This window comes from Corynebacterium sp. KPL2825, assembly GCF_037908445.1.
Taxonomy (GTDB): Bacteria; Actinomycetota; Actinomycetes; order Mycobacteriales; family Mycobacteriaceae; genus Corynebacterium; species Corynebacterium kefirresidentii.
In genome coordinates, this window is the sequence record NZ_JBBMGI010000002.1 from 229,969 (window position 1) to 283,877 (window position 53,909).

Consider the following 53,909-nt stretch of genomic DNA (forward strand, 5'->3'; position numbering starts at 1 on the left):
GTGTGCTTGCGCTCAGCATCGGCCTGCAAGGAAGCAGCCTTCTCCTCAGCCTGACGGATTTGTGCCTCAGCACGGGAGGACGCATCGGACTCGGTCTGCTTTGCCTTAGCCTCGGCGTCAGACACCAGCTTCTTGGAGCGGGAATCCGCGTCCTGCAGCTGGGCATCGTACTTCTTCTGGGCGTCGGCAAGCTGCGCCTTGGAACGAGAGTCTGCGTCGGTCAGCTGCTTCTCGGCGGCGGTGCGTGCCTCCGACAGCATGGACTCGGACTCCGCACGAGCCTCGGAGGTCAGGCGGTCTGCCATCTCCTGTGCCAGACCCAGAACGCGAGCGGCCTGCATGTGGGTTTCTGGGGTAGCCAGACCATCTGCAGCCTGAGCTGCACCAGCGCCTGCAAGGCCTGCAGCTGCAACGCCGGCCTTGGAAGAACCAGCTGCGGAAGCGGACTTCTTCAGCTCATCATTTTCCTTCTTGGAAGCCTCAAGGTCCTTCTTTGCCTGTGCAGCCTCTGCACGAGCTGCCTCGGCTTCCTTCTTTGCCTGTGCTGCCTCATTGCGGGCGGCCTTCAGGTCTGCAGAAGCGGAAGCGGCGGCAGAGCCGGTCTCCTGTGCCTTGGATGCCTCCGCCTGGGCTGCCTTTACCTGCTCGCGTGCCTTCTTGGTTTCTTCCTTAGCGCGGGACAGCTCGGACTTGGAGTCCGCCAGCTTGGTTTCGTACTCGGCGCGCAGCTTGGCCTCAATCTCCTTGCGCAGTGCAGCCTCATCGGTACGAGTGGACGCTGCCGTTGCGGTACCAGCGGCACCGGCGCCAGCGCCCGCCTTGGCCTGAGAGTTGAGATCGCTGACCTGTGCCTGTAGATCTTCGTTCTCATCCTGCAGCTGGGCAAGCGCATCCTCTACGAGGTCGAGGAACTGATCCACCTCGTCTTCGTTGTAGCCGCGCTTGCCAATGGGCGGCTTGCTGAACGCGACGTTGTGAACATCAGCTGGTGACAGTGGCATGTCTTCTCTTCCCCTTCAGGTTGATACAACCCCGGAGGTTCCAGGGCCTTAGGAGCTGCGGTTCAGGTCTAACTAAACCTTCCCCACAAAGGTACATGTGGTTCATAATACGGGTTATCGCGATTTATCGTAACCAAACGACCACAATAATCGACGCCCCGCCGAGTCTCAACGTTTACCACAGGTTGCGAGGCGACGGGGGTGCTAACCGAAAAATACGATTTGCAAGATTCGTGTAAGTATCGAAAGCAAAATAAATAGCACGAGCACCGATACGTCGAGGGCCACCCCGCCCATCTGGAGCGGCGGGATCAAACGGCGTAGCGCCTTTACCGGCGGATCCGTAATTACAAACAGTGGCTCCGCTACAACCATAAACCAACGTGGCGGGTTAAACTGCCGGGAGAAGGATTGAATCATCTCAATGATGATGCGGGCGATGAGAACCCACGTATAAATCCGCACGAGCAGGATAAGAATAATTCCGAGTTGTGTCACAATAACCGAGCCTATCTAATAGACCCCCGCAGGTGCCCAATCGGCACCCCACGGGGGTCAAGAAAAACTTACCGCTTTAGCGCAGGCCAGCGGCGCGCTCGAGCTCGTGCCTAGCGATGTCCGCAGACTTCGGCACGATAGAAAAGACCTTGCGCTCGGTATCCAATCCCTTGGTGAGGTTAAGCATGCGCCCTTCCAAGCCGAAGCAGAGACCGGCAGCGAAGTCGATGAAGCGCTTTGCGGTGGCCTTGTCGGCGTCGGTAAGCTCAAAGACCACTGCGTCGCCGTCGCGGAAAGGCTCGCCCACCTTGGCAGCGTCATTGAAAGACGTCAGCGAAATAGCCACGATGGTCGGCACAAACTCTTCTTTCACCGGAGCAGGCTCATAAGACTGCGGAGCACGACGCGGGGCGTAGGCGGAGGAGGCATTTTCGGAATAACGCGGCTCCTCGCTGTAGTAGGCATCGTCTTCTTCGATGTCCACCGGGCCCAGCCCGAAGAAATCCTTCGTCTTATCAATGAATGACATTTTTGGGTCTCCCTCTGACCTAAATTTGTACAAGTCTAAACGCGCAAAATGTGTCTAGTGTGACTCATGTGATTTACGCTGTGAAATGCGCTTTTGCAATGCTTTCAACCTACTGGCCGCGGCCCCATGATACTGGTTCCGACACGCACGATATCGCTGCCCGCAGCAATTGCTTCGGCCATGTCCGCGCTCATTCCAGCAGACAATTTCAGCGGGCGCTTCAGCGCGGCAGATAGCCGGTCGACCTCATCTCGCACACCGCGAAAGACCTCGCCCGCATCGGCGTCGAGGGGCGGGACTACCATGAGGCCAGCGAAGTGGAGGTGTTCGCTTCCTTCTACTGCTTCGACGAGCTCGTCGAGCGCGTGGCGTGAAACGCCTCCGCGAGCGTCATCGCCATCGGCAGACACTTGGACAAAGACCGGCAGGTTGCTCTCGCGTTCCCCTCGTTCCTTTGCCAAGGCGACGCCCCGTTCCAAAGCCTGAGCAAGTTTGAGGGAATCAAGCGAATGAACGCTGGCCGCCCAACGAGCCACGTGATTGGCCTTTTTGGTCTGGATCTGGCCGATCATATGGAAACGCAGCTGTGGCAATTCGGCAGCTTTGGCGCGAGCTTCTTGCTCCCGGTTTTCGGCAACGTCACTAACCCCGAGTTCAGCAAGTAGGGCGATATCCGCAGCTGGATGAAACTTCGTCACCGGCAGTAGCTGCGGGGGCTTGCGGTCTGCTTGCGCCGATAGCCGTTCAATCTCAGCTCGAGTAGCGGCGAGATTTTCTCGTAGCTGTGCTTTACGGTCTGCCATTAGTTAGCCTCCAACCAGATCAGCCCGGCCTGGCGGCCGGTAGTGCCTTCGCGGCGATAGGAAAAGAAATTTTCGTCTTCAATTGTGCAGCGCGGATCGGATTCAATCGCGGTGATGCCGAGGCCCATGAGCTGGCGGATCAAACCTGCGCGAACGTCAATTCCCCAGGTTCCTTTCGACGTCCGCGTCTTCGAACCGGGCAGCCGACGTTCTACATCCTCAGCCATCTCTTTCGGCACCTCGTAGTTTTTGCCGGAGGCAGCTGGTCCCATAACCACCTGGATGCGCTCGGGCTGAGCGCCGAGTTTCTCCATTTCGCGCACGGTATTGACGATGATGCCGTTGCGGGCGCCCAAGCGGCCAGCGTGGGCGGCGGCGATGACACCAGCGGCGACGTCGACAAACAGAACCGGCGTGCAATCTGCAACAAGGACGCCCAGCCCAAGGCGGCGCTGCGTGGTGACAATCGCGTCGGTGGCTGGCACAGGTTCATCCTGTGGACCATCGATAACGGTGACTGTATTGGTGTGTAGTTGTTCCATCCACACGATATCGTCCACGCCGGTCACACGCTTTAAGCGGTCGCGGTTTGCGGCAACCGCGGCGGGGTCATCGCCGACATGGTGCCCTAGGTTAAAAGAGTCATATGGAATAGCAGACGCCCCGCCGGCACGGCTGGTAAAGACCATGCGGACGGGGCGTTTGGTGCGATGTTCCTCGTTTACTGGCATGCACACCAGCGTAGCGCTTTGCGCTTAGCGCATGAAGGAAGGCACGTCCAGATCGTCGTCGCCATCATCATCGCGGCGCTGGGACGGGCGAGACAGACGGTAGTCATCGCGACGCTCCTCGCGGGAGAAACGGTCAGAGTTGGTGAACAGACCGGTAGATTCTGGTCGGCGCTCCTCGGCAGGGTGCTCTGGGGTGTAGCGCTCCCGCTCCTGGCCGGCACGCGGCTCGTAGGAGTGGCGCGGGGAGTAGTCATCTTGTACCGGCTCGGCCACACCAGGCTGTGCCGGAGCCGGGGTGACGGGCTCTGCGGCCGCGCGCTGGCGATTATCAAAAAGGGACCCCGGCTTGCGCTGTTCCTGCTGCTTCTGCGGTTGTGCAGCGGCCTGGGTCATATTGGCCTCGGCATCAAAGCCGGTGGCAATGATGGTGATGCGGATTTCATCACCCAAGGTGTCATCGATGATAGTGCCGAAGATGAGGTTGACGTCTTCGTCAGCGCGCTCCTCCACCATGGAAGCCGCGGCATTAACCTCGTGCAGGCCTAGGTCGGAACCGCCGGCGATAGACAACAGCACGCCCTTGGCGCCTTCCATCGTCGATTCCAAAAGCGGGGAATTAATGGCCTGCTCGGCAGCGGTCATGGCGCGATTATCGCCGCGGGCAGAGCCGATGCCCATCAGGGCAGAACCGGCGTCGGACATGACGGAGCGGACGTCGGCAAAGTCGACGTTGATCATGCCAGGGATGGTGATCAGATTGGTAATACCCTGCACACCATTGTGCAGCACCTCATCGGCGGCGCGGAAAGCCTCGACAATGGAAAGCTCTTCCCCACCGAGCTGCATCAGGCGGTCGTTCGGGATAACGATAAGCGTGTCGCATACCTCACGCAGCTCTTCGATGCCGGCCATAGCCTGGCGGGTACGGCGGGCACCCTCGAACTTGAACGGACGGGTGACAACGCCCACGGTCAACGCACCCATCTTCTTCGCGATGGATGCCACAACCGGAGCGGCACCGGTGCCGGTACCGCCGCCTTCGCCAGCAGTCACGAAGACCATATCGGAACCCTGTAGGGCGTCTTCGATTTCGGACTTGTGATCTTCTGCGGAGGTCTTGCCCACCTCAGGGTTAGCGCCGGCGCCAAGGCCACGGGTGGCCTCGCGGCCGATATCCAGCTTGGTATCGGCATCAGAGAAGATGAGGGCCTGAGAGTCAGTGTTGATGGCGACGAACTGAACGCCCTTGAGGCCTTCTTCGATCATGCGGTTGACGGCGTTGACGCCGCCACCGCCGACGCCGACGACCTTGATATCCGCGAGATTGTTATTGGAAGAGATCATGTGAGTTGGTCTCACCTTTCGCTACTTTAAGTCTGCACGTGCATTAAACGAGGAATGTAATGCGGTCCGCCGAAGGCGAATCGCGTTCCTTTCCATCTTTAACGACAGCCGTGTAATTTTCACGCACATTTTGCGCGTGTCGAGACCCTCAAGTTGCACTTTAGGGTTGTTCACCTGCGGTTTTGTTAGTCACACCCGCACCATCCGCCCCACATTGGTGCCAGAGAAAAAGGCCCCTGCAGCGCACGCGCTTAAGCGGCGCTGCAGGGACCACAGAAGGGTAAAAAATGCGTCCGGGGGCACCCGTCCCCTATCCGCGGGTGGTCACCAACTCAGGGTTGGAAATATTCCACTCGCGACCTTCCATCTTCAACACGGTGGCAAAGGCACGCGCCTTGTCATCATCATTGGAGTCGCTCGCGCCCCAAAAGACGCGGCGGCCATCCTTAGTGGTAAAGATGAGCGAGTATTCATCGGCCACATCAAGGGTTCCTACTTGGTTGCGCACATCATCCGATAACGCAGCGATCGCGCGCACCGCGTCTTGGGTTTGGCGGGAGCCGCTATCAACAGAACCAGTGACCTCAACCGCGCCGGCGGGAGGCTCCGCGGAGGTAAATTCCTCGCCCTTATCATCAATCAGGAAAGGCTTATTATCGCGCTTTACAAAAGCCACAGCCTTGTGTTCGTCCACATTGATAGTCAAGGTGGAGGGGAAATCGCGCGAGACAGTTACCGAATCAACCCAATCCAATCCAGCAACACCGGAGGCTGCCTTGCCTGCATCTACGCGCAGGAGGTTTTCTCCTTCGGCAACCCCGGCGGCCTCCTCTACCTGCGCAGCATCAAGCTGGTGGGTACCTTCCACCTGAAAATGGCGGACTTTTAAGATGGGCACCGTCCACACTACGACGGCAATGATCAAGGCTACGACAACGACAGCTGCACTGATCCCGGCAATGAGCTTGGTGGATACGCGCACTAGCTCGCCCGCAATTCATCGAGAATTTCTGCCGCGACCATAGTTACCGAGCCAGCACCGATGGTCAGCACAACATCGCCAGGTTCTACGAGCGAAACAACGTCGCGGGCAGCGGCAGAAAAATCTGGTTCGAAGATGACCTGCATGTCACTTGGCATTTTATCGGTAATGATGCGGGAGGTAATTCCCTCCACAGGTTGTTCGCGCGCGCCGTAGATGTCGAGGACTACGGCGGCGTCGGCAAGCGAGAGCGCTTGGGCAAACTCGGCGTCAAATTCAATGGTGCGCGAGTACAGGTGCGGCTGGAAGCAGGCGATGACACGGCCGCCGTGGCCTTCGGCCTCAACCTTTGCCCGAGCGGCGCGCAGAACTGCAGCAACCTCGGTGGGATGGTGCGCATAGTCATCAAAGACGCGCACGGGCTTGCCCTGCTTGTCGACGCTCCCCCGGTACTCAAAGCGCCGGCGCACACCGCTAAAATCAGCCAATCCCTCAGCAATGGCAGCCGGGGCGCCACCGGAAAGCACACCAGCCAACAAGGCGCCCATCGAGTTAAGCACCATGTGGTGTCCCGGGATCTGCAGCTCGTAGCGCACAGTTTCAGAGATGCCAGGAAGGTTAACCTTTACGGTGGTGTCCATCCCTTCAGCGGTGGTCTCCTCGCGTTCCAGCTCAGCGGCCAGCGGCACGGTAGAGGTAAAAGACTTGTCCGCTGCGCCATAGGCCACGACGTTGATGCCGCGCTCCTGCGCACGCTCGCCTGCTTGGGCGGCGTGCTCATCCTCGGCGCAGACAACAAGATAGCCGGTATCTGGGGTGACCAGGCCAGCAAAGTCATCGAAGACCTTGAAGTAAGCCTCCTCACTGTGGAAGAAGTCGAGGTGATCGGGCTCGATGGTCGTCAGCACCGCAACATCGGGGCTGTAGCGCAGAAGGGAGGCATCGGATTCATCAGCCTCGGCGACAAAGGCCTCACCGGTGCCGCCGTGGGCGTTGGTGCCCGCGCGATTGAGCTGGCCGCCGATGGCAAAGGAAGGATCGAGACCTGCGTGTTGCATCGCACTCACGGTCATCGACGTAGTCGACGTTTTGCCGTGCGTGCCGGCTAGCAATACCTGCTTGTGGCCTTCCATCAATGCGGCGAGCAAATCGGAGCGGCGGATGACGGGGATATCGTTTTCCTGCGCGGCTACTAGCTCCGGATTGTCTTGCGGAATGGCAGCGAAGGAAGTCACCACGACGGTCGGTAGTTCACCCGATAGACGCAGGTTTTCGGCAGCGTGCCCGATGGCGACCTTCGCGCCCATGGTGCGCAGCACCTCCACCGGGGTGGAGGCTTTTACATCGGAACCGGTAACCACGGCGCCGCGCGTGGCAAGAATTCGCGCCAGCCCCGACATGCCAGAGCCACCAATACCGATAAGGTGAACGCGGCGGAGATCGTAGTGTGCGGGATCAGTCATTTACTTTTCCTTCCTTCCGGCGGCGGTTTCGGCCTCGGACACGCGGGCAGCGATGCGGTCTGCGATGGTATTGGCTACGTCGCCGGCGCTGGCATGGGCGGCGGCATGCGTCATTGATGCTAGACGTTTAGGGTCATCGAGAATGCCGCGCACCTCAGAGATAAGACGCTCAGGGGTCAGCTCCGCATCGGGAATCTGGATGGCAGCGCCCGCCTCGACCACTTCACGGGAATTGAGCGCTTGTTCACCGTTACCATGCGGCAACGGCACGTAAATCGCTGGCAGCCCTGCGGCAGATACTTCGGCAACGGTCATAGCACCGGAGCGGCATACGACGAGATCGGCTACCGCAAGGGCCGAGCCCATATCCTCGATATACGGCAAAGCAGCGTAGTTCGGATGTGCTGCGGGCTCGTCATTCTTCTTGCCATAAGCATGCAGGAGCTGGAAGTCCTTGGCTAGGTCTTCCACTGCCCCAGCAACTGCGCGGTTGATGCTGGCTGCGCCTTGGGAGCCGCCGGTAATGAGGACGGTGGGAAGCTCGGCCAAGTTCCACTTGGTGCGCGCGCCTGCAGCAAGAGTCCCCTTCGGGTCCTCCGCCAAGCTCGGGCGCACGGGAATGCCCACGACCTCACCCGGCATTCCGGAGTCCGGGTGGGCGTTGAGGCCGATGCCGCCCATTTTCACGCCGAGCTTATTGGCGATTCCGGCTAAGGCATTGGTCTCCAAAACATAGAACGGGATCCCAAGGGAGCGCGCAGCAATATAGGCTGGGCCGGCCACGTAGCCGCCGGTGCCAAAAACAACGTCTGCTTCGAGGTCCTTGAGTACCTGCTTGGCCTCCCTCACCGCGCGGGAGAGGTTAAACGGTAGCTTGAAAAGCTGCGCGTTGATTTTGCGCGGAATCGGCACGGGGGTAATCAGTCTAAGGTCCACGCCTCGGGCGGGAATGATATCGCGCTCAAGGCCCTTTTCGGTACCGAGAGCAGTGATGCGAGCGCCGTGGCGCTCACGCAAAGCTTCGCCCACGGCAAGGGCGGGTTCAATGTGTCCGGCAGTGCCGCCACCTGCAATGACGACGGAAATAGGCGTGGAATTCATAGCCTAAAGGCTACCAGCGCCACCTATCGATAGCGGCGCTCGGCGCGCGGATAGCGGCGGCCGCTTCCAGTCACCGGGCGACCAAATTGCTCTTCGCGCACACGGGAGCGTGGCTCCTGCGGGCGGGCGTGACGCCCCCGCTGCTTCTTTTTCGGCTTAGACACCGGCTGCGGCTCGCCAATGAAAAAGAGGCGATCAAAAAACGGGCGGCCAAAGTTCTGCATTGCGGAAATCTGCATCGGCTCGTGGCGCGCTACATTGCACAGCACGCCCATCGAACCGATGGTGATAATCGCCGCGGTACCGCCGGCGGAGATCATGGGCAGCTGAATACCGGTCACTGGCAGCAGGCCAATGACATAGCCAATATTGACGAAGGCCTGAGTAACCACACCGATGGTCAACGAGGCGGCGAGCAAAGATTGGAACTGATTCTGTGCCCGCATCGCGGTGCGCAGGCCCACATATCCCAAAGCGGCAAAGAGCAAGATAACGAGCGCGCCGCCCCACCAGCCAAGCTCCTCACCCACGATGGCGTAAATAAAGTCATTTTTCGCCTCTGGCAGGTAGAACCACTTGGCGCGGGATTGGCCGATGCCAACGCCCCAGAAGCCGCCGTCGGCAAGCGAGAGAAAGCCCTGATAAGACTGGAAACCAGTGCCTTGAGTATCGGAGATATTGCCCAACAAGGCGTCGAAATAGGTGTGGAAGCGATTCGAGCGGAAACCGCCTTTCAAGAAAATCCCAATCAACCCCAAGACCGCGGCAACGCCAATCGTTGCGGGAACTCTCCAGTCAACGCCGGCGAAAATGAGGGTAAAGACCACCACGATGGCGAAGGACAACGCCATGCCCATGTCCCCTTGACCGACGATGAGCAAAAACATTCCTGCAGAAATAAAGGAATACATCATGAAGGGGTCAGAAAGCTTCATGGATTTGTGTTCCTTGTCAGCCAGGACGCTCGCACCAAACATGCCTACGGCAATGCGCGCGAGTTCCGAAGGCTGCAAGGAAAACGGACCGAGGTAAATCCACGACTGCGAACCCACCTCTTCACGGCCGGTGCCTACACCGGGGATAAGCACCGCAATGAGCAAAATAATAGAAAGGCCCACGATCCACGGCACGCACTTGCGCAAAGTATGTGGCGAAACCTGCAGGCCCAGCCAAAAGGCAAGGAGACCAAAAAACACCATGACGCACTGCCGTAGCGCCTGGTTCCACACCCCGCCGTCCTCCGTCAATGACGTGGCCATTGAAGAGGAAAAGACCATGAGCACACCAATGCCCACGAGCGTGAAAATGATAAAGCGCAACAGCTGGTAATCTAGGCCGGCCTGCTGGCGGGCTTGCTCGCGCAGCTCACGAACGCGGTCGCCAAAGCTCTTGGAGCGCGGGCGCTGCTGGGAGGTGGCCGTCATATGTTCTCCTGATCTTCAATATCTAGCTCTAGTCGCGGGTGAGCTCCCGCGCGGCTGCGGCAAAGAAGTCACCGCGTTGAGCCATGCCGGTATACATATCCAACGATGCCGCAGCCGGTGCCAAAAGGACGGTATCCCCGGCTTCGGCGTGTTGCAGTGCAGCATCCACCGCTGCATTCATGGCCGCGGCAGGCTCGTTGCTTTCGATAACGTCTACAGGTGCATGTGGTGCGTGTTCGGCCAGTGCCTGGGCGATTTCTTGCCTATCCGCGCCGAGAACTACCGCGGCCTTGAGCTGGGCGGCGTGCTTGGCGACGAGCCCGTCTACCGCCGCCCCCTTCAACTGCCCGCCGGCAATCCATACAACGGAATTGAGCCCTTTTAGTGCCGCATCCGCTGCGTGTGGGTTGGTGGCCTTGGAGTTATCGATGAAACTGATGCCGGAATGCTCATGAATCACAGCGCCACGGTGCCCGGCGACGGTATACGCTGCCAGCCCCTGCGCGATGGAGCGCGGGCTAGCGCCTGCCAAGTGCGCGACGCTCGCCGCGGCCGCAGCGTCCAAGACTCCTGCCAAGCCGGCGGGCTCGATACCTTCGGCGGAAGCGAGATCCTCCCGCTCCTGGGCGAGCCGCGAGACAAGGCGGCCGGCGCTCACGCCTACCTCCCCCTCTGCAGGTTCAGCGGCGGTAAAGCCGTATAGATTAGCTGTATTCTCGGCGTAGCGCACCGCCGCGGCATCGTCCTTGCCCACGACGGCGGCTTGGCCGTCGAGCACCTTGGCTTTGGCCTGCGCATAAGCGTCGAACGAGCCATGCCAATCGAGGTGGTCTTCTGCCAAGTTCAACAGCACGCCCACATCTGGGCGCAACTGGCTAGACCAGTGCAGCTGGAAAGAAGAAAGCTCGGCACAAAGGACGTCGACGCGAGGGGTGGCGGTGAGGGCGTCGAAAAGCGAAACGCCAATATTGCCCGCCGCCAGTGCGCGCTTGCCGGTGCGCTCGGCATCGGCCTGCATAATCTGGGCCAACATTCCGGTGGTGGTGGTTTTGCCGTTAGTTCCGGTGACCACTAACCAGGTGCGCGGTGCCCCGAAGACGCCGGATCGGTCCAAGCGATAGGCAAGCTCCACATCGCCGATCACCTCTACCCCAGCGTTCTGAAAAGCAACCAACAAAGGCGAGTCAGGACGCCAGCCGGGCGAGGTAATCACGAGGTCAAACTCGCTTTGGGCGGCGGAGTCAACGGAAACCGTAGCTACGCCGTAGTCCTCCGCCAACGCCTCTAGAGCAGCTTCGTTGGAATCTGCCACGGTAGTGTCCACGCCGAGTCTGGTGAGCATAGCGACGCAACCGCGCCCGGATACTCCCGCCCCAGCCACGAGCACGCGACCGCGCAAGGAGGATGGCAACTCGGTCATCTGTTTTCCTCTTTCCTCGATAAAGCTAGAAGGCGTGAGTCTTAAGAACTAAAACCGACCGCGGACAGCCAGTCACCATAAAAGATGCATACGCCGGCAATGGCGGCCATGGCGCTGAGCAACCAAAAGCGAGTGACCACGGCGGTCTCTGCCCAGCCACCGTTTTCAAAGTGGTGGTGGATGGGCGCCATGCGGAAAAAGCGCTTTCCGGTGCTGCGGAAGACGATGATCTGGATAACCACGGAGACCGTCTCAATAACGAAGATGGCGCCGATGATGATCATGAGCAGCTCGGTACGGGTGGTCACGGACAGGCCAGCGACGAGACCACCGAGTGCTAGTGAGCCGGTATCGCCCATAAAGATTTTCGCCGGTGCGGCATTCCACCACAAAAAGCCCAAGCAACCGCCCAGGCCAGCTGCAGCCAGCACGGCGAGGTCGAGTGGATCACGGACCTCATAGCACCCCGCCGCAGGCGACACCGCGCAAGAATTGCGGAACTGCCAGAAGGAAATGAGCGCGTAGGCTCCCATGACCATCGCAGTGGTGCCGGCGGCCAAACCGTCGAGGCCATCGGTGAGGTTTACGGCATTCGACCACGCCGCGATGAGTAGATAGAGAAAGACCAAGAAAACGATGGTGCCGATAATGGCGCCGCCCACGGCGATATCGAAGGTGTCAAAATCGCGGACGAAGGACAGGTTTGTAGACGCCGGGGTCAAGCCGTGTGCATCTGGGAACTGCAGTGCCAAGATGCCGAAGATAAGCGCGACGGCTAGTTGACCTACCAGCTTGGCGGTCTTATTGAGGCCGAGGTTACGCTTTTTAAACAGCTTGATGAAGTCATCGGCAAAGCCCAGTCCGCCCAAGCCCATGGTGAGGAAGTAGACCAAGAGACCGGAGGGGCTAAAGCCACCGTTGCCCGTCACGCGGGCGTAAATGCCCACCACAAGGTAGGCCACAGTGATGGCGAGCAAAATCGCCAGTCCGCCCATGGTTGGGGTGCCGCGCTTGCGTAGGTGCAGCTGTGGCCCATCCTCGCGGATTTCCTGCCCCTTGCCTACGCCGGAAAAGTAGCGGACCAACATGGGAGTGGTAAAAATCGCGACGAGGAAGCTGAGGATGCCCGCGATAATGATCTGAGTCATTGCTAGAGGTCTTTCTCCTTGTACTGAGGACTAACGGCGATTGAGCTTTTCTGCCACGCGCCACAGGCGCTGGGCATTCGATGATTTGATGAGGACAACGTCTTTGGCCTCGCGCTCCGCCCAGTCTTCGATGCCGGCAGGCGCTACCCTAATGATGTCTTCGACCGCCGCCGCAGCGGTGTCAACATCTGGGCTGATAGTAGTATTTATACCCTGCGCCCGTGCGGCCTCGACCATCGCCCTCATATTCTCGTTATCTCCCACGGCCACGAGGTAGCCAACGTGGTATTTGGAAAGGACCTCGCCCAATGTGCGGTGGGCAGCCACCGCTTCGCCGCCGAGTTCTCCCATCTCACCGAGCACGGCGATGGCACGGGCATCCGGACGAGCGGCTGAGGTATAGGCCAGCGCGGCAATCGCCGCGTGCATGGAATCGGGATTGGCATTATAGGAGTCATCGATGGTGGTGACTCCATCGCGGCGGGTTCGCACGTCCATGCGGTGTTCGGAGGCATTTTGGTGCCCCGATAGCGCGCTGGCTACCACCTGCGGGTCCATGCCTGATTCAATGGCTGCGGCCGCCGCTGCCAAAGCATTAGATACTTGGTGCCGGCCAAAGACCTGCAGTTTTACTGGAAGCGGGTCTGTGCCCGGCGCATGCAGCACGAACGAGGGGCGGGCCACATCATCGAGCTGGATATCGCTGGCGTAGTACTGGGCGTCGGCAGCCGGCGGCTTATTTGCCGAGTAGTAAACGACCTTTGCTGAGGTGCGTGGCGCCATGCCGGCGACGAAGGGATCATCGGCATTGAGCACAGCGACCCCGCCCTCAGCGGCCGAGGGCAAGGCCTCCACAAGCTCGCCTTTGGCTTGGGCGATGTTTTCACGCGAGCCAAACTCGCCTAGGTGAGCGGTGCCGACGTTGAGCACTACGCCCACGGTGGGTGCGGTAATGGTTGTCAGATGGCGGATATGGCCAATTCCGCGGGCAGACATTTCGGCAACAAGGAAGCGAGTGTGCTCATCACAGCGCAAAGCGGTATAGGGCAGGCCGACCTCGTTATTAAAGGAACCAGGAGGGGCAACGGTATCGCCCTCTGCGCGGAAAATAGTGGCCAGCAGGTCCTTGGTGGAGGTCTTTCCGGCTGAGCCGGTCACACCGACGATCTCTAGGCCCTGCTCCGCGGTCAGGCGGCGGGTGACTTCCCTGGCAATATCGGACAGCGCCTGGACAACCGCAGCGGCAGAGCCGTCCTCGTCGTGAGCATAGATATCCGCGTTCGCAGCATCACCGGTAACGCGGCCTTGAGGCTTGACGACGACCGCCGGAACGCCGACCGGCCGCGCGGCAAGCACCGCTACAGCGCCCTGCTCAACGGCCTTTTCCGCATAGTCGTGGCCATCCACTCGGGCGCCGGGCAGGGCAAGAAACAACCCACCTTTGGTTACCTTCCGGGAATCGAATTCGATGAACCCGGTAACGCGCTGGTCTGGGTCAGAAACGCAATCGAGGCTGCCCCCGGTGATTTCGGCAATATCGGCAATAGAAAGTGGAATCATGACTACTCCTTCGCATCCCTAAGGGTATCGCGCTGTAGGGTTCCGGCCAGTTTCTTCTCGATGGCGCGTGCCATTTCTTCGCGGTCATCAAAGTGCAAGGTTTTCCCGTTAACAAGTTGGCCCACCTCGTGGCCCTTGCCGACGACGATGACGGCATCGCCTGGCTCGGCCCAGTCAACGACTTCATCGATGGCACGGGCACGAGAACCTACCTCACGAATATCGCCCTGGGGCGCGGCTTCGCGTGCACCGTCCACCACCGCAGCACGAATAGTGGCAGGGTCCTCAGAGCGTGGGTTGTCATCGGTGACCACAGTGAGGTCAGCGCGGGTGGCCGCGGCAGCGCCCATGATGGGGCGTTTTGAGCTATCACGGTCTCCGCCGGCGCCGACGACGATGCCGACGCGCCCCTTGGTTCCTTCTAGTTGGCCGCGCAGAGTATCAAGCACCGCGGCGATAGCTGCCGGCTTATGGGCATAGTCCACCACGGCTACAAAGTCTTGGCCGCGGTCGATGCGCTCCATACGGCCGGGAACAGCGACCTTTTCCACGCCCGAGAGGAACTCCGCCGGCTCCTCTCCTACCGCTACGGCCATGCCCAGCGCCAAACAGGCATTGGCGATATTGAACTCGCCAGGCAGTGGCAACCGGAAGGAGAAATCGGCACCGTCATAGTTCAAGGCGACCTCTTGGGCGCCGGTAGCCTCGGTGGCGGTTTGGTGCGCAGAAATCGTGGCCGCAGCCCCCTGAGTGGCCACCGTGGTTACGGGGTGGCCAGCGCTCTCGGCGACGCCGCGCATGCGCCCGCCCCACTCATCATCGAGGCAGATTACAGCCTGCTCGGCCGCCTGTTCCCCAGCAAAGAGCTTGGCCTTAGCTTCAAAGTAGTCCTCCATGGTGGGGTGAAAATCCAGGTGATCCTGGCTTAAATTCGTAAACCCGCCCACGGCAAACCGGGTTCCGCGCACGCGTCCCAACTCCAGTGCATGCGAAGATACCTCCATCACCACGTGGGTGACGCCCTCGCTTTTCATGCGCGCGAATAGCTCTTGCAAGGTAGGTGCCTCGGGAGTAGTAAGCGAGGTAGGAACCGGGGTGCGGTTAATACGAGTACCGGTGGTACCGATAAGCCCCACGGAATGCCCAGCATGGAGCAGACCAGCTTCAAGCAGGTAGCTCGTGGTGGTCTTGCCGGAGGTACCGGTGACGCCAATGACCGTCAGTTCCCGGGTGGGGTGGCCATAAATTTCAGCGGAAATCGGACCGAGCACGGCACGAATATCGTCCACCACCACAATGGGGCGGGTCTCTTGGGCCCGGCTGAGCAGGTCGAGTCCGGCGGCGTCGGTAAGCACAGCCGCAGCCTTAGTATCGCGGGCGAACTGCGCGCCGTGTGCACGTGTGCCCGGCAGGGCGGCAAAAAGCGCGCCCTCAGGCAGACGGGAAGAATCCAGCCCGCACGCGGAGACCTCCACGGAGGCATCACCAATGACGCGCCCGCCAGAAAGCTGGGCGAGAGTATCCAATGAAACGGTCATACTAAGCTCCTATTGTGCCCGCAGGGTCAGCCGCGGTGCTGGTTTCGAAGTCGGAATATTGTCACGGTTGAGCAGCCAGGAGGCGATGTCTCGGAAAATCGGCGCTGCCGATTGGCCGCCGCCTCCATTGTCCTCCACACCGGATTTGGGTTCATCCAACATGACGGCAACGACGAAGCGCGGATCATCGGCCGGTGCGATACCGGCAAAGGTGATCCAATAGGCGGAGTTCGAATAGGCCCCGGTATTCGGATCGACCTTTTGAGCTGTACCAGTCTTGCCGGAGAGCTGATAACCCTTGAGTTGCGCATTACCGGCCGTGCCATTTTGCAGGCCAGCGTCATCGTCTTGGAAGACGGCCCGGAACATATCCACCGTTGTCTTGGCGGTTTCAGGGCTTATCACCTGGGTCTTTTTTGGCTCCTCCAGCTTTTCTTCCTTGCCGTCTGGCCCCTTCACAGAGTCAATGATGCGCGGCTCGATGCGCTCGCCGCCATTTGCCAATGTTTGGTACACGCTCGCCATCTGCAAGGTGGTCCAGGACTGGCCCTGACCAATGGGCAGGTTGGCGAAGGTGCCGCCGGACCATTGCTCCAGGTCCGGCACGCTACCGGCAGATTCATTCGGTAGTTCTACGCCGGTGGTATTACCCAAACCAAACTTTTCCAAGTACTTCGCGTATTTTTCTTGGCCCAATTTATCGGCAAGCATCAAGGTGCCCACATTGGAGGATTTACCAAAGATGCCGGTCGTTGTATAGGGCTCGGTGCCGTGCTGCCACGCATCGTTAACGGTCACACCCGCCATATCGATGGATCCCGGAACCTGGTGCACCTCGTCCGGGGTGGTCACTCCCTCTTGCAATGCGGCAGCGGCGGTAACCACCTTGGCTACAGAGCCTGGCTCATAAGGGTGCGAGACGCTGTGGTTTTCAAAGTCTTTGCCCTCATCGAGCTGATCCTCAATATTCTTGTTGGGATCTACGGTATCGGTATTGGCCATGGCGAGGACTTGGCCGGTCGCAGCATCAAGGACCACAGCCTCCGCGCCAGAAGCCTTGGAATTGGCCTTGGCCTTCTCCAGCTTTTGCTGCACATAAGTCTGCAGATCCAAATCGAGGGTGAGGGTGACATCGCGGCCATCAACGGTATCAACGACATCACGGAGCGTGCCCGGAATAACCTGGCCATCCGCGGATACGTCCTCGGTTGACTGGCCGTCAATGCCGGTTAGTTCCGTATCGCGCGCGGCCTCGAAGCCAAATTGGCCATGGCCATCCATGGATACCTTGCCCACGACATTCTCCCCAATAGCGCCATTGGGGTACTGGCGAATGTCTTGCCGGTCCGCTGCTACTCCGTGGTACTTATTGGAAATCTCTACGGCTACATCCGGATCGACATTGCGCACCAATACCTCGTATTGGGTATCGGCCTTGAGCTTATTAAGAATGTCTTCCTTTTCCACCTTGGAGGTCGAAGCTCCCGAATCCTCAATCATCTTCGGGATTCCCTCCGCCATGTCTTTGAGGGTCTCCTCCATTTTCTGGTTGAGGAAGCTATCGAGCTTCTTATCGTCCATGCCCTCAGTCGAGCCGTCATTCTGGGCCTCGATTTCGGCCTTGTCTTTTAGCTCATCGCGCAGACGAGTAGGTGAGACGGTCAAGGACCGAGACTTCATCGTATAAGCCAAGCGCTGGCCGTCGCGGTCTAAAATCTCTCCCCTACGGGCCGGCTCAATATAGACGCGCTCGCGCTGAGTTACGGCCTTGGCGGAAAGGTCCGGACCCCATACGAGCTGCACCCAGGCTAGTCGGCCGACAAGGACAACCATAGCCACGAGCACCACGGAGACGATAATGCGCAGACGCTTGCGCATCAGCTTCTTTTGCGGCACCGCGGAGCTGGTGGTGCGGCGCGGGCGGCGCCTAGCCCTACTTGGCGTAGTCACAGTCCAATGTCACCTTCCCTATTTCCGCCACAATTTCTTGCGTGTATTGATTGTGCCCTACAAAAGTCAGAATGCCCGCGCCACCACGCGCGAGCATCATCATTTTCACCGAATATTCTTTCCTAGCTACTCCGACTACTCGGCGCGGCTGGCGTACGGCGCACGTGCGGGAAGGTTGGGGCGCGCGTCATCCTGCGCGGCGCCGGTATTCCCGGCATCACCGCCGCGGGTGGTGCGCTGTTGGCCTTGCGGCACGGCGTTTAAGGAATCCGAGAGGCCTTCAGTATCCTTCGGGTCGCTGGAAGCTTGGCTGGGGCGGATAGGTTCTCCGTTTACGTCAATAAGCTTTTCCGTATCCGGGGTGCCTTCGCGCTTATCGACGATCTTTCCATCGCCGCCGACTTCCGCAATACCTGGCTGCTTAGGAATGGCCATGCCCATTTCATCCGCACGGCGCGCGATGTCTGCAGAAGAGCTGAGATTTTCTGCATCACGGTTGAGGGTTTCAATCTGGTTATCCAGTTGGGAATCCTGAACGGTGAGCTGTTGGATGGCAAAGGTTTGCTTGGTAGACAAACCGGACAGCCACATTGCCACAGCTACGCCGACGATGAGAAGCGTAAGCGCGATGACAGACAGGCGGGCAAACAGCCCGCTCTTCTTAGTCTGCGGCTGCAGCTGCCGGCCGCGGAAGCTAACAACCTGCTTCGATCCCAGGCGGTTCGTGCTGCGGCTGCGGTGCGGAACCCGGGTGCGGCTCGGGGCACGCTTCGTGCTGGGACGCTCACGCAGCGCCGTCGGGGCTCCGGTATCGATTCCGGTGGTGAAGTCTCGGCTGGCGCCCATGGTGCGAGTGGCCTCTCTGTCGCGGCTGTCAGTCTTTAGGTGGTTTCGACGTGGGATTGTGCTCATGGCCTGCCTCCCGGCGGTAGAAATTCTGGCATTCCCTCGAGCCTTTCGATGGCACGAACACGCACCGACGCGGCCCGGGAATTTTCTGCAATCTCCTCTTCGGAGGCCTTTTCCGCGCCTCGCGTCACGATTGTGAATTTCGGCGCGGTGCCAGGAAGGTCCATTGGCAGTCCGGCCGGAGTTGTGGACGTGGTCAATTCTTTAAAGGCCGCCTTCACGATGCGGTCTTCCAAGGACTGGTAACTCATAAATACGGCACGGCCTCCTACCGATAGTGCTTGGGTAGTAACCGGCAGCACATTTTCGATAGCCTCCAACTCGCGGTTGACCTCGACGCGCAAGGCTTGAAAGGTGCGCTTCGCGGGGTGTCCCCCTGTACGCCGGGTCGCGGCCGGAATGGCGTCGTAAAGCAGCTCAACTAAGCGCGCGGAGTTAGTGAAAGGCTCCTTACCGCGCTCCTTCAGTACAGCCGAGGCAATTTTCCCGGCAAAACGCTCATCGCCATAGGTCTTGAGGATCCGAGCCAAATCACCGTGCGAATAGGTGTTGAGCACATCCGCCGCAGTAATCCCCTGCGAGGGATCCATACGCATATCCAGCGGTGCATCCGTCTTGTACGCGAATCCGCGATCCGCCTGATCGAGCTGCATCGAAGAAACGCCAAGGTCAAAGAGGGCTCCCGCAAGGCCAACGCTGCGGGCCAGATCAAAGTTATAGCCCTCGCCTTCCGCAATGGCACTGCCCAACTCATCAAAGCGAGCGTTGACGCCAATGAAGCGATCGCCATAAGGAGCTAGACGTTCGGTTGCGTTGCGCAGCGCCTGCTGATCGCGGTCTACGCCAATCACTCGGACATTGGGGAAAGCTTCTAGAAAATAGCGGGTGTGGCCGCCGGCGCCCAAGGTGGCGTCAACAAGCACGGCATTATCCCCCGCCGTTTCTACTTGGGGGCGCAGGAGATCGGCCATGCGCTCGCGCATGACAGGCACATGGCCGTGATTATCAGCCACGTCATAATTTAGGTTTTCAATAGCCATGTCTCCCCGCAACCCCCTTTCTTCGAATCCCGGACTTCCAGTGGTGGAAAGCATGCGAGTGCGTATAGGGCCCTGTCCGAGGCAGGTTTCTGATATCGGGGAAGTACACCAGAATCATCCGCCTCGGACAGAGTCCTTACACGCACTCTTGTGCAGGCTTAGAGCAAGCCCGCCAGTACGTCATCGGCATCTGCGGCCGAATAAGCATCTTCAGTTTGCGACTGGTACTCGGCCCACGCGGCCGCGTCCCAAATTTCGAGAAAGTCCACAGAGCCAACCACAACGCATTCCTTGGACAGGTTCGCGTACTCCCGATGCCCCGCGGACAACGTGATTCGACCATGCCCGTCCGGTCGCTGTTCGTCCGCACTTGCTGCCAAGTTGCGAATGAAAGCGCGTGCTTCTGGGTTGGTTCGAGAAACCGCCGCTGCCTTCCGTGCTCGTGCCGCAAACTCCTCCCGTGGGTACACGGCCAACGAGTGGTCCTGCCCCTTGGTGACCATAAGGCCACCCGCGAGTTCATCGCGAAACTTTGCCGGAAGCGTAAGACGTCCTTTGTCATCGAGCTTCGGAGTGTAGGTTCCGAGAAACATCCCGGCATCCACCTTCCTTACTCGAAAACTCCGGATTCTCTCACTTCAGAATCGAGACGTTGAAGCCCCTCTTTCCTCCGCTGCGCCCCACTCTACCCCACTTTCCCCCACCTAACCCACTTATTGCCGCGTGTCTTTCAGTTAGTCCACAATTTCCCGCAGCTAGATAGCGGTTTCTTCAGTGGGAAGAAATCCCCTAAAAGACCTTGACAGCCCACTACAGCCACCCCTTACGCACCACCCGCAACACCAATATAATGCGCCCCGATTCCCTCACCTCCCCCATATCCTGTGTTATCAAGGCGTTTTGACTGGACTAACGGGAAAGCTACCCCACAACAGCCCACCGAACGCTTCTCCGGTGGGGCAAAGTGGGGAATTTTGGTTGGATACAAAAATCCCCGGTCAACCTTTACTGGGTCGACCGGGGTGAGCTTGAAAATGAAAAGCGCTAACGCCCCTCAAAACGGCGGCGGAAGTTTTCCTCCAGCTTATCGCTGACTCCACCCCTACGGGCGGCAGACTTCTTTGCACGGACACCAGAATCACGCTTCTCCACCGAATAGCCGGAGCCATCACCGCGCAGCATCCACACACCAGCGGCAAACATCACTAAAAAGCCCGCAATGGAAAGCGCAATAAACCACAGGCTCTGTTGTGCGAGGGCAACACCGCCAATGAGCATGCATAGACCGACAACAACGAGTGCTACGCCACGCAGGGTTACCGCGCCGCCAGAGCCACCGAACGACGCAGGCTCAGAAACGGAAGCGCCAAACTTAGGATCATCAGCAAGTAACGATTCCTCAATTTCACGGAGCGTACGCTGCTCCTGTTCAGAAAGAGACACTGTTCCTCCAACTAGGGTTTGGGCTTCGGGCGGCAATAGTTCTACTTATACTAACGCCCAGAATAATCAGTATGTTCCCTAAAAGGTAGTGAGCGCCCCCACGCAGTGACTACGCAGCAAAAGAGCCAAAAGAAGTCTCTAACTCACTTTCATCCAAGAACTGTGCAGCACGCTGCATAAGACCGTAGACAAAATCCCCGCCCGGGACTTCATCCAAGCCCGACGCTACGCGAGCGCGGGTACGCGAATAGCCCTTAAAAGATTCAGCCCACCGCTTTTCCTCCACACCTACGAGCGCTAGCCGGTCCCATGCGCTAGAGGGGAGGCGGCGACGTCGAGCCACCGCCGATGCAGCTACCCGCGCCCCCGCGGTGCGAAGGGCCGATTGGTACGCCACCTCTAAAGCTTGATCGAACCGCCCTTCAGCCGCATAACCGCGTGCGGCATCCAATAATTCTCGAGCCTGAAAGAGGAACCGCGCTCGCTTGCCGCCCGCCCGGCCATTAGAACGGGTACGCGTTGCCGAAATAATCTGTGCCATTGCCTTTGTCCTTAACTAAATAAATAACGTCGTTGGTTTTGCCCATTGACCCTAAGGAAGCCGCCGGACATTTCACCCTTAAGAATAGTGCACCTGTTCGAATTAGACAAGGGTATACCCTGCGCACAAGGTTCTATAAGGCCGATTGTTCGACTTTTTAACACCGCGTCCGAAAGACAGAGTTCGCCCCACTGTCCGCCTCTGGGCCAGACTTCTGGTGTCATAGATACTGTGAGCTTTGAAATTCGCCGCCTAACCCCGCCGGAGTTTTCCTTACTGGCCCCTCAATTGGTTGAAATCCATATCGAGGCAATGAACTACAACCCCGCCATCGTGCACAGCCGCATCTCCAGCTGGCGACGTGACTTGACGCGCCCTGGATTCAGCGCGCAGATAGCCACCCAGGACGACGGCATCGTTGGGGTGTCCTATGGGTTTCTAGGTTCTCCGGATAGCTGGTGGGACGCTGAGCTTCGTCGCGGGCTACGTTTGCAAGGCGGTCCCACTGAAGAGCAGTGGGACATCGTACGCAACTACTACGAATTGGCGGAGATCCACGTATTGCCGCAATACCAGGGACACGGCCTGGGTAAAAAGCTCTTAGAGGGATTGTTATGGAATGCCCCGGCGCGTTATGCCCTATTGTCCACGCCTGAAGTACCAAACGAGGACAACGGTGCCTTCCGCCTCTATAGGTCCGCCGGTTTTTTCGATGTCCTCCGCAATCACCTCTACCCCGCCGATGCCCGCCCTTTTGCCATCTTGGGCGCTAGGCTGCCGCTGTAAACCTCTGTTATTTCTTAAGTGCTCTAGGCGGTATCGTGTGGGATGTGACTATGCAAAATATTCCTGAGCTGGCGGACATTCCCGGTGCGGTACGCGAAGAACTCGCTGCCTTTCTTGATCAACGCCGAGAGCAGGTGGCCGCAATTGGTGCCCCTGTAACTAAGGCCGTGAGCTTTTTGGAATCCTTCGTGCTTGACGGCGGCAAGCGGGTGCGCCCCACCTATGCCTGGGCAGGATACCTCGCTGCTGGTCGCGGAGAAGAAGACCCGGAGGCCATGCTCCGTGCGGCCGCTTCCCTGGAATTTATCCAGGCATGTGCGCTCATCCATGATGACATTATCGATGCTTCAAATACCCGGCGCGGCAATCCTACGGTGCACCGAGGCGTCGAAAAGCTGCACCGCGAGTCGGGATACTTGGGGGACCCAGAATTTTTTGGCACGTCCGTAGCAATCTTGGTCGGCGATCTAGCGCTGGTGTATGCGGAGGACATGTTCCAGGACTCCGGTCTTAGTGCGGCAGCTTTACACCGAGCTCGCAGCCCGTGGCGCGGCATGCGAACTGAAGTCATTGGCGGACAACTTTTAGATATCTCTTTGGAGGCGGCCGGTTCCGAATCCGTAGAGCTTGCCAATTCCGTCAACCGCTATAAAACGGCCGCCTATACCATTGAACGCCCATTGCACTTGGGCGCCTCGATTGCCGGTGCTAGCGAAGAACTTATCGCAGCCTTCCGCGGCTACGGGCAAGATATCGGCATTGCCTACCAGTTGCGCGACGATCAATTGGGTGTCTTTGGCGATCCCGCCGTAACCGGCAAACCTGCCGGTGATGATCTGCGCGAAGGAAAACGCACCGAGCTTTTGGCGCTAGCGCTTCGTCGCGCGGATGAATCCGACCCGCAGGCTGCGGCCACCCTACGCAAGCTCATCGGTCACACCTCAGATCCCCAGGAGCTATCGCGCTTAGCGCAGATTATCGCTGATTCGGGCGCACCGGAAGAGATTGAGCGCCGCATCGCATCACTGACGCAATCCGGTTTGCAGCACCTGCGCGCCGCACGAGTAGATCCCGCGGTAACCGAAACCCTAGAGCAGTTGGCAATCAAGGCCACGGCTCGCCACAAGTAGGTTTTTGCCGTGTCAAAGACGTACTCCTTTCCCATTCCGCGCGCGCTACCACTGGGATTATCGGCATCCTGTATTTTGCTGTTTGCCTCATTCTCCGGCGGCGCTACCCGGAACCGCGGCGGGCTCCTTGAGGCGCTAAATATTGGCTTCTTGTCTTATGGTCACGGGCGCAATCTCGGTCTTGCGCTGTACTGGGTGGGCATTTTCCTCTTAGCTGCGGCTTGGGTACTCGCTGGGCGCACCATTATTCGCCCGCAGCTTACTAACCCTCGCCCCAAGGGCGGCTTACGCGATATCCAGCGCATCCTCTTTGCCTGGGTCACTCCCCTTGTATTTGCCGGTCCCCTGGCTTCGCGCGATGTGTATTCCTATCTCATGCAGGGCGCAATGGTCCGCGACGGCTTCGATCCTTATACCGAAGGTGCTGCTGTCAATCCAGGCCCCTTCCTTCTTGAGGTTTCCCAGGACTGGCGCAATACCACCACGCCCTATGGCCCCCTTCATTTATGGATAGGTGAATTGGTCACCGGCTTGGTGGGTGACAACGTCACCGCAGGTGTCGCCGCGTATAAGGTTCTTTCCCTATTAGGTTTTATCACCATCGCTTGGTCTATCCCCCGCATCGCTTCGAAACTCGGCGCTGATCCGGCGGTAGCTTTGTGGCTCGGCGTGGCAAACCCAGTCATTATCTTGCACCTCATCGGCGGCATGCACAATGAATCTCTCATGGTGGGTCTCGTATCTATCGGGCTGCTAGCAGCTTTGAACAGGCATTTCCACGCCGCCCTCCTCCTCGTAGGCACGGCAGTGGCGATGAAGGCCACTGCCGTCATTGCGGCACCTTTCATTGTATGGATGATGCTTCACTACTACGCGCCCAAAGGCTCTAGCAAGTGGCGGTCGCTATTCGTCTTTGTGCTTTCTGGCCTAACTGCGCTGGTAGAAATCATCGCTGCGGTAGCCCTCATCACATGGATTTCGGGAACGTCTTGGGGCTGGTTGTCTCAGGTAAGCGGCAATTCCAAGGTGATCAACCCGCTTGCGGGGCCAACCCTAGCCACTGATGTAATCTTCCCCGCCGTGCAAATCTTTATGCCGGATGCTTCCTATAACGCCATCCTGGCTGTCTTGCGCAGCATCGCAATGGTCTGCATGCTCATCGGACTGGTGGCGGTGTGGTGGCTATGCCGCAAGGACGACCGTGACGCTGTCATGGGCACCGCAGCCGCCTACCAGGTCGCCTTTGTCTTCAATGCCGTGACCTTGCCGTGGTATTACGCCTCCATCTTTACCCTGATGGGCACGTTCCGGCCGCCATTATGGCTTATTAAATTCGCCTCCGGCGTGGCCCTGTTTATCGGCGTCTCCTTCTCCGGCGATGGCAATCACCAGCTCTACAACTGGTTCTGGGTCATCGGGATGATCGTGGTGGCATGGTTTGCCATTCAGTGGATATTTGAAGGCGTGCCTAAAAAGCGGCAGCCTGAGCACGCCGGATAACCTCGCGGGCGAGGTGACCATGCAAGGCATCGATGGGGCGGCCCGGCAGTGAATCATCCTCAGTAAAGAGGTGCTTGAAGATTTCGGTGTCCTTATAGCCGCCGTCGGTCAATACGGTAATCGCCGCGGTCACATGCTTGGCAATGACACCTTTATCATTGAAGAAGGCCAGCGGCACCCGCTTTCCTTCTGGGGAATCCCAGGCGATGAACTTTCGGTCCTGCAGCAGGTCATAGGCGCGCGTAATGGGCAAGTCTAGCTTTTCTGCTACTTGCTGCATGCTGAGCAGTTCTTCGTTAGCGAGCAAGGTATCTAGGGATTTTTCTGCATTAGTCACGTTCTCTACTTTAACGCGGGCTAGAGGATCAGCCATACTGGGAAGCATGACTAGGTTGGAAATTGGTGACGTGCTGGAAAACCGTTACCGCATCGATCGCCCCATTGCCCGCGGTGGCATGTCTACCGTCTATCGTTGCGTGGACATGCGGCTTGGGCGAGCGGTAGCGGCCAAGGTCATGGACGAGCGCTATTCCGATGACCCAGTCTTTATCAAGCGCTTTTCGCGCGAGGCCCGCGCCATGGCTCGTTTGCAGCATCCCAACCTCGTGGCTATTCACGATTTTTCGGCCGATGGTGAGCCCATCTACCTCATCATGGAACTCATCGATGGCGGTACGCTGCGCGAGCTTCTGGCCGAAGGCGGCCCCTTCCCAGTGCAGGCGGCCACCTCTACCCTGCGCAATGTTCTCCGCGGCCTAGAGGAGGTGCATTCCACCGGGCTCATCCACCGCGACATCAAACCCGATAATGTGCTTATTACCTCCCACCACCGAGTAAAGGTGGGCGATTTTGGGCTGGTGCGCGCCACCAATGCCGAAGCCACGACAAACATGATTGTGGGCACCGTGTCCTACCTTGCGCCAGAGCAAGTAACAGGTGAGGAAATTACCCCAGCCTCGGATGTATATTCAGCCGGTATCGTCCTCTTCGAGCTGCTTACCGGCACCGTTCCCTTCTCTGGCGATACTCCCATGGCGCATGCCACGGCCCGCTTAAATTCCGACGTCCCCGCGCCGTCGTCGCGTATCTCTGGTGTGCCCAAGCTTGTCGACGCCCTCGTGGCCACCGCCACCGCCCGTGATCCCCGTGAGCGCTTCTCCGACGCCGGCGAGTTTCTCGAGGCACTCGATGACGTCTGCCGAGAGCTCGATCTCCCAGACGTGACCATCCCCGTGCCAAGGAACGCTGCGGCAGCGCGCACGGCACAGGCTCCTACGGATTTTTCTGGCACAGGAGCCACCGAGATCTTTGAGCCCACTCGCAGCATCTCGCAGGACGAAACGGAGCATCTTGACGGTGGCCCGACAGAAGTCATCCCGCCGCAGCGCCTTAGTTTTGAAACAAAACTGGATATGCCTCAGGCGGAGGCCGCTCCAGGGCCGCAGCCACAACCGCAGCCATATTCCACGGCCGAGTCCCCCCTCGAACCGTTTGCCCCGGCAGCTGCATCTGCGCCACCACCGGTGCCGGCGTCTGTCCCTGAGCAACCGGTCCACAGCGCACAAGAAGAACCCGCCGAGCGTCCGCTGACCAACCGCAATCCGCTTTCACTAGTTCTTTTCCTACTAGTGGTAGCGATTGCTGTTGGCGCGGTGGCGATCGGCGGGTGGTGGTTCGGTTCTTCGCTTTATGGCATGACGCCGAACCTGTGGATTTAGTTACGCAGCATCTCCGCAATGAGGAAGGACAGCTCTAGCGATTGCTGTGTATTCAAGCGCGGATCTACGGCAGACTCATAGCGGCCCGGCAGGTCCACGTCGGTGATGTCCTCGGCACCGCCTAGGCACTCGGTGACGTCTTCACCGGTGAACTCGAGGTGCACGCCACCCGGATGGGTGCCCAGTTCACGGTGGACCTCAAAGAAGCCTTGGACCTCGTCCACAATCTTGTCAAAGTGGCGAGTCTTATAACCATTGGATGCGGTAAAGGTATTGCCGTGCATCGGATCAGACTGCCAAACCACCTTGTGGCCTGAGTCTTCCACTGCCTTCACGATGGCAGGTAGAACGCTGCGGACCTTATCGTGGCCCATGCGCGAAATCATGGTCAGGCGACCAGGTTCACGGTTCGGGTCGAGCCTTTCTGCGTACTCCACGGCCTGCTCTGGGGTTATCCCTGGCCCCAGCTTGATGCCCACTGGGTTGCCAATCATCGCCGCAAAATTCACGTGGAAATCTTCGATACCTCGAGTGCGCTCACCAATCCATACTTGGTGCGCAGAAAGATCGTAGAGCTTGGTATCGCCGTTATTATCCAAGCCCAAGCGCAGCATGGAGCGCTCGTAGTCCTTCAGCAATGCTTCGTGCGAGCAGTAGATATCGGCAGAGCGCAAGGTGTCATCGTGCACGCCGCAGGCATTCATAAAGTTCAGGCCGTTTTCGATCTCACGGGCTAGGTCCTGGTAGCGGGCACCAGCGCGAGATTTACGCACGAACTCACGGTTCCACTCATGCAGGCGGTAGAGATCCGCAGTTCCAGACGAGGTTAGCGAACGTACCAGGTTCATTGCCGCCGAAGAGTTTGCGTAGGCGCGGATCATGCGGGCGGGGTCGTGACGGCGCGCCTCCTCGCTTGGCTCCACGCCATTGACAATGTCACCGCGGTAGTTCAACAGACCGTTAGAATCCGTATCAGAGGAACGCGGCTTGGCGTACTGGCCGGCGATGCGGCCCAGTTTCACCACGGGAACCGAGGCACCATAGGTCAACACCACGGCCATCTGCAGCAGCGTTTTCACATTGCCGCGGATATGCGGCTCGGTATTTGACTCAAACGTTTCTGCACAGTCGCCGCCTTGCAGCAAAAAAGCCTTGCCTAGGGCAACGTCTGCCAGCTTCTTCTTGAGCGCTTCAATCTCGGGCGCAACCACGATAGGAGGCACGGATTCGAGAATTTTGCGCACGTTATTGGCCTGGGAGGGATCCCAGCTTGGCTGCTGCTTTGCATCACGCTTGATGACGTCTTGGAAGACTTCCTCGATGCCCTCAGGCAATGGTGGAAGGTCCGGGAGAACGCCTTGCGGAATATCTACTGTCCAACTCACACTGCTATTTAACCATTAAGGACCTATAGCGCGTTAGTTAAATTCTAGATATTGATTCTATTGCCCTTAGAGAGCGGAAGCACCTGGGCGCAGACACGGAACTTGGCAAGGTTATGGCGGGCGTCGACAAGCGCATCATGATTGCCCTTTGGCACGGCGGGCAAGCTTGGTCGTCCTGCAAACTCCCAGTACTGCTTGAGCTCGCGGGTATAGCGCGGCATCCGCCTAGGCAGCCCGGCCATATCTCCCCACAACTGCGCCAATACCACGTGATCGTAGGCTCCCACCCACGCCCACAGCTCTATCGGAGTGGAACTTTGGGTCAGGAATTCAAAGACCTCCGTGCGGATGGTCTCCAAAGGTTTCCACACTGGATCCCGGGGGCTGGGCAACTTGGCTAATACATTGTCTTTTACCCAAGAATTGGCCTTTGCCGGATCAAAATCCGTAGACACAGCGTAGTACTCGCTGCCATTCTCACCGACGATGCCGATGGAGACCAATTCAATGGTCTGTCCATCTTCGATAAATTCGGTGTCATAGAAGTAGCGCACGTCTCCCAAGCCTAGCGTCGCCTTATCCGGGGCGGTAAATTGGCCCCTTAAAGAGACAGTTGTACACTTCTGGCGTGAAGAAGTCTGTGTGGTTTACTGCATTTCCCTTGTGCCTATCTGCCCTCGTGGCCCTTTGGTGGCTGATTGATATTCCGGAGCTTTTCTCCGGCCATTTCTCCACCTACTACCACATTGACCTCGACGTTTACCGCGAAGGCGGTGCCGGCTTTGGCAGCGATTTATATGCCAAAGATTACCTAGTCGGCAGCAATCGCGATGTCTCTCTCCCCTTTACCTACCCGCCGTTTGCGGCGCTGCTTTTTGTCCCATTGAGCTGGATTCCCCTCACCGCCGCAAGCATCCTCATATCTATCGCTTCCTTTGCTGCGCTTTGGGGCTGCGTAGCCCTCGTTCTGCGTGCTTTGCGCTGCCCTGGCTGGGCAGGTTGGGCGCTTTTGGCCGCAATGCTTACTGAGCCGATCACGGAGACCTTTAGCTTCGGGCAGGTCAATATCTTGCTGACCGCACTAGTGGTGGTGGATATCCTCTGGCTTAGCCCCAGCCGTGGCCGCGGCGTGCTGACCGGTATTGCAATGGCTATCAAGCTCACCCCCGCAGTATTCCTCGCCGTGTTCTTTGTCCGCAGGGAATGGCGCGCATTTTTCAGCGCGCTAGTCGCCTTCCTAGCCGCGGGTCTCCTTGCCTTTGCTTGCAATCCGCATAGTTCCATCCAGTACTGGAGCGATACGTTGCGCGATTCCAACCGCATTGGCGGCCTTGCCTATAGCTCCAACCAATCTCTGCGCGGATTCTTCAGCCGCCTAGCCCCAGAACACGCCGAAAAGCTATGGCTCGTAGCTGTTCTCCTCGTCATTGCCCTCGTCTGGTTTACCATGGAGCGTCTCTCACAGGAGAACCAAGCGGTGCTCATGCTTCTGGCCGCATCAGTTTCGCTGCTGTGCTCGCCGGTGTCGTGGTCGCACCACTTTACCTGGCTCGTTTTGGCGGGAGTGCTTCTGGTGGCCCGTCGCCACTGGGGGCTTGCCGCACTAACGTGGCTGGCGCTTCTGGCTCGCGGGCACTGGCTCGTGCCTCATGCCAATGACCAAGAGCTAAGCTGGGCTTGGTGGCAGCACATCGTGGGCAATGATTACGCCATCGTTACTGCCCTGCTGGTTCTTTGTTCGCTACCATTGGCTCTACGACGGGCCGGCGCTTATCAATCCGCGGTGGAACCAGCGTCCACCCAAGGATAGGTACCTTGCCCAGCGCCCAAAGTGCCACCGAGGCCGCTGCCGAGTAGAAAAAGCAGGCGCCAATCCAGAACCAGGTATTTTCCATGGGCCACGCGCCGGCCAGGCTCACCGCGTAGTCACGGTGGGCCATGAAGAACCCGAATCCCACCGTCATGCCGATGGGGTGGGCCAAGTAAATGGGCAACGTGTGCCGGCCGACAAATTTTACGAAGGTGGAAAGCGCCGGAATATGGCTGATGATGACCGCACCGACGATGCCCGCTGGGGTTTCGAGCGTTTGCTCTGCAAAGCGAATCAAGAGATCTAAATCGCCCCGGCCGAGGACGTCCCCACCTGGCAATGGCCACTGCACAGCTACGTCACCTTCGATAGCATTCCAGGTTTGGCGGAGGGACAGTCCCGTGATGTAGCTAATGATGGCCGCACAATATACCCATAGCGATCCTGTGTGGAAGTTGCCCTTGAAGGGTGCTTCGGCGGCGTCGGCAAACCGCGTAATTGGTCCACGCAAATAGGCCGCCCCCACGAAAATGGGCAAGAACATAATTGCCTTGCCGATGAAAAAATAGTGGTCCTGCCAGGCTATAAAAAGCAGCGGTGCAAAACTTAGTCCTATGCCCGCCCACGCTGGCAGCTTGCGCACGGCCCACAAAAATATATTGAACAAAATGAGCGAGTGAATAAACCAAGCCATCGTGTGCCCCAAAAGCAGGTTATACAGTAGCTCAGTAACCTGGAGATAGGGATCACCGAAAACCCAGTGATATTCGATGCGCTTGGTCCATAGTTCAACGGTCATCCACACCGTATAGGGAACGAGGAAAAACCACAGGCGTCGAGTAAATAGCTCGCTAAAAGAATAGCGAAAAATCTTGGTAGAGAAATAGCCGGATACGAGAAAGAACAAGGGTAGGCGGAGCGGGTCCAGCCATACGTTTAGGGCAGCCAACCACGTTAGCTCACCTTCTGGAACTACCAGCGTGACGTGCAGCAGCACGACGCCGATAATGGATACGCCTTTAGCGGTATCTGGCCAGGCTAAGCGGGCCTTGGGAATAGTGATTACCTCCCCTTGTATTCTGCGCCGGCGGGGTAACCATGGCCAGCTTTGAGTGAAGCCTTCACATCGGAGGCGTACACATCAACATAAGGCTTATCGCTCATCTCGGCCAAATTGCGCATCACAAAATCAGTAAAGGCACGGATCGTCTCATGCTCTTTTGGATTCATACCGCGCTCTTTGGCCCACTCATGCGGCCAGATGGCGTCGCCCACCCGCACGCCGACCTTGAAGGGGCGAGGAATCCACGAGCCAATGGGATTAGCTTTGCGCGTGTTGATCATCGCAATGGGGAAAACCGGTTGGTTAGTCTCCATCGCAATGCGCGCCATGCCGGTGCGGCCCTTATAAACGCGACCATCCGGAGAACGGGTGCCTTCCGGGTAAATACCGAAAAGGTCCCCGCGGGACAAGATGCTTTCTGCGGTTTGCACAATGGCATCGCCAGCGTCTTCACTATCGCGCTCGATGGGGACTTGGCCTACCGAAGTAAAAAACCACTTCTGCAAGCTACCGACGAACCCAGGGGTGGTGAAATATTCCGACTTAGCTGGAAAGGTAATCTGGCGAGGGCATACCAAAGGAAAGAAGAAAGAATCCATCACAGCTTGGTGATTCGAGACCAAAATCGCGGGCCCTTCCGCTGGGATGTTTTCAATTCCCTCGGTCCACGGGCGATTCCATACGCGCAGGACAGGTCCGAAGAATATGTACTTAAAAGCCCAGTACCACTTGTTTTTCATCGCCAGGTCGTCCTTTGTTCGTTCTAACGGCCGCTACGGGCCAAATCGGCTACGCCAATCATACCCGCTGCAGACCCCAATTCCGCGGTGGCAACACGTGCGAGGGGGCGATGCCCTGCCCCGACAATATCTTGCCCCATGGCTTTGGTGGCCCCTTCGAGGTACAAGTCCGCGTCTTGAGATACGCCGCCGCCAAGCACTATGAGCTCTGGATCGAGGACATCGGCCACAATGGACAGGCCTTGACCTAGCCACCGGCTGAAGTCTTCCATCACCGCTACAGCAAGCGGGTCTCCCCTACGCGCTGCCTGGGTAATTTCTTTACCTGTAGGCTCCGCCGGCAACGAAGTCTCATAATGTTCACGCAGATCGGCGCAGGTATCCGGCAAGGCAGTCCCGGAGGCATAACGCTCCAAACAGCCACGCTTGCCACACGAGCACTGCCGCCCATTAGGAGACACCACGATATGCCCAAACTCTGGTGCGGTGCCGAACGCACCGCGGTAAATGGTGTCATGCGTCATCAGCGTGGCGCCGATTCCGGTTCCCACTGCAAAAAAGACCCAATCTTCCGCGCCACGACCAGCACCAAAGCGCCATTCTCCCCACGCAGCAGAATTTGCATCATGCTCCAAGCGCACGTGCATGTCTAGCTTGCGCGAAAGCGACTCCTGCACGTGGGCTTTCCGCCATGGAAGATGCGGGGCAAAGCGCACTACTTCGCACGAAGGATCCAGAAATCCCGCCAATGCGAGGCCAACCGCATCCACTGTATATTCAGCGCGCAGTTCCTCGACGATACCCACTATGTCCGCTTCCAGTTGCTCGACGTCCATAGAAGTGGGAACGGTACGGCTCGCGAGAATTTCCCCTTCCCGAGTGATCACTCCACCGCGCACGTTGGTGCCACCGACGTCAAAGCCGATAGTGAGATCGGCGGAGTTGTTCTTAAGCATGCATAACAGAATATACCGACAACCTGGTTAGGGTCACATCAGGACATCAGCCGACGCAATCGCTGGCCCATAATCCGCCAGGTCCAATGAGCTTCTACATGGCGACGCCCCGCTTGCCCCATGCTGAGCCTACGCTGCGGATCAGCCAAAAGAGCCTTTACTGCCTCTGCCAGTTCCTGCACCGATGAGCCATTGACGACGACTCCGGTATCCTCCGTCATTGTCTCCGGTGCTCCGCCGGAGTTTCCGGCAATAACCGGCAGGCCGCACGCTTGGGCCTCCAAGTAGACAATGCCTAGGCCCTCAACATCCAGACCGCCGCCGCGAGTGCGCGCCGGCATGGCAAAGATATCCGCCGCGTGCAAGGCAGTCTCAATGCTCTCTGCTTCTTGAATCACTGCATCCGGGCAGTAGATATCCGCCAGTTCCTCTAAGGCCCGGCGATAGCGCCCGCGCCCGATAAGAAGTAGCTGCGTATCGGGGAATTCTCCACGTACTAAGGGCATGGCGCGTAGGAGCTGATCCTGGCCTTTGCGGGGTACGAACCGCGATATGCACACGATAGTCGGCCCGCTGACACCGAACTCAGCCTTTGCAGCTGCACGTTGCTCCGGTGTGGCCGGGAAAAGTCCTTCTACACTCACGCCGGAAGGCAAATGCTCCCACCGCGGATTCGGCCCAAATGCTCGGCGCAACCGACGCAGGGTGTATTCAGAGATATAAGTAATGACGTCGGCGTGATCACCAATGCGGCGCAGGCACTGCCTGGCGACGGGCAGCATCGACCACCCCACCTCGTGTCCGTGGGTTGTAGCAACCACACGGGTGGCTCCTGCCTCTTTAGCGGCCTTGCCCATCAAGGCAAGGGGCGCAGCTGCACCGAACCACACGATGTCAATGCCCTCGGCGCGGATAATCTCCTGCATGCGGCGCACCGTGGCCGGCGTCGGCAGCATCACTCGGCGAGGCCAACGGATAACCTTGTAGTCCACCGCGGCATCGAATTCCGCCGGCGACTCCTGAGTCGAGGCAAATACCACGACGCCGCGCGGATCTAAGGTTGCTAAAAAATCCCGGAGGTAAGACTGAATCCCGCCGATCTTGGGCGGGAAATCATTGGTTACCAGCAGAACGCGGGCCACTTAGTACCGCGCCGTTCCGGTAATCGGCATGGACTTCAACGGCACCACCTGAACAGGCACGCCATAGGTAGAGGCATGGACCACCTGCCCATTACCGATGTACATACCCACGTGAGTGACACCAGGATAATAACCCACAATATCGCCCGGCTGCAGGTCCTCTAGCGGTACCGAGGTGCCGCCAGCAATCTGAGCCTGCGACGTACGTGGAATCGACTTGCCAATCTGCTGATACGCCCAGAACATCAGCCCAGAGCAATCAAATTGATCTGGGCCTGCAGCGCCCCAGCCATAAGGTGCACCCAGCTTCGACAGAGCAGCGGAAGCGGCACCATCAGCAACCTCGCCCAAATCCATATCAGGCTTATCGGTACCGCCGAACTGCCCTTCCCAGGCCTGACGCTGTTGCTCATCGAGGGCGTCTACCTGCTTCTCGATGTCCTCTTGCTGCTTTTCCAGCTCCTCCTTTTCCTTGAGGAGCTTCTCGCGCTGCTCTTCTAGCGCCTTCTTTTCCTCGCGTACCTTAGTAGCGGCTTCAGTAGCCTTGTGCTTTTCTCCCTCCGCCGTCGAAGCGGCGCTCGCCTTTGCATCAAGGGTGCGCTGCGCCTGGCGGGAAAGCGCGCCGAGGTAACCCATGCGCTCAACTGCATCGGAAGGATTTTCTGCAGCCAGCGCTCCCGATACAGCGGAGCGAGAATCGCCGCGGTAGCGCGACTGAGCGAGGTCATCGACGCGGCTCTGCTGCGCGGTCACGTCACCCTTCGCCTCATCCGCCCGAGTTTGCGCCTCAGCGGCTGCGCTCTCAGAATCAGAGACTTCCGCCTGTTTTTCCTCGAGCTTGATTTCTAGCTCTTTTACTTCTTCATTCTTGGCGGAAACCTTGCGCGCAACCTCGCCAACGCGCTCCACCAATGCGTCCATATCTTCCGTGGCGTTTTCCTGTTGCGGCGCCGCTTCCTGCGCAACTACCTGCGAAATCCCAGAAACCGACGACACAGCAAGAGCTGCCACGATTGCAGCTACGGGAAGTACTCGTTTAGACACGTAAGGACCCTTAGACTAAGAGGAATTTAAAAATCGCATTAACTATAGCGGGTTTTACCCCCTAATGCACAACAAAGCCCTCCCATGGAAGGAAGGGCTCTATCCGCTGCCTATTAGAAGCGGACAGCGGAGTGAATCGGCATGTAGTTCATGTCGCGCTCCTGAACCGGAACACCGGAGTTCAAAGCGTCAATGATGGTGCCGTGGCCGGTGTAGATGCCGACGTGGGATGCACCACCGTAGTAAGCGATGATGTCACCCGGCTGCAGCTGATCCAGCGGTACCGGAGTACCAGCGGAGGCCTGTGCCTGAGAGGTACGCGGAATCGGCTTGCCAGCCTGAGCGTATGCCCAGCTGGTCAGGCCGGAGCAATCGAAGGCGTTCGGGCCTGCAGCGCCGTAAACGTACGGGGAGCCGATAACGGAGCGAGCTGCTGCCAGCGCCTTCTGACCCACGGTCTGCTGTGCCGGAGCTGCCTGCTTGTGGCCGGCGGGTGCATAGGTGGTGTTCTGCTGGTCAGAAACCTGGCCCAAAGACGGAACGTAGCGGTCAATGTTCGGGACCTGGTCAATGTTCGGGACGGTTTCCAGACCTGCTACCTCGAAGCGGTAGTCAGTATTAGGTACGACGACCTCTGCCGCCTGTGCTACGCCTGGCGCAACGACAGCTGCGGTGGCAGCCAATGCTGCGGTAGATGCGATTCGACGGGTGTTCTTAATGCCCTGACGACGGTGCTGTGCCATGAGAAAAACTCCAAATCTTCCTGCGCGCCTACTTCTCTACTAAGAGAAGCTCTGACCCTGGGGGACTAGCGTTCGTTGGAAATCCGTTCCTTTAGGAATTCCTCCACTCGGCCCCTCAGTAGGAGGAGCCAGATGCGGCGCTGTAATTCTTCTGTTTAGATTGAGCACCTTTCGGGCGGTAACTCAATGTCTCGAATAGGTTACGAAATCATTACAACCGATGTCCATTCGCACTACCCAATTTTGCTTTGTTATCGGTTCGTTACCTTCCCTTGACCTAGACGAGACTTATCACCCATAGAACGAAATAAGTTCACCGCTAGCAGAACTTATAAACCTACTACCTGCATAAATATCAAAGCTCAGACCACACCGCTCAAAGCCGTATGTTCACAATGCTGACACTCAACAATTAAGCAAGTTCTAATTTGTGACTTTAGCCACTAACACATTTGATGGCCCTATTTAGCCGTAAGTTAACCCCTTCTACTCCACCGCACTGTAGCCCCTTCACGACAGTCGAACCTCCCTACATAGCCGAGCAGTATCGGCCTCTCGCCGCGTACAGATCTTTAACCGAAACCCATAGTGAAGGTCACCGCGAGACTAGAAAATAGGGCGTAACTACAAGGAACTTGAGAAAGCCCCTACAAGAAGCAGCATCGAAGCCTGACTGCCCGTAGGGACAACGCCAAACGAAAACAACAAGCCCGGCTATGAACGCCTGCCGAGGAACTCCATGGACTTCTCACGCGTTTATCGTCTAAACATTGCTCCTCCATGCTCCAAGGCCGCTCACCGCGCAGGGGCTCCATTCCAGTACTCTTTCTGCGCTTCGGCATTACACCTCAATAACAACAGCACCTAGAGAAGTATTGGGCCAGCAAAACGCAAAACCCACCCTTGCTCCTTCAGCAGGAGCAGGGTGGGTCTATGAGCGTGTTTCGAGTAATCCTCAGGAAAAGGGCTTAGATGCGGCCGTTTTCCTCATCCTCGCGGCGGTTAGCCTCGTTGAGGCGACGGAACATCTCCGCTTCCTCATCGTGGTTATCCGAGTGGATTTCATGGACGCGGTGCATGAGCGCCTCATCGTCAGGGCTAAAGGTGCCCTGAGTCTCGGAATCCGCCAAGCCGAGCTGGTTGAGCTGCTTTGGAACCTGAGCACCTGCGTACTCGAGGGGAACTGGGTGACCATCGGCATCAACCGGGCCGAGCGGCTGGTGAACCTCAATGAAGGCACCATTCGGCATCTGCTTGATAACGCCGGTCTCGATACCGTGCTCCAGAACCTCACGGTCGGAGCGCTGCAGACCAACGCAGATGCGGTAGGTCATGAAGTATGCAATCGGAGGCAAGATGATCAAGCCGATACGACCAACCCAGGTCATCGCGTTGAGCGAAATCTGGAAGAAGTGCGCTACGTGGTCGTTACCACCGGACAGCGTGACCAGCAAGAAGAATACGATGGCAGCTGCGCCGATAGCGGAACGGGTAGGAACATCGCGCGGACGCTGCAATAGGTTGTGGTGTGCATCGTCACCGGTGAACTTCTTCTCCAAGAATGGATATGCCATAAGCAGTACGACCATCAGACCACACAGCAGAGCAACCCAGAACGCGGAAGGAATGGTGTAGTTGCCAATGTAGAGCTCCCAAGCTGGCATGACACGGGCAACACCATCAGTCCACAGCATGTAGATATCCGGCTGAGAACCGGCGGAGACCTGGGACGGGTTGTATGGTCCAAGCGTCCAGATGGCGTTGATGGTCAGCAGACCAGACATCAGAGCAAGTACGCCGGCGACCATCATGCCCATGCCAATTGCCTTGGTAGCAAAGACCGGCATAATGCGGACACCAACGACGTTGTTCTCGGCACGGCCTGGTCCGGGGAACTGGGTGTGTTTCTGGAACCAAACCATAATCAGGTGGGCAGCAATCAGGCCGAGGATGATGCCCGGAATGACCAGAACGTGCAGGATGTAGAAACGATCCAGCATCAGGTCAGACGGGAAGTCACCGCTGAAGATTGCCCAGTGCAGCCAGGTACCGATAATAGGCAGGCCGAGGATGATGGCGGACATGATTCGCAGACCAACACCGGAAAGCAGGTCATCCGGCAGGGAGTAACCGAGGAAGCCCTCGATCATGCCCAGCAAGATGAGTGCGCAGCCGATGATCCAGTTTGCTTCACGTGGACGGCGGAATGCGCCGGTGAAGAAGATGCGGAGCATGTGAGCCACCATGGACATCATGAACAGCAGGGCTGCCCAGTGGTGCATCTGGCGCACAAACAGACCGCCACGAACCTCAAAAGAGATGTCCAGCGCAGTGGCGTAAGCGCGAGACATTTCCACACCGTTCAACGGTGCGTAGGTGCCGTCGTAAATGACCTTCGTAATGGAAGGGTCGAAGAACAACGCCAAGTAGATACCGGTCAGTACAAGAATGATGAAGCTGTACAGCGCCATCTCACCGAGCATGAAGGACCAGTGGGTCGGGAAGACCTTGTTCAGCTGAGTCCTCAGCACACCGGCGGCGCTATAACGCTCATCCATATTGTTGCCCATTTGGGCGAGTTTATTGCTCATTATGACTTACGCTCCCAGAATGCCGGGCCGACAGGCTCAATGAAGTTGCCCTGTGCAACGAGGTAGCCCTCGTCGTCCACCGTGATAGGCAGCTGTGGCAGTGCACGGGCTGCAGGACCGAAGACCGGCTTGCCGTAGTGCAAAGCGTCGAACTGCGACTGGTGGCATGGACACAGGATTCGGTTGGTCTGAGCCTCATAGAGAGAGGTCGGGCAACCGATGTGAGTACAGATCTTGGAGTAGGCGTAGTAGTCGCCGTGGTGGAAGTCTTCTTGACCTTCGCGCTCGATGGCCTTCTGCGCATCGTTGTGACGCAGTCGGATCAACATCACGGCGTTGCGGTTGCCGTGAATTGAGTGCATGTGGTGCTCGTAGACATCGCGCTCGGCATCGTACTTATCGCCATCGTTGACGTCTTCTTCTGCCAGCGGGAAGACGGTCTCCATACCGCCTGCTGCCAGATCCTCCGGACGCACGCGAACCAGGCGGGTAACGCCCTTGGTGCTGTAGTGCTCGTCGGTTTCACCGGAGTGCTTCTCAGCGATGGTACCGGTGTCGCGGGCCAGGTAAAGCTTGACACCTTCATTATGAAGGGTCCAGCCGGAGGTCCACAGAGTTCCGTCACCGGCGTAGTTCAGGTTGTGGCGAACCTTCCATGGGTTCTTGATTGCGCCGCCCAGCGGTGCAACCACAGTCAGGCCGAACAGAACGCCGGCTCCGCCCAACAGCCCCTGAACGGTCTTACGGCGACCAAGGGTGGAAGTCTTCCAAGAATCATTCAGCAACGCGGTCAAGGTACGACGGTCAACCTCTTCGGAAGGACCGTCATGGCGACGCTGTACGGAAATCTCCTCTGGGAGGATCTTCTTAACGTACTGAACAATGGCGATACCCAACGCACAAATTGCGAGTGCGGCGGTAATACCCAGCAAAGGAGTGTAGAGGGTGTGCCAAATGTGGCCCTCCTCCCCTAGCTGCTTGTACTGCCACGGCCAGAACAGGTAAACGCCGAGGAATCCCAGCCCGCCGATGACAGACAGGAAAAGCCAGATGGCGACGTTGCGGCCCGCACGCTTTTCAGCCGGGTCGCCTTCAACCGGGAAGCGCTCCTTGCGGAACGCGACGGTGACATCATCGAGCTCGGTACCTAGAGCAGCGAGTTCATCGTTGCTCATCTTATCGAGCTCAGCATTAGTGTAATTCTTCTTTACATTGCTCATGAGCGCGATCCAATCCACATAGCGGCGGCGCACAGGGCGCTAATGCCGATAATCCACATTGCCAGGCCTTCCGCTACGGGGCCGAGGCTACCAAGGTCCCAACCTGCTGGGGAAGGAGTTTCCTTTGCAGACTTGAGGTAGGCAATGATGTCCTTCTTCTCGTCTGCAGTCAGCTGGCGGTCGGAGAACTTAGGCATGTTCTGCGGGCCGGTCAGCATTGCCTGGTAAATCTCCTGCTCGCTTGCCGGGGCAAGCTCAGGAGCGAACTTACCGGAGGACAGCGCGCCACCCTGGCCGGTGAAGTTGTGGCAAGATGCACAGTTCATGCGGAAGAGCTCAGAGCCCTTCGCTACGTCTTCTGCTTGGATTTCGCCATTGTAGTTAGCACCACGCAGGGATTCCTGGGCAACGCTTCCGTCATCGTTGTAAACGATGTCTGCGCCGCCACCATTGGCTGCTACGTATGCAGCCAATGCCAGAGTCTGCTGCTCGGTGTAACGCGGAGCCTTGCGCTCTGCCTGCGCATCGTTAGACATCATCGGCATACGGCCAGAGTGTACTTGGAAGTACACAGAACCAGCGCCGATGCCAACGAGGGAGGGACCGCGGCCTTCGATGCCCTGCAGATTGGCACCGTGGCAAGTGATACAAGCGGTGTCATAGATGTCCTTGCCCTCCTGAACGAGGGCTTGGTCATCTTTTTCCGCCGTGGCGACCTGTGCGTCTGGGGTCAAGGCAGAAGCCAAGACGCCCGCACCGGACAGGCCAATCGCCAAAGCGAAGCCACCGGCAATGGTGCGCTTCGCCTTGCGGCGACGGCGGGTCTTCTTAGCCGCCGCAGTGGTCTGCTCCACTGCCACGGACTGCGAATTGTTATCCATCATTTTCCTTTAGATAACTCGAACACGGGAGGACTGTTTGGGGATAGTGGCCAGTTCTACTGGACCAAGTAAATAACGGTGAAGACGCCGATCCACACAACGTCAACGAAGTGCCAGTAGTAAGACACTGCCATTGCGGCGGTCGCCTGCGCCGGCGTGAACTTGGACTTAGCAACGCGCGCCAGGATGATTGCAAAAGAAATCAGACCTGCGGTCACGTGCGCAGCGTGGAAGCCGGTGATGATGTAGAACACCGAACCGAAGACGCTGGACTGCACAGTCACACCTGCGTGAATCAACTCGGTCCACTCGAATGCCATGATGCACAGGAACACAACGCCCAGTACCAGCGTCACGGTGTACCAGAGTCGAAGCTTGTAAACGTCACCCCTTTCTGCGGCAAACACGCCGAACTGAGAGGTCACAGAAGAAGTAATCAGCACTGCCGTAATGAGGAAACCCATGGGCAGGTTGATATGGGCGGTGTGCTCCGCCCAGTCGCCTTCTTGACCGTTTGCTCGCGAGGTGAACCACATCGCGAACAGTCCGGCAAAGAACATCAATTCCTGAGACAGGAACACGATGGTGCCCACACTGACCATATTTGGTCGGTTCAGTGAGGCAGCACGTGGTGCTGTCATACCTTGGTTAGAAACTACGCTCGTCACAGAGGCCATTATGGCTGTTCTGGGCGGCAAAGTCACCTCGATTCCCCCCGTTATCACTATTCATTTTTGATGCTTTAGCCAGCAGACGTTCAGCCAGTTCCCTGCGATATTTTTATTTTTTCCGCCGGGAACTTTTTCCTCTTCTTTACGACGCCCCATCGATGCAGGTGACAACACACGACGCCCCACGCTTAGAAATTCCCGAGCGCCCCCACCTCAGTAATTCTGACCTGTAGATGCATTAACAAGTACGCGAGATTGATACATTCTGGAGAGATAAATCACACCCACTCACCACCCCAAACCCGCAGGTCTACAACTTTCGGTCGACCCCCGCGAAAAGTCGCCTCTACGTGCCCGAATGACGTAGACAGTCAGGTAGCAGTCTTGCTAGATATCCAGCCACTACCCCACCACAGAAAAGTTTTTTGGAATCTAGGGAACTTTTTCGCGGAACATCCGACTATCGATCGCCAAAGCCCTCCTAGCTTCCAAAGCTAGGAGGGCGGAGAAGTTTTAGGCGGGGATTTCTTCAGAGTGAAGAACTAGTGCTTTTCCTTTGGCAGACCGTACTGCAGGGAAAGACCGGTGCATGCCGCGATGAGGCAGACAGCGCCGAGAGCGATCAACCAGAAGTAGAGGAAGATGATACCCAGGCCAAGGAGGGCGATAGCACCGGTCATAGCCAGCGGCCAGATGGAGCCTGGAGAGAAGAAGCCTAGGATGCCAGCCGCGTCCTCGGTCTCTGCCTCTTCCCAATCCTCTGGCAGGACGTCGCTGCGGTTATCGGTGAAGTGCAGGTAAGCACCGAGCATCATGCACAGCAGGAAGGCAAGGAACATACCCACGATGCCAACCCACTCGGCACCATACAGGTAGCCGTCGTCCTTAACGAAGGTAACGCCGAAGATGTAGACAATCAGCGAGACAAGAAGGTAGGTCGCGATTGAGTAAAAGACTTTCGATGTTGCACGCATTGTGTTGTGTCCTTATCTCTTATGCCGCCGTGTTGACGAAGTTGTCACCATTAGCGGTATCACGCTCGCCGGAGAACGGGTGGGTGGTAACCGCGTATGGGTCCTGACCGATTTCCTTGAGAGCCTCGGCGTTGGTAGCTTCCGGATTGTTCTCGCGGAACTTCATGTACTTGTTGAAGTCCTCTGGGGATACAACGCGGATTTCAAAGTTCATCATCGAGTGGTAGGTACCGCACATCTCGGCACAGCGACCAACGAATGCGCCCTGCTTCTCAATCTTTTCCACCTGGAAGCTACGCTCCTGAGCGTTTGCCTCTGGGTGTGCGTAGACGTCGCGCTTAAATAGGAACTCCGGTACCCAGAATGCGTGGGATACGTCCCCAGAAGCGAGACGGAATTCAATCGCGGTATCGGAAGGAAGAACCAGAACCGGAACCTCTTCGGTAGTACCGACGGTCTCAATCTTGTTGTAGTTCAGGTAGGAAAGGTCGCCCATGGACTTGCCGTGGATTGGGTTCGGGTTATCGATACCCTCTGGGTCGTGAGCAGACTTTTCTGCCTCGGCCTGACGTTCCTTATCAGCACCGTTATAGTTCTCACCGTTAACGTGGTTCTCCGCGTAACCGAACTTCCAGTTCCACTGGAAAGCGGTGACGTCGACGACGACCTTCGGATCCTTATCCAAGGCGGTAACTTTCTGCTGGGTCTGAACGGTAAAGAAGAACAGGCCCATGATAATGAGGATCGGAACGATGGTCAGAACCATCTCAAGCGGTACGTTGTACTGAATCTGGCGCGGGAACTCGCCCTTGCCATCCTTCTTCGCCTTCTTCGCGCTCCAGCGGAAGATAGCGGTGAGGAATAGGCCCCACATAATAAAACCAACGATCCATGCAGCAACCCAGACCCAAATCCAGAAGTTGTACATGGCCTCTGCCTCAGGGGTAATACCCTTTGGCCAACCGAATCCTAGGAGGTTCTCTACAGCAGTTGGCGCCTGAACGTCACAACCTGCCAGAGCGAGTCCACCCAGAGCAAGTGCGCCAGCTACGCCCGCCTTGCGGGCAAAGGTGCGCTTATTACGCTGTCCCACGTGTGTTCTGCCTTTCTGTCCACACAAAACTTCTCGAATACTCACAGAGCACTCTTACCCAATCAGAATAGAGGAAAATTGCCAGATTCCCAGCCTATTTAAAGGCATAAAAGGGCACCTAGTGCACTCATTTCATATTCTCCTTCTTGTAGGTTACCGCCCCACCTGCACAATGTTCCAACCGGACCCTAAGGTTCCAACACGACCATGTGTGTCAATTCACAGCTTGCCCGGGGATACATCAACCGAAAGTTCGCACCCTATCGGGGAAGCTATTTCCAAGGCAGCCAACAGCTTTCCTTAAGCCGTGGCGTGTTCTAGTTTGCACCTCTCGAGCCGTAAAGTGGGTGACTAGCAATAGACGCTTATATTAAGGAGCAATCTTTACATGTGCGGACTTCTTGGCATGCTCGCCGCCACGGGCGACGTAGATAAGTACGTTGACGCGCTAGAACGTTCCCTGCCTTGCATGCGCCACCGCGGCCCAGATGCGGCAGGCACCTGGCACGACGGCGATGCTGCCTTTGGCTTCAATCGCCTGTCCATCATTGACCTAGAACACTCCCACCAGCCCCTTCGCTGGGGTCCGGAGGACCAGCCTGACCGCTACGCCATGACCTTCAACGGCGAAATCTACAACTACGTAGAACTACGGGAAGAGCTCAAGGGCCTCGGCTATACCTTCCATACCGAAGGCGATGGTGAGCCTATCGTGGTGGGCTACCACCACTGGGGCAAGGACGTGGTCAACCACCTGCGCGGCATGTTCGGCATCGTCATCTGGGACACCCACACTAAGACGATGTTTGCTGCCCGCGACCAATTCGGCATCAAGCCGCTGTACTACGCCACCACCGACGCTGGCACTGTCTTTGCCTCCGAGATGAAGTGCATTCTGGAAATGGCAGACGAGATCGGTCTAGAGCTCAACCTTGACCGCCGCGCCATTGAGCATTACGTCGACCTGCAATACGTCCCGGAGCCGGAGTCCCTCCACGCGAATATCCGCCGCGTGGAATCCGGCTGCACCGTTACCCTTCGTCCAGGCGAAGAGGTTGTCTCCGAGCGCTACTTCAAGCCCCGCTTCCCTGTTCAACAGGTAAAGCAAGGTGAAGAGCAGCAACTCTTTAACCGGATTGCGGAGGCGCTGGAGGATTCCGTAGCTAAGCACATGCGCGCCGACGTCACCGTAGGCTCCTTCTTGTCGGGCGGCATTGACTCCACAGCTATTGCCACCCTGGCTAAGCGCCACAACCCTGATCTGCTGACTTTCACCACCGGCTTCGAGCGCGAGGGCTACTCTGAGGTCGATGTCGCGGCAGAGTCCGCGGAAGCTATTGGCGTGGAGCACATCGTCAAGATTGTCTCCCCGGAGGAGTATGCCGAGTCCATCCCGAAGATCATGTGGTACCTGGACAATCCGGTAGCTGACCCTTCGCTGGTGCCGCTCTATTTCGTGGCCCAAGAAGCCCGCAAGCACGTAAAGGTTGTTCTTTCCGGTGAGGGCGCGGACGAACTCTTTGGTGGTTACACCATCTATAAGGAGCCACTGTCCCTCGCTCCCTTTGAGAAGATCCCTTCCCCACTGCGCCGAGGGTTGGGCAAGCTCTCCCAGGTGCTGCCAGAAGGCATGAAGGGCAAGTCTTTGCTCAACCGTGGCTCGATGACCATGGAAGAGCGCTACTATGGCAACGCACGTTCCTTCAATTTTGAGCAGATGCAGCGGGTTATCCCGTGGGCGAAGCGCGAATGGGACCACCGTGAGGTTACTGCGCCCATCTACGCCCAGTCTGAGGGCTTTGACCCGGTCGCACGCATGCAGCACCTAGACCTCTTTACCTGGATGCGCGGTGACATCTTGGTCAAGGCCGATAAGATCAATATGGCCAACTCGCTTGAGCTTCGCGTGCCCTTCTTGGACAAGGAAGTCTTCAAGGTGGCCGAGTCCATCCCTTATGACCTGAAGATTTCCCACGGCACCACCAAGTACGCACTGCGCAAGGCAATGGAGCAGATCGTTCCGGCCCACGTTCTGCACCGCAAGAAGCTGGGCTTCCCCGTGCCGATGCGCCACTGGTTGGCCGGCGACGAGCTCTACGGCTGGGCCCAAGACACCATCAACGAATCCCAGACCGAGGACATCTTCAATAAGAAGGAAGTTCTCGAGATGCTCAAGGAGCACCGCGACGGCGTCTCCGACCACTCCCGCCGTTTGTGGACCGTACTGTCCTTTATGATTTGGCACGGCATCTTTGTGGAAAAGCGCATCGATCCGCAGATCGAGCAGCGCGACTATCCAGTCAAGCTCTAAGAGCCTTCCACACATACACAAGAGGGTGGGTGCCATCGGCACCCACCCTCTTTGCTGTCCTTCTTTTTAGTTGAAGGAATCGCCACAGGCGCAAGAACCGGTGGCATTCGGGTTATCGATGGTAAAACCCTGGGACTCGATGGTGTCAGCGAAGTCAATCTTGGCACCGGTCAGGTAAGGAACGGACATCTTGTCCACGACGAGGTTTACGCCGCCTACCTGGTCGACCTTGTCACCATCCAAGGTGCGATCATCAAAGTAAAGCTGGTAGCGCAGGCCAGCGCAGCCACCAGGCTGAACGGCAATGCGTAGGGAGAGATCGTCGCGGCCTTCCTGATCAAGCAGCGCCTTTGCCTTAGCGGCTGCTGCTTCAGTCAGAATGACGCCGGTTGCGGAAGCTGGAGCGGTCATCACTTCTCCTCAATAAGTATTGGTTTCGTTGCCACTACCCTACCCGCTTCTTTCAGGTGGGAAAAGGTAGCCCACTGCTACAACATCTACTGGGCCGGGCCTATTCCCCTATTCGCGCCTAAACCTTGTAGTGTGAGGAGCGTGAAACTCCCGTGGCAAAAAGATGACAAGACCTCCACTGAGCCCGCTCCTGCGCAGGACAAGGCGCAGGAAGAAATTCAGAAAGAGCCCCAGCGCAAGGGCTATACCCCACCGAAGGGTCGTCCTACGCCAAAGCGCTCCGAACAAGAGATCGCGCGCGGCGTAAAGCGCGATCCCCATGGCATGTCCGAAGCACAGCGTTACCAGCACCGCAAGGACATGAAGAAGTCCATGAGCAAGGACGAGTGGAAGGAATATAAGAAAAAGGAGCGCCAAGAGCGCCAGCAGGCCAACCGTGAGCAGCAGGCCCGCATGGCTGACGGTGATCCGCGTTTCCTTCCCGCTCGCGATCAGGGCGCAGAACGCGCCTATGTGCGCGATTGGGTAGATGCGCGCCGCAGCTTGAGCAATTGGGTTATGCCAATGGCCCTAGTTCTCATCGTGGTCGTGTTCTTGACTTACGCGGTACCAAGCATCGCGACGGTCATTAACGCGGTGGCGATGGTTATCCTCATTATCTTTGCCATCGAGGGCATCATCTTGGCCCGCCGCTGCAATAATGCCGTGCGTACCAAGTTCCCTGGCACCACTGAAGCCGGCTTTAGCCTGGGCTTTTATGCATATTCCCGCGCCAGCCAGCCGCGCAAGTGGCGCATTCCGCGCCCCCGCGTGGAGCTCGGTGCTGACGTTTAGGGAGATGTGCTCATGGCCATTCCGCAGCCCGATTCTCAGGCACGTACCGCACACGACGCACAGCTCGCGCCTTATGGGCGCCTGACCGAAGCCGCCCAATGGCTAGCCGCCTGCCAAGGCAGCGCCCCCGCTCAGGAGCCGCAGCGTATACGAGCCATCGTCTTTGCTGAGCAGGAGCCCCAGCTACCGGCTCCCGAGACCGCTGCGCGTCGGGCCGGGGCCGGACTGAATGTAGTCACGGTGACGGATCTATCCCAGGCATATGACTTGGGAGCCGCTACCGCAGATGCGGAAATTGATGCCGGTGCGGACCTACTGATTCCCGGCGGCGTGGAAAGCGCCCGCGTCCCCGCCGTGGTCATGGCGACGATGACGCAGACGGAGCCGGTAGTGATCGTCGGCAAGCAGCCCAGCGTGGAAGACTGGAAGCGAGAGGTCTCTGCCATTCGAGATGCTATGTTCCGCGCCCGCAACCTCGAGGGCATGGAGCTCGTAGCCTCCTGCCAGTCTGCGGTGCTGGCCGCTGCGGTGGGGCTCATTACCCGAGCCGCGGAGCGTCGCACGCCCCTCCTTATCGATGCCCCCTTAACCGCAACCGCGGCGCTCCTTGCCGAGCGCGATAACCCTGGGGTGAAAGAGTGGCTCTTTGCCACTACCCTTTCCACCGCCCCTGCCCATGAGTTGGCGCTAAGAAAACTGGGCCTCCAGCCACTGCACCAACTGGCAATGGAGCCGGAGCCCACCCTCGGCGCCCTAGCGGCGCTGCCGATGCTACTTACCGGAGTCGAGATCGCCGCAGACGCCTAAGCCGCGGCCTATTTCACCAGGGTATGCAGCCAGCCATGGGTATCTTCCACGGCACCGCGCTGAATTCCGGTTAGGTGCTCGCGCAAGGTCATGGTGATCTCGCCTGCTTCATTGCCATTGACCTGGAAATCGGCGGAATCGCCCAGCACGTGGCCCACCGGGGTGATAACCGCGGCAGTACCGCAGGCAAAGGCCTCCGACATTGCGCCGGATTCTGCATCGCGCTGCCATTCCTCGGCCGTAATGCGGCGTTCGGTGACCTTGTAGCCCAGGTCTTGGGCAACTTGCAGAAGAGATTCGCGCGTGATGCCCGGCAACAAGGAACCGGATAGTTCTGGCGTAACAATCTCCACATTCTCGCCAGAGCCATAGACAAACATGAGGTTCATTCCGCCCATTTCTTCGATGTAGCGGCGTTCAATAGCGTCCAACCAGACCACCTGGTCACAGCCTTTTTCATCCGCCTGGGCCTGGGCCAATAGCGAGCCCGCATAGTTGCCCGCAAACTTGGCCGCGCCGGTGCCGCCGGGCGCTGCGCGCACGTAGTCGGTGGACAGCCAAACAGATACCGGTTTGATGCCACCACTGAAGTAGGAACCCGCTGGGGAGGCTATTAGCACGTAGCGGTAGGACTTGGCCGGGTGAACCCCCAAGGAAACCTCGGTGGAGATCATAAAGGGACGCAGATACAACGCCGCTTCTCCACCGGCTTCCGGTACCCAGTTCTTATCTACTTCCACCAATTGGCGCAAAGACTCAATAAACTCCTCTTTCGGCAGCTCCGGCATAGCCAAGCGTTCAGCAGAGTTGATAAACCGCTGGGCATTATGGTCTGGACGGAAGGTGGCAATGGAATCATCGGGCTGACGATAGGCCTTGATGCCTTCAAAGATTGCCTGCCCGTAGTGGAATACGTTGCTTGCCGGTTCCATTGTCATCGGCCCGTACGGTCTTACCTGAGCATTGTGCCAGCCCTTTTCTTCGGTCCAATCAATGGTGACCATGTGGTCCGTAAAGTGCTTGCCAAAGCCGGGGTTGGCGAGGATTTCGCTCAATTCCTCCGCAGACGTGGGATTATCGGTCCGAGTAATCGTGTAATCAAGCATGCCCACAATCTACCCCTTTATCTATAGCGAGGCAGGAATAAGTTCACCGCTGCGCGGTACAGTAGAGGGAAGATTGATAAGCCTTTTTATAAAGGAGGACACTATGGCACAAAACGAATTGCCCGCACGCGGTCACTTTCCCAAGCTAAAGCTGGGGAAGAAGGTTCCAAAGAAGGCGGACGCACTACTAATTGCTGCGTTCGAGGGCGAAGGCGGGCTAGAACTGCCGGGCACCGAGTTGCTAGGGGCTGCCGCACTGCGCTCCACCTACGAAGCACTGGTGGCCGTAGGGGCTTCCGGCACCGCCGGCGAGGTCACGCGAGTACCGGCTCCAGCTAAGGCTGGCGTAGCCTCCATCATCGCCGTGGGATTGGGCGAAGCAGAAGAAGTAGACGATGAAACGCTGCGCCGCGCTGCAGGCCAGGCCGCCCGCTCCATTACCAAGATTGAACAGGTAGCTACCTCTCTGGGCGATTTTGGCATCGCCCCAGTGGTAGAAGGCCTCATCCTCGGCGGCTATAAGTACTCCGGCCTACGCAGCGAGCCATCTACGATGCCCACCACCTTTACCGTAGTGGCCGAGAAGTCAGCCCAAGAGGAATTTGAAAACGCGAAGATTACCGCTGAATCCGTTCTTCTCGCCCGCGATCTGGTCAATACTCCATCCAACCTGCTCTACCCAGAAAGCTACGCCGCTTTCCTTTCCGCCCAAGCAGCAGAGGCGGGCCTTGAGGTAGAGGTCTTGGATGAAAAGGCCCTAGAAAAGCAGGGCTTTGGCGGCATCCTGGCGGTCGGCCGTGGCTCTGCACGTCCGCCGCGTTTGGTCCGCTTGAGCTGGCGCCCGAAGAAGGCCAAGCGCCACGTCGCGCTGGTGGGCAAGGGCATTACCTTTGATACCGGCGGCATTTCCTTGAAGCCAGGCGCCAAGATGTGGGACATGATTTCCGATATGGGCGGTTCCGCCGCAATGGCCGCTGCCATCATCGCTGCGGCAAAGCTGAACCTCAAGGTGGGTATCACCGCTACCCTGCCACTGGCAGAAAACATGCCAGGCAGCGATGCCACCCGCCCAGGTGACGTCATCACCCACTACGGCGGCATTACCTCCGAGGTGCTCAACACCGATGCGGAAGGTCGCCTCGTGCTTGCTGATGCCATTGCGCGCGCCAGCGAGGACAACCCTGACTACCTCATTGAAACGGCTACTCTCACCGGCGCCCAGATGGTTGCTCTAGGTGAGCGGACCGCCGGCGTTATGGGTTCCGAGGAATTCCGTGACCGCATGGCCGAAATCGGCCGCGAGGTGGGCGAGAAGGCTTGGGCCATGCCGCTACTGGAGGAACACGAGGAATCGGTAAAATCCGCCAGCGCCGATATCCGTAATATCAACGCTAAGCGTGAGGGCGGCATGGAATATGCCGGCACCTACCTCCAACACTTTGTGGGTGAAGGAATCGAATGGGCCCATATCGATGTGGCCGGCCCTTCCTTCAACACCACTGGCGCTTATGGATACACCCCAAAGATGGGCACCGGCGTGCCCACCCGCACGGTGGTAGCAGCCCTGCGCGAAATTGCTGAATTAAAGTAGCACCACAGCAGGCTTTATGCGATTAAACTCCTAAAGGCATGAAGCCTGCTCTGATTATCGTTGACGTTCAATATGACTTTTGCCCCGGCGGCGCCTTGGGTACCGAACGAGGCAATGAAGTCGCTGCCAAGATCGCTACCCTGCAACAGGATTATGACACCGTCGTAGCCACGCAGGATTGGCATATAGATCCGGGCTCTCACTTTTCCCAGAGCCCGGATTTTGTTGATTCCTGGCCCGTGCACTGTGTAGCCGAATCCCACGGAGCGGCCATGCATGAGGCTATCGGGCCGGCCCAAGCCTACTTCCGCAAGGGCGAATACACCGCCGCCTATTCCGGATTTGAGGGTGCTGCTAACGGCACCCTGCTTGCTGACTGGTTGCGCGAGCACCACATCGATGCCGTAGACATCGTGGGCATTGCCACCGATCATTGTGTTCGTGCCACCGCTGCTGATGCCCTACAGGAGGGGTTCACCGTCCGCGTTCTGCGTGACTATTGCTCCCCGGTAGATGAATCTCGCGGTGAGGCGGCGTTGCAAGAGTTAGCCGCTGCCGGCGCCACGATCTGCTAGGCAAAAGAAAACGCCTGCGGCCCTCGAACCGAAAGTGGTCCGAGGGCCGCAGGCGTCTCTCTACAAGGTGTTTCCATGTATCGGCTAAAACAGCCGCCCTCTGGAAACATGAGGGGTTCTCTCTATCTCTCTCGCATGCGCTCTCTCAAACGCATGAACTTAGTATGGGTTACCGATATTGGATAGCGGTGGAAAGATCCTGAAAGTTTCCTGTTGACCTAGCAACCACATTCCTTCACCCTCCCACCACGCATCGCTAGGCCTAGACCAAATGCAGAAAACCCTGCGCTGGGTGAGGCGATTGTTATACGGTGATCTACGTCCCCACGGGTGCCCGAGCACGGGCTGAGAGTGCGCTACAGCTGCGTATCTACCGTTCGAACCTGTTTGGTTAATACCTACGAAGGAAGAGAGGAGAGCCTGCCATGACGGCTGCCCCAGAAAACCACCCCAAGCATTCCTATTCCCCCATTCGACACAACGGCTTAGAGGTCCCAGAGACCGAAATCCACTTGGACGATTCCCCTCATGCCCCTAACGAGCCCTTCCGCGTTTACCGCACGCGTGGTCCCGAATGCGCACCGGAGCAGGGGCTTCCGGCATTACGCACCGAGTGGATTCAAAAACGCGCGGATACCGAAAAATACCAAGGCCGCAACCGAGAGCTCGCTGACGACGGCCGCGCCGCACAGCGCCGCGGTGCTGCCTCCCAAGAATGGAAGGGCTCTAAGCGCCTGCCGCTTAAGGCGAAGGCAGGCCAACGCGTTACGCAGATGCATTATGCCCGCCAGGGCATCATTACCCGCGAAATGGAATTTGTAGCTCTGCGCGAGCATTGCGATGCGGAATTCGTACGTCAGGAGGTCGCTCGCGGCCGCGCGATTATTCCCAATAATGTCAACCACCCCGAGTCCGAGCCCATGATCATTGACCGCAAATTTCTTACCAAGATTAACGCCAATATCGGCAACTCAGCAGTATCCTCCTCCATCGATGAGGAAGTATCCAAACTGCGCTGGGCTACCCAATGGGGTGCGGATACCGTCATGGACTTGTCTACGGGTGACGATATCCACACCACCCGTGAGTGGATCTTGCGCAACTCCCCGGTTCCCATCGGCACCGTCCCGATTTACCAAGCATTGGAAAAGGTCAATGGCGTAGCGGAGGACCTCTCGTGGGAAATCTTCCGTGATACCGTCATCGAGCAATGCGAGCAGGGCGTGGACTATATGACGATTCACGCTGGTGTGCTTTTGGCCTATGTGCCTTTAGCTAGCAATCGCGTGACTGGCATTGTAAGCCGCAGCGGCTCGATTATGGCGGGCTGGTGCTTGGCCCACCACAAAGAATCTTTCCTTTACGAGCACTTTGATGAGTTATGCGAGATTTTTGCGCAATACGATGTTGCATTTTCGCTTGGCGACGGCCTGCGTCCCGGCAGCCTAGCCGATGCGAACGACGCAGCCCAGTTCGCTGAACTTAAGACGATTGGCGAACTTACCCGCCGGGCTTGGGAGTATGACGTCCAAGTCATGGTGGAAGGCCCTGGGCATGTCCCGCTCAACATGATTCAAGAAAATAACGAGCTCGAGCAGGATTGGGCCTCTGACGCGCCCTTTTATACTCTCGGCCCGCTAGTTACCGATATCGCTCCCGGCTATGACCACATCACTTCTGCCATCGGCGCCGCCCATATCGCTATGGGTGGCACGGCGATGCTGTGCTACGTGACTCCGAAAGAGCACTTGGGCCTACCCAATCGAGATGACGTAAAAACTGGTGTCATTACCTATAAGATTGCCGCGCACTCCGCGGACGTGGCCAAAGGTCACCCTGGCGCCCGTGCCTGGGATGACGCGATGAGCAAGGCCCGCTTTGAATTCCGCTGGAATGATCAGTTTGCGCTTTCCCTCGATCCGGAAACCGCGCAGGCTTACCATGACGAAACCTTGCCTGCCGAGCCAGCAAAGACCGCCCACTTTTGTTCCATGTGTGGCCCCAAGTTCTGCTCTATGCGCATCAGCCAAGACATTCGGGATATGTTTGGCGGGCAGATGGCCGAGCTAGGCATGCCAACGCTAGGTGAGCAAGTCCGCGAAGCCGTCGACGGCACTGCACCGGAGAAAGGCATGCAAGAAAAGTCTGCCGAATTCCGCCGCCGCGGCTCCCAGGTCTACCTACGTGAAGAGAGCGATCTAGCTTAATTCAGTCCCCGTATCGGGGTTCTCGCCGCGCTCGAACCGGGCGCGGCGTTTTCTTTGTTCTTCCCTTTTACGCAGAATGCGGTTTCGCTCCAGGCGTTCACGCATGCGCTGCGGGTAGCCGGTTTCTTCCACGTCATAAATATCGCAGCTCAATAATGCGGCCACCGCGTCGATACCCTTTGGCCCGCCGATGCGACGGCGGATGAACTCGCCGTTTTCATCGACAACGACAACCGACATCTCGTTGACCACTGTTTCCGGCTCCACAAAGGCCTCTACATACATTCTTCCGGCGGCCCACTGTTGCAAATCCTGCGCGTCTTCTGGGCGGATGGTCTCCCCCGGTCCGCGGGGTGGTCGCAGTGACGATCTGGACTTGTTGCGGCGGAAGGGGTTGAACATAATTCCCTAGCTTACCCGGAAGGAGGGTAGTTACTAACCCCACATCTGCACGAGGGTGAGCATCACGCTGTAAGATTGTCGGGTAGCGATAGAACACTTCCAACTTTCGAGGAGTCTTATAACTCATGGCGAACTCCGTTGAGATGCCCGAGCTGGGCGAATCCGTAACCGAAGGCACCATCACGCAGTGGCTCAAGTCCGTCGGCGACACCGTCGAAGTAGACGAGCCTTTGCTCGAGGTCTCCACCGACAAGGTCGATACCGAAATCCCCTCCCCCGTAGCCGGCACCATTATTGAAATTAAGGCTGACGAGGATGACACCATCGAGGTTGGCGAGGTCATTGCCATCATCGGTGACGAGGATGAGGCAGGCTCCGCATCCAACGACTCCTCCGCTGACAAGGACGAGGAAGAAGCAGAAGAAGCTCAGGTAGAGCCAAAGGCTGACTCTTCTAACGGCGGCTCCGGCGACGCATCCGACGTGGAAATGCCAGAACTTGGCGAGTCCGTCACCGAAGGCACCATCACCCAGTGGCTCAAGTCCGTCGGCGACACCGTCGAAGTAGACGAGCCACTGCTCGAGGTCTCCACCGACAAGGTCGACACCGAAATTCCATCCCCAGTAGCAGGCACCCTGGTAGAAATCCTCGCCGACGAAGATGACACCATCGAGGTAGGCGCAGTCATCGCCCGCATCGGCGACGAAAACGCCACCGCATCCTCCTCCGACTCCAAGCCAGAACCACAGGCCGAAGAAAAGAAGGAAGAGGAAAAGAAGGAAGAGCCAAAGAG

General features: G+C 58.0%; 50 protein-coding genes (1 of these 50 running past the window's edge). 12 read left to right on the plus strand and 38 right to left on the minus strand.

Annotated features, from left to right (window positions below; all coding sequences use genetic code 11):
• From WMQ00_RS02665 to WMQ00_RS02760, 20 genes are all read right to left on the minus strand, one after another.
• Positions 1 to 1,001, minus strand: partial view of a DivIVA domain-containing protein gene (locus tag WMQ00_RS02665; RefSeq protein WP_200288870.1) — the 5' portion only. It extends 175 nt beyond the left edge of the window; 1,001 of the gene's 1,176 nt are visible here — the first part of the coding sequence; the start codon lies at positions 999 to 1,001; its stop codon lies beyond the left edge, outside the window.
• Positions 1,002 to 1,205: 204 nt separating this feature from the next.
• Entirely contained in the window at positions 1,206 to 1,499 is a 294-nt protein-coding gene (locus WMQ00_RS02670; RefSeq protein WP_023021209.1) for a YggT family protein, read from the minus strand.
• A 76-nt stretch (positions 1,500 to 1,575) separates the two neighbouring features.
• Positions 1,576 to 2,028 (minus strand): cell division protein SepF, encoded by a 453-nt coding sequence (locus WMQ00_RS02675; RefSeq protein ID WP_023021208.1) that lies wholly within the window; start codon positions 2,026 to 2,028, stop codon positions 1,576 to 1,578.
• Between the two features lie 104 nt (positions 2,029 to 2,132).
• On the minus strand, positions 2,133 to 2,831 hold the full coding sequence (locus WMQ00_RS02680) for a YggS family pyridoxal phosphate-dependent enzyme (protein ID WP_340440646.1): 699 nt from the start codon (positions 2,829 to 2,831) through the stop codon (positions 2,133 to 2,135).
• Positions 2,831 to 3,562, minus strand: coding sequence for a peptidoglycan editing factor PgeF (gene pgeF / locus WMQ00_RS02685; protein WP_023021206.1), 732 nt, complete (start codon positions 3,560 to 3,562; stop codon positions 2,831 to 2,833). Before pgeF ends, WMQ00_RS02680 begins: the two co-directional genes overlap by 1 nt.
• A 24-nt stretch (positions 3,563 to 3,586) precedes the next feature.
• Complete coding sequence (ftsZ, locus tag WMQ00_RS02690) at positions 3,587 to 4,906, minus strand: cell division protein FtsZ (RefSeq protein WP_200288869.1); 1,320 nt, start codon at positions 4,904 to 4,906, stop codon at positions 3,587 to 3,589.
• Positions 4,907 to 5,216: 310 nt separating this feature from the next.
• Positions 5,217 to 5,888 carry a cell division protein FtsQ/DivIB gene (locus WMQ00_RS02695; RefSeq protein ID WP_200288868.1) on the minus strand — a complete coding sequence of 224 codons (672 nt, stop codon included), beginning with the start codon at positions 5,886 to 5,888 and terminating at the stop codon, positions 5,217 to 5,219.
• The gene (murC, locus tag WMQ00_RS02700) at positions 5,888 to 7,351 is read right to left on the minus strand and encodes a UDP-N-acetylmuramate--L-alanine ligase (RefSeq protein ID WP_340440647.1); all 1,464 of its coding nucleotides are present in this window, start codon (positions 7,349 to 7,351) and stop codon (positions 5,888 to 5,890) included. Before murC ends, WMQ00_RS02695 begins: the two co-directional genes overlap by 1 nt.
• Positions 7,352 to 8,452, minus strand: a complete 1,101-nt coding sequence (gene murG / locus WMQ00_RS02705) for an undecaprenyldiphospho-muramoylpentapeptide beta-N-acetylglucosaminyltransferase (protein WP_200288866.1) — start codon at positions 8,450 to 8,452, stop codon at positions 7,352 to 7,354.
• 23 nt (positions 8,453 to 8,475) lie between these two features.
• Entirely contained in the window at positions 8,476 to 9,876 is a 1,401-nt protein-coding gene (locus WMQ00_RS02710) for an FtsW/RodA/SpoVE family cell cycle protein (protein ID WP_200288865.1), read from the minus strand.
• Positions 9,877 to 9,904: 28 nt separating this feature from the next.
• On the minus strand, positions 9,905 to 11,296 hold the full coding sequence (murD, locus tag WMQ00_RS02715; protein WP_340440648.1) for a UDP-N-acetylmuramoyl-L-alanine--D-glutamate ligase: 1,392 nt from the start codon (positions 11,294 to 11,296) through the stop codon (positions 9,905 to 9,907).
• A 41-nt stretch (positions 11,297 to 11,337) separates the two neighbouring features.
• Positions 11,338 to 12,444, minus strand: a complete 1,107-nt coding sequence (gene mraY, locus WMQ00_RS02720) for a phospho-N-acetylmuramoyl-pentapeptide-transferase (RefSeq protein ID WP_023021199.1) — start codon at positions 12,442 to 12,444, stop codon at positions 11,338 to 11,340.
• Between the two features lie 30 nt (positions 12,445 to 12,474).
• Positions 12,475 to 14,004: a UDP-N-acetylmuramoyl-tripeptide--D-alanyl-D-alanine ligase gene (locus tag WMQ00_RS02725; RefSeq protein WP_200288863.1), complete on the minus strand. Its 1,530-nt coding sequence runs from the start codon at positions 14,002 to 14,004 to the stop codon at positions 12,475 to 12,477.
• A gap of 2 nt (positions 14,005 to 14,006) precedes the next feature.
• Positions 14,007 to 15,542 (minus strand): UDP-N-acetylmuramoyl-L-alanyl-D-glutamate--2,6-diaminopimelate ligase, encoded by a 1,536-nt coding sequence (locus WMQ00_RS02730; protein WP_200288862.1) that lies wholly within the window; start codon positions 15,540 to 15,542, stop codon positions 14,007 to 14,009.
• Between the two features lie 9 nt (positions 15,543 to 15,551).
• On the minus strand, positions 15,552 to 17,420 hold the full coding sequence (locus tag WMQ00_RS02735; protein ID WP_034655422.1) for a peptidoglycan D,D-transpeptidase FtsI family protein: 1,869 nt from the start codon (positions 17,418 to 17,420) through the stop codon (positions 15,552 to 15,554).
• Between the two features lie 207 nt (positions 17,421 to 17,627).
• A complete protein-coding gene (locus WMQ00_RS02740) occupies positions 17,628 to 18,404 on the minus strand; it encodes a hypothetical protein (protein ID WP_200288861.1) in 777 nt (258 codons plus the stop codon).
• Complete coding sequence (gene rsmH / locus WMQ00_RS02745) at positions 18,401 to 19,441, minus strand: 16S rRNA (cytosine(1402)-N(4))-methyltransferase RsmH (RefSeq protein ID WP_432417961.1); 1,041 nt, start codon at positions 19,439 to 19,441, stop codon at positions 18,401 to 18,403. Before rsmH ends, WMQ00_RS02740 begins: the two co-directional genes overlap by 4 nt.
• 158 nt (positions 19,442 to 19,599) lie before the next feature.
• On the minus strand, positions 19,600 to 20,034 hold the full coding sequence (gene mraZ / locus WMQ00_RS02750) for a division/cell wall cluster transcriptional repressor MraZ (protein WP_005324499.1): 435 nt from the start codon (positions 20,032 to 20,034) through the stop codon (positions 19,600 to 19,602).
• 451 nt (positions 20,035 to 20,485) lie between these two features.
• Positions 20,486 to 20,884 (minus strand): DUF3040 domain-containing protein, encoded by a 399-nt coding sequence (locus WMQ00_RS02755; RefSeq protein WP_023021193.1) that lies wholly within the window; start codon positions 20,882 to 20,884, stop codon positions 20,486 to 20,488.
• A gap of 109 nt (positions 20,885 to 20,993) precedes the next feature.
• A complete protein-coding gene (locus WMQ00_RS02760; RefSeq protein ID WP_200288860.1) occupies positions 20,994 to 21,425 on the minus strand; it encodes an SAV_6107 family HEPN domain-containing protein in 432 nt (143 codons plus the stop codon).
• A 231-nt stretch (positions 21,426 to 21,656) separates the two neighbouring features.
• On the opposite strand from WMQ00_RS02760, the gene WMQ00_RS02765 reads away from it, so the two are divergent.
• The 3 genes from WMQ00_RS02765 to WMQ00_RS02775 are packed head-to-tail and all read left to right on the plus strand — an operon-like array spanning position 21,657 to position 24,841.
• Positions 21,657 to 22,211, plus strand: a complete 555-nt coding sequence (locus tag WMQ00_RS02765) for a GNAT family N-acetyltransferase (protein ID WP_023021191.1) — start codon at positions 21,657 to 21,659, stop codon at positions 22,209 to 22,211.
• 50 nt (positions 22,212 to 22,261) lie between these two features.
• Positions 22,262 to 23,341, plus strand: coding sequence for a polyprenyl synthetase family protein (locus tag WMQ00_RS02770; protein ID WP_034655886.1), 1,080 nt, complete (start codon positions 22,262 to 22,264; stop codon positions 23,339 to 23,341).
• A gap of 9 nt (positions 23,342 to 23,350) precedes the next feature.
• Positions 23,351 to 24,841, plus strand: a complete 1,491-nt coding sequence (locus WMQ00_RS02775) for an alpha-(1->6)-mannopyranosyltransferase A (protein ID WP_023021189.1) — start codon at positions 23,351 to 23,353, stop codon at positions 24,839 to 24,841.
• On the opposite strand, the gene WMQ00_RS02780 is transcribed toward WMQ00_RS02775, so the two are convergent.
• The gene (locus tag WMQ00_RS02780; protein ID WP_023021188.1) at positions 24,810 to 25,214 is read right to left on the minus strand and encodes an Rv2175c family DNA-binding protein; all 405 of its coding nucleotides are present in this window, start codon (positions 25,212 to 25,214) and stop codon (positions 24,810 to 24,812) included. The genes WMQ00_RS02775 and WMQ00_RS02780 overlap by 32 nt on opposite strands.
• A gap of 10 nt (positions 25,215 to 25,224) precedes the next feature.
• Between WMQ00_RS02780 and WMQ00_RS02785 the strand changes: the two genes are divergently transcribed.
• Positions 25,225 to 26,559 (plus strand): protein kinase domain-containing protein, encoded by a 1,335-nt coding sequence (locus tag WMQ00_RS02785; protein ID WP_023021187.1) that lies wholly within the window; start codon positions 25,225 to 25,227, stop codon positions 26,557 to 26,559.
• Here the strand turns inward: WMQ00_RS02785 and WMQ00_RS02790 are convergent.
• Positions 26,556 to 27,944, minus strand: a complete 1,389-nt coding sequence (locus WMQ00_RS02790) for a class II 3-deoxy-7-phosphoheptulonate synthase (RefSeq protein ID WP_340440649.1) — start codon at positions 27,942 to 27,944, stop codon at positions 26,556 to 26,558. The genes WMQ00_RS02785 and WMQ00_RS02790 overlap by 4 nt on opposite strands.
• Before the next feature lie 44 nt (positions 27,945 to 27,988).
• The gene (locus WMQ00_RS02795; protein WP_023021185.1) at positions 27,989 to 28,498 is read right to left on the minus strand and encodes a polyadenylate-specific 3'-exoribonuclease AS; all 510 of its coding nucleotides are present in this window, start codon (positions 28,496 to 28,498) and stop codon (positions 27,989 to 27,991) included.
• A gap of 74 nt (positions 28,499 to 28,572) precedes the next feature.
• Between WMQ00_RS02795 and WMQ00_RS02800 the strand changes: the two genes are divergently transcribed.
• Positions 28,573 to 29,754 carry a glycosyltransferase 87 family protein gene (locus tag WMQ00_RS02800; protein WP_340440650.1) on the plus strand — a complete coding sequence of 394 codons (1,182 nt, stop codon included), beginning with the start codon at positions 28,573 to 28,575 and terminating at the stop codon, positions 29,752 to 29,754.
• Here the strand turns inward: WMQ00_RS02800 and WMQ00_RS02805 are convergent.
• From WMQ00_RS02805 to ctaC, 12 genes are all read right to left on the minus strand, one after another.
• A complete protein-coding gene (locus WMQ00_RS02805; protein ID WP_023021183.1) occupies positions 29,660 to 30,751 on the minus strand; it encodes a hypothetical protein in 1,092 nt (363 codons plus the stop codon). The genes WMQ00_RS02800 and WMQ00_RS02805 overlap by 95 nt on opposite strands.
• A 65-nt stretch (positions 30,752 to 30,816) precedes the next feature.
• Positions 30,817 to 31,557, minus strand: coding sequence for a lysophospholipid acyltransferase family protein (locus WMQ00_RS02810; RefSeq protein ID WP_023021182.1), 741 nt, complete (start codon positions 31,555 to 31,557; stop codon positions 30,817 to 30,819).
• Positions 31,558 to 31,580: 23 nt separating this feature from the next.
• Complete coding sequence (locus WMQ00_RS02815) at positions 31,581 to 32,513, minus strand: ROK family protein (protein ID WP_023021181.1); 933 nt, start codon at positions 32,511 to 32,513, stop codon at positions 31,581 to 31,583.
• Between the two features lie 38 nt (positions 32,514 to 32,551).
• Entirely contained in the window at positions 32,552 to 33,655 is a 1,104-nt protein-coding gene (locus WMQ00_RS02820) for a glycosyltransferase family 4 protein (RefSeq protein ID WP_023021180.1), read from the minus strand.
• Complete coding sequence (locus WMQ00_RS02825) at positions 33,656 to 34,699, minus strand: C40 family peptidase (protein ID WP_200288858.1); 1,044 nt, start codon at positions 34,697 to 34,699, stop codon at positions 33,656 to 33,658.
• A 113-nt stretch (positions 34,700 to 34,812) separates the two neighbouring features.
• On the minus strand, positions 34,813 to 35,442 hold the full coding sequence (locus tag WMQ00_RS02830; RefSeq protein WP_023021178.1) for a C40 family peptidase: 630 nt from the start codon (positions 35,440 to 35,442) through the stop codon (positions 34,813 to 34,815).
• A gap of 968 nt (positions 35,443 to 36,410) precedes the next feature.
• Positions 36,411 to 38,033 carry a cytochrome bc1 complex cytochrome b subunit gene (gene qcrB / locus WMQ00_RS02835; RefSeq protein ID WP_023021177.1) on the minus strand — a complete coding sequence of 541 codons (1,623 nt, stop codon included), beginning with the start codon at positions 38,031 to 38,033 and terminating at the stop codon, positions 36,411 to 36,413.
• The gene (gene qcrA / locus WMQ00_RS02840) at positions 38,033 to 39,253 is read right to left on the minus strand and encodes a cytochrome bc1 complex Rieske iron-sulfur subunit (protein WP_340440651.1); all 1,221 of its coding nucleotides are present in this window, start codon (positions 39,251 to 39,253) and stop codon (positions 38,033 to 38,035) included. The genes qcrB and qcrA overlap by 1 nt, the downstream gene beginning before the upstream one ends.
• On the minus strand, positions 39,250 to 40,137 hold the full coding sequence (gene qcrC / locus WMQ00_RS02845; protein WP_049361051.1) for a cytochrome bc1 complex diheme cytochrome c subunit: 888 nt from the start codon (positions 40,135 to 40,137) through the stop codon (positions 39,250 to 39,252). The genes qcrA and qcrC overlap by 4 nt, the downstream gene beginning before the upstream one ends.
• 53 nt (positions 40,138 to 40,190) lie before the next feature.
• Positions 40,191 to 40,802 (minus strand): aa3-type cytochrome oxidase subunit III, encoded by a 612-nt coding sequence (gene ctaE / locus WMQ00_RS02850; RefSeq protein ID WP_432417960.1) that lies wholly within the window; start codon positions 40,800 to 40,802, stop codon positions 40,191 to 40,193.
• A 545-nt stretch (positions 40,803 to 41,347) separates the two neighbouring features.
• Positions 41,348 to 41,779 carry an aa3-type cytochrome oxidase subunit IV gene (ctaF, locus tag WMQ00_RS02855; protein ID WP_049361050.1) on the minus strand — a complete coding sequence of 144 codons (432 nt, stop codon included), beginning with the start codon at positions 41,777 to 41,779 and terminating at the stop codon, positions 41,348 to 41,350.
• Between the two features lie 19 nt (positions 41,780 to 41,798).
• Positions 41,799 to 42,872, minus strand: coding sequence for an aa3-type cytochrome oxidase subunit II (ctaC, locus tag WMQ00_RS02860; RefSeq protein WP_200288855.1), 1,074 nt, complete (start codon positions 42,870 to 42,872; stop codon positions 41,799 to 41,801).
• A gap of 388 nt (positions 42,873 to 43,260) precedes the next feature.
• Here ctaC and asnB point away from each other — a divergent pair, with 388 nt between their 5' ends.
• On the plus strand, positions 43,261 to 45,183 hold the full coding sequence (gene asnB, locus WMQ00_RS02865) for an asparagine synthase (glutamine-hydrolyzing) (RefSeq protein WP_284835830.1): 1,923 nt from the start codon (positions 43,261 to 43,263) through the stop codon (positions 45,181 to 45,183).
• 66 nt (positions 45,184 to 45,249) lie between these two features.
• Here the strand turns inward: asnB and WMQ00_RS02870 are convergent, their stop codons facing one another.
• Entirely contained in the window at positions 45,250 to 45,594 is a 345-nt protein-coding gene (locus WMQ00_RS02870) for a HesB/IscA family protein (RefSeq protein ID WP_005324455.1), read from the minus strand.
• Between the two features lie 141 nt (positions 45,595 to 45,735).
• On the opposite strand from WMQ00_RS02870, the gene WMQ00_RS02875 reads away from it, so the two are divergent.
• Together WMQ00_RS02875 and WMQ00_RS02880 are read left to right on the plus strand one after the other, a co-directional pair.
• Complete coding sequence (locus WMQ00_RS02875; protein ID WP_200288854.1) at positions 45,736 to 46,428, plus strand: DUF3043 domain-containing protein; 693 nt, start codon at positions 45,736 to 45,738, stop codon at positions 46,426 to 46,428.
• Between the two features lie 12 nt (positions 46,429 to 46,440).
• Positions 46,441 to 47,235 carry a nicotinate-nucleotide--dimethylbenzimidazole phosphoribosyltransferase gene (locus WMQ00_RS02880; RefSeq protein ID WP_200288853.1) on the plus strand — a complete coding sequence of 265 codons (795 nt, stop codon included), beginning with the start codon at positions 46,441 to 46,443 and terminating at the stop codon, positions 47,233 to 47,235.
• Positions 47,236 to 47,243: 8 nt separating this feature from the next.
• Here the strand turns inward: WMQ00_RS02880 and WMQ00_RS02885 are convergent, their stop codons facing one another.
• Positions 47,244 to 48,341, minus strand: coding sequence for a branched-chain amino acid aminotransferase (locus WMQ00_RS02885; protein WP_234288174.1), 1,098 nt, complete (start codon positions 48,339 to 48,341; stop codon positions 47,244 to 47,246).
• 103 nt (positions 48,342 to 48,444) lie between these two features.
• On the opposite strand from WMQ00_RS02885, the gene WMQ00_RS02890 reads away from it, so the two are divergent.
• The 3 genes from WMQ00_RS02890 (at position 48,445) to thiC (ending at position 52,714) form a co-directional block, all read left to right on the plus strand.
• Positions 48,445 to 49,932, plus strand: a complete 1,488-nt coding sequence (locus tag WMQ00_RS02890; RefSeq protein ID WP_340440652.1) for a leucyl aminopeptidase — start codon at positions 48,445 to 48,447, stop codon at positions 49,930 to 49,932.
• 38 nt (positions 49,933 to 49,970) lie between these two features.
• On the plus strand, positions 49,971 to 50,507 hold the full coding sequence (locus WMQ00_RS02895; RefSeq protein WP_200288850.1) for an isochorismatase family protein: 537 nt from the start codon (positions 49,971 to 49,973) through the stop codon (positions 50,505 to 50,507).
• Between the two features lie 425 nt (positions 50,508 to 50,932).
• On the plus strand, positions 50,933 to 52,714 hold the full coding sequence (thiC, locus tag WMQ00_RS02900) for a phosphomethylpyrimidine synthase ThiC (protein ID WP_340440653.1): 1,782 nt from the start codon (positions 50,933 to 50,935) through the stop codon (positions 52,712 to 52,714).
• Here the strand turns inward: thiC and WMQ00_RS02905 are convergent.
• The gene (locus tag WMQ00_RS02905; RefSeq protein WP_023021164.1) at positions 52,706 to 53,116 is read right to left on the minus strand and encodes a hypothetical protein; all 411 of its coding nucleotides are present in this window, start codon (positions 53,114 to 53,116) and stop codon (positions 52,706 to 52,708) included. The two genes, thiC and WMQ00_RS02905, sit on opposite strands and share 9 nt — an antisense overlap.
• Before the next feature lie 125 nt (positions 53,117 to 53,241).
• On the opposite strand from WMQ00_RS02905, the gene WMQ00_RS02910 reads away from it, so the two are divergent.
• The coding region (locus WMQ00_RS02910) for a biotin/lipoyl-containing protein (protein WP_340440654.1) at positions 53,242 to 53,909 on the plus strand (668 nt) is incomplete at its 3' end.

Coding starts and splice junctions, on each gene's coding strand:
- WMQ00_RS02675 (WP_023021208.1), bottom strand. CDS start 2,028: ATGTCATTCATTGATAAGACGAAGGATTTCTTCGGGCTGGGCCCGGTG.
- WMQ00_RS02680 (WP_340440646.1), bottom strand. CDS start 2,831: ATGGCAGACCGTAAAGCACAGCTACGAGAAAATCTCGCCGCTACTCGA.
- pgeF (WP_023021206.1), bottom strand. CDS start 3,562: ATGCCAGTAAACGAGGAACATCGCACCAAACGCCCCGTCCGCATGGTC.
- ftsZ (WP_200288869.1), bottom strand. CDS start 4,906: ATGATCTCTTCCAATAACAATCTCGCGGATATCAAGGTCGTCGGCGTC.
- murC (WP_340440647.1), bottom strand. CDS start 7,351: ATGACTGATCCCGCACACTACGATCTCCGCCGCGTTCACCTTATCGGT.
- murG (WP_200288866.1), bottom strand. CDS start 8,452: ATGAATTCCACGCCTATTTCCGTCGTCATTGCAGGTGGCGGCACTGCC.
- WMQ00_RS02710 (WP_200288865.1), bottom strand. CDS start 9,876: ATGACGGCCACCTCCCAGCAGCGCCCGCGCTCCAAGAGCTTTGGCGAC.
- murD (WP_340440648.1), bottom strand. CDS start 11,296: ATGACCGAGTTGCCATCCTCCTTGCGCGGTCGCGTGCTCGTGGCTGGG.
- mraY (WP_023021199.1), bottom strand. CDS start 12,444: ATGACTCAGATCATTATCGCGGGCATCCTCAGCTTCCTCGTCGCGATT.
- WMQ00_RS02725 (WP_200288863.1), bottom strand. CDS start 14,004: ATGATTCCACTTTCTATTGCCGATATTGCCGAAATCACCGGGGGCAGC.
- WMQ00_RS02730 (WP_200288862.1), bottom strand. CDS start 15,542: ATGACCGTTTCATTGGATACTCTCGCCCAGCTTTCTGGCGGGCGCGTC.
- WMQ00_RS02735 (WP_034655422.1), bottom strand. CDS start 17,420: ATGCGCAAGCGTCTGCGCATTATCGTCTCCGTGGTGCTCGTGGCTATG.
- WMQ00_RS02740 (WP_200288861.1), bottom strand. CDS start 18,404: ATGAGCACAATCCCACGTCGAAACCACCTAAAGACTGACAGCCGCGAC.
- rsmH (WP_432417961.1), bottom strand. CDS start 19,441: ATGGCTATTGAAAACCTAAATTATGACGTGGCTGATAATCACGGCCAT.
- mraZ (WP_005324499.1), bottom strand. CDS start 20,034: ATGTTTCTCGGAACCTACACTCCGAAGCTCGATGACAAAGGACGTCTT.
- WMQ00_RS02760 (WP_200288860.1), bottom strand. CDS start 21,425: ATGGCACAGATTATTTCGGCAACGCGTACCCGTTCTAATGGCCGGGCG.
- WMQ00_RS02770 (WP_034655886.1), top strand. CDS start 22,262: ATGCAAAATATTCCTGAGCTGGCGGACATTCCCGGTGCGGTACGCGAA.
- WMQ00_RS02780 (WP_023021188.1), bottom strand. CDS start 25,214: ATGGCTGATCCTCTAGCCCGCGTTAAAGTAGAGAACGTGACTAATGCA.
- WMQ00_RS02785 (WP_023021187.1), top strand. CDS start 25,225: ATGACTAGGTTGGAAATTGGTGACGTGCTGGAAAACCGTTACCGCATC.
- WMQ00_RS02810 (WP_023021182.1), bottom strand. CDS start 31,557: ATGAAAAACAAGTGGTACTGGGCTTTTAAGTACATATTCTTCGGACCT.
- WMQ00_RS02815 (WP_023021181.1), bottom strand. CDS start 32,513: ATGCTTAAGAACAACTCCGCCGATCTCACTATCGGCTTTGACGTCGGT.
- WMQ00_RS02830 (WP_023021178.1), bottom strand. CDS start 35,442: ATGGCACAGCACCGTCGTCAGGGCATTAAGAACACCCGTCGAATCGCA.
- qcrB (WP_023021177.1), bottom strand. CDS start 38,033: ATGAGCAATAAACTCGCCCAAATGGGCAACAATATGGATGAGCGTTAT.
- qcrA (WP_340440651.1), bottom strand. CDS start 39,253: ATGAGCAATGTAAAGAAGAATTACACTAATGCTGAGCTCGATAAGATG.
- qcrC (WP_049361051.1), bottom strand. CDS start 40,137: ATGATGGATAACAATTCGCAGTCCGTGGCAGTGGAGCAGACCACTGCG.
- ctaF (WP_049361050.1), bottom strand. CDS start 41,779: ATGCGTGCAACATCGAAAGTCTTTTACTCAATCGCGACCTACCTTCTT.
- asnB (WP_284835830.1), top strand. CDS start 43,261: ATGTGCGGACTTCTTGGCATGCTCGCCGCCACGGGCGACGTAGATAAG.
- WMQ00_RS02870 (WP_005324455.1), bottom strand. CDS start 45,594: ATGACCGCTCCAGCTTCCGCAACCGGCGTCATTCTGACTGAAGCAGCA.
- WMQ00_RS02880 (WP_200288853.1), top strand. CDS start 46,441: ATGGCCATTCCGCAGCCCGATTCTCAGGCACGTACCGCACACGACGCA.
- WMQ00_RS02885 (WP_234288174.1), bottom strand. CDS start 48,341: ATGCTTGATTACACGATTACTCGGACCGATAATCCCACGTCTGCGGAG.
- WMQ00_RS02890 (WP_340440652.1), top strand. CDS start 48,445: ATGGCACAAAACGAATTGCCCGCACGCGGTCACTTTCCCAAGCTAAAG.
- WMQ00_RS02895 (WP_200288850.1), top strand. CDS start 49,971: ATGAAGCCTGCTCTGATTATCGTTGACGTTCAATATGACTTTTGCCCC.
- thiC (WP_340440653.1), top strand. CDS start 50,933: ATGACGGCTGCCCCAGAAAACCACCCCAAGCATTCCTATTCCCCCATT.
- WMQ00_RS02905 (WP_023021164.1), bottom strand. CDS start 53,116: ATGTTCAACCCCTTCCGCCGCAACAAGTCCAGATCGTCACTGCGACCA.